Source organism: Collinsella sp. AF08-23 (assembly GCF_003479805.1).
Lineage (GTDB): Bacteria > Actinomycetota > Coriobacteriia > Coriobacteriales > Coriobacteriaceae > Collinsella.
Genome location: NZ_QUHV01000001.1, coordinates 230,686 through 286,917 on the forward strand (window position 1 = coordinate 230,686; position 56,232 = coordinate 286,917).

Consider the following 56,232-nt stretch of genomic DNA (forward strand, 5'->3'; position numbering starts at 1 on the left):
CCCGCAACCGCTGCGAGGATTCCGAGACCTACGCCGGCATCACCGGCGCCTATCTGCTGAACGCCATGCAGCTAGATTCGCGCGTGGTGGGAATCTCGGCGGCAACGCCCTACATCATGGGTTTCACCCCCTGGCGTCGTGCACGCGCCGGCAGGCAATTCGTGGACGTGGGCATTGCCGAGGAGCACGCCGTGACGTATGCGGCGGGCCTTGCTCGCGCGGGCGCTAAGCCGGTCCTGGGTCTGTACGGCGTATTCATGCAGCGCGCCTACGACCAGTTCTGGCACGACGTGTGCCTCAACTGCCTGCCCGTGGTGTTCCTGGACTTCGGCTCCTCGGTGTTCGGCACCTCCGACGCCACCCACCTGAGCTTCTTCGACCTCGCCCTCATGGGGGGCATGCCCAACCTGCGTTGCCTTGCCCCTGCGTGCCGCGAGGAATACGAGGCCATGCTCGATTGGGCGATGGCGCAGGATACACGGCCCGTGGTGATTCGCGTTCCCGGCAACGGGGTCGAGAGTCGGCCTGGGCTCGTTTACGGTGATGATCGACTCTCGTTCGACACGCCGCATTACCAAGTGGTCCGCGAGGGCGAGGATGTGGCCGTGATGGCGCTCGGCAGTTTCTTTGGCCTCGGCGAGCGGGTGTGCGATGCGCTGATGGGCGAGGGGCTTTCTCCAACGCTCGTGAATCCGCGTTTTGCCACGGAGCTTGACGAGGATACGCTGAACGAGATCGCTGCAGCGCATACGGTGGTCGTGACGCTTGAGGATGGCGTGCTCGAGGGGGGCTGGGGCGAGAAGGTCGCGCGGTATCTGGGTGGCACGGACTCCCGCGTGCTGTGCTATGGCGTGTCCAAGGGTTTCCCCGACCGTTACGATGTCGATGAGCTGCTTGCCGAGAACGGCGTGACAGTTGAGGGCGTCGTTGCCGATGTACGGTGCCTGCTGTCCGAGGATGCGGGGCGTAGCGCCAGATAGACCGGATGTCGCGCGCGCAAGCGTAACGACCCGGCAAAAAAGAAACCATCATGGTGTTTGTTACAACTTAGGGTATTTGGGGCATAACACCTTACAAGTGTTTTTGGACGCCTGTAATCTAACCTTGTAATTTGGTAGGTTAACGTATCGCCTCTAATGGAAGGGGATTTTCCATGAGTAGTACGACCCGCGAGTTCATGCTCAACCGTCGCCAGGTGCTCGGCGCTGCCGCCGCCGGCGTCGCCACGCTCGGGCTTGCCGCCTGCGGCGAGGCGCCCGCGTCCACGCCCGCCGGCTCTGCCTCCACCGATGATGTTGCCGAGGACCAGGAGCCCGTGGCGCTCGACGCCGATGCATATGACAAGCTGATCGCCGCCGGTTCCGTTGCCGATGACGCCACCGTCGCCGCGAGCGAGTGGGCGAGCAAAATCAAGGAGGCCGGTACCATGCGCCTGGGCGTCGTCCAGACCTCCATGCTCTTCAGCCTCCTCAACGAGAAGGACGGCAAGCTCCGCGGCTTCGACGCCGGCCTGTCCCAGCTGCTCGTCCGCTACATCCTGGGCGACGAGTCCAAGTTCGAGACCACTCAGGTCACGTCCGACACGCGCGAGTCCGTCCTGCAGAACGATCAGGTCGACGCCGTCTTCGCCACCTACTCCATCACCGAGGACCGCAAGAAGCTCATCTCCTTCGCCGGCCCGTACTACAGCACGCAGCAGTCCATCCTCGTCCTCGCCGACAACGACGACATCGCGAGCGTGGACGACCTCGCGGGCAAGAACGTCGCCGCCCAGTCCGGGTCCACCGGCCCGAGCATCATGGAGGAGGTCTGCCCCGACGCCAAGCTGCAGGAGTTCAAGACCGACGAGGAGGCCCGCAGCGCTCTCGCCCAGGGTCGCGTTGACGCCTACGTGATCGACCGCAACATGCTGTTCTCCGACATGATGAAGCAGCCTGGCAAGTACAAGATGGCCGGCGACCCGTTCGGCCCCGAGGACCTCTACGGCATCGGCCTGCCGCTCGACTCCGACGGCGTCGAGTTCGTGAATGCCTTCCTCTCCCAGATCGAGGAGGATGGCACGTGGGAGGAGCTGTGGAAGCTCTGCATCGGCGACCGTGCCGAGATCGACGAGGTTCCGCAGCCTCCGGCGATCGGCGCGTAAGTTCGCCATGCGCTCGGCGGCGGTCCTGCGAGGACGGGCCCTCCGCCGCGTGATGTCTGGGATATGCGGGGCGCCCGCGTCCGCTTGGGACAGATCTTGTGCCGGGCGGGCGGGGCGCCCTTCGCATACCATGTATGGAATCGGGCGGCCGTCCCGCTGCGTGCAGTCGGGACGGGCCGCTGTGGATGAGAAGTCGGGGAAGGGGAGCTCATGGGGCTGTCTGAGCTGCTTGCCACCTATGGGCGGAACTATTGGGAGGCGCTGCTGTCCACGTGGGGCATGACGGCGCTGTGCTTCGCGCTGGTGATGCTGGTCGCCATCGCCGTCACGGTGATGCGCGTGTCGCCCTTTAAGCCGCTGCGCGTTTTGGGCGACGGCTACGTCCAGGTGTTCCGCAACATCCCGGGCGTGTCGCTGCTCATCATCATCGTGTACGCGCTGCCGAGCCTGAACCTGGTGCTGCCCTACCGTACCTGCGTGATCCTCACGGTGATCCTCGTCGCCTCCGCCTTCGGCTCCGAGAACTTCATGAGCGGCATCAACACCATCGGCGTTGGTCAGATCGAGGCCGCCCGCTCGCTGGGCCTCTCCTTTGGGAAGATGCTCCGCCGGATCGTGATCCCCCAGGCGCTGCGCACCACCGTCCTGCCCATGACCAACCTGCTCATCGCCGTGCTGCTCACCACCTCCCTCGGTTCGCAGGTCCCGCTCGACCCGCCGGAGCTCACGGGCGTGGTGTCCTACATCAACACCCGCTCCACCGGCGGCATCCTGGCCTTCGGCATCGCCGCGGCGGGCTACGCCCTCACCGCGGTCGCCATAGCCTTCGTGGGTAACCGCATCGACAAGAAGGTGAGGATCGTCCGATGAGCGCGCAGGCAACTTCGGGCGCCGTCAGCATCCGCGACGCCCTGTACGAGACCCCCGGCCCCAAGACGCGGGTCAAGATCCGCATCGGAACGGCGGTCAGCGCCGTGGCCGTGGCGATGCTGCTCGCGTTCGTGGTGCACCAGTTCTGGGCGACCGGCCAGCTCGATCCCAGGTACTGGATGTTCTTCACGCAGATGAGCACCTGGTCGTACCTGTTTGCCGGCCTGCGGGGGACCCTCGCGGTGGCGCTGACCGCCGGCGCTATCGCGCTCGTGCTGGGGCTCGCGCTCATGCTGGGGCGCACGAGCGGCATCCGACCGCTCGCCGCGCTCTGCCGCGTGGTCACCGACTTCTTCCGCGGCGTGCCGAGCCTGCTTTTGATCTACTTCTTCTTCCTGGTGGTCCCGCAGTACGGCATCAAGATGTCGTCGTTTTGGATGATCACGCTGCCCGTGGCACTCGCCGCCTCGGGCGTCCTCGCCGAGGTCTTTCGCGCGGGCGTCAACGCTGTGCCGCGCGGGCAGACCGAGGCGGCGCTCGCGCTCGGCATGAGGCCCTTCCGCGTCAAGCTCAAGATCGTGCTGCCCCAGGCGATCCGCTACGTGATCCCCTCGCTCATCTCGCAGCTGGTGGTCGTGGTCAAGGACACCACCGTGGCGTACGTGGTGAGCTATCCGGACATGCTGCAGAACGCCCGCGTACTCATCACCAACTACGACGCCCTGGTGAGCACCTACCTGGTCGTGGCGGTCATCTACATCCTGCTCAACTACGCCATCAACCAGCTTTCCGTGTACGTGGCGCGCCGCAGTGGCACCCGCGTGGTGAGCCGCTACAGCACCAACCCCGCGTAAGGCCACGCCCCTCGCGGCTCCGGCGGGCACGTGGGCGCCCCGCCCTCCCGCGGGGGTGGCCCGCATTGCCCCGTAGGATGGTTTTCCGGCGCTCCCCGCGCCGCTCAAAGATTGGACGAGACATGTCAGAACAGACCCCGATCATCGAGCTCCGCCATGTGGACAAGCACTTCGGAGAACTCCATGTGCTCAAGGACGTGAGCCTTTCCGTTGGAAAGGGCGAGGTCGTTGTGGTGATCGGCCCCTCGGGCTCCGGCAAATCGACGCTCTGCCGTGCCATCAACCGCCTCGAGACGATCGATTCCGGCGAGATTATCATCGAGGGCCAGCCCCTTCCCGAGGAGGGGCGGGAACTCGCCGCCATGCGCGCCGAGCTCGGCATGGTGTTCCAGAGCTTCAACCTGTTCGCGCACATGAGCATCTTGCAGAATGTGACGATCGGCCCCACCGAGGTGCTGGGCCTGCCCAAGGCCGAGGCGGAGGAGCGCGCGATGGAGCTGCTCGAGCGCGTGGGCGTCGCGTCCCAGGCACACAAGGTCCCCGCCCAGCTCTCCGGCGGCCAGCAGCAGCGCGTCGCCATCGCTCGCTCGCTCGCCATGCGCCCCAAGGCGATGCTCTTCGACGAGCCCACCTCCGCCTTGGACCCCGAGATGATCAACGAGGTCCTCGACGTCATGGTCGATTTGGCGCGCCGGGGCATGACCATGATCGTGGTGACGCACGAGATGAACTTCGCCCGCCGCGTCGCCGACCGCGTGGTCTTCATGGCGGACGGGGCCATTGTCGAGGAGGGCGCCCCCGACGAGTTTTTCGACCACCCGACCACGCAACGCGCCCGTGACTTTCTCGACTCCATCAAGGGACACTAAGCATGGCCTCAGCAGACGACCGACCGATAATCCTGATCGCCCCGCGCCTGGAGCAGCCCAAGCCCTGCCTTCAGATGCCCGAGCGCCTGGCGCCCGAGGAGACCGGGGCCACCGTGTTCCTCGAGGCGATCCTCGCCGCGGGCGGACTGCCGCTCATCATGACACTCACCGAGGACGAGGACGTCATCGCCCGCTATATAGAGATGGCGGACGGCATCGCCATCCCGGGCGGGCACGACGTCGACCCGGCGCTGTGGGGCGTCGAGGAGCCGTATGACGAGCGCCTGCTCTGCCATGAGCGCGATGCCTTCGAGCTGAAGCTCATCAAGGCTGCGCTCGCCGCGCACAAGCCCCTCTTCGCTACGTGCCGCGGCATGCAGATCCTGAACGTCGCCCTGGGCGGCACCCTGTGCATGGACGTTCCGAGCCTGCCCGTCCCCAAGGGCAAGGTGCACTGGCGCCATCTGCCCATCCTGCACGACCCCGCGCACCCCATCGCGGTCGAGGACGGCTCCCTGCTGTCGTGTGTGCTCGACTGGCAGGGCGAGGTGCAGGTCAACTCGAGCCACCACTGCTGCGTCGACAAGCTCGGCAAGGGCGTGCGGCTCACGGGAGTCGCCACCGACGGCGTGCCGGAGGCGATCGAGGTCGAGGGCCAGCCCTTCTGCCTGGGCGTGCAGTGGCACCCCGAGTACACCTGGCGCATGCTCGAGACCGATTTCAAGCTGTGGCGCGCGTTCGTTGACGCCGCGCGCGGCTGACGCGCTTCGACGACATCGGCTCATGTTCGGAGAAGACGGTACTGGAATACGCACCCGTTTGCCAAACGGAAACAATTGCATGGCATGATACAGCGGAGCACTCCACTCAAGTAAAGAGGTACGCCATGCAGATGATACGCCCCTGGGCTTCGGAATACGACGAGTATCGTCGCGATGAATCGCGCAGCACCGGCGAGGCGGAGTCGATCTCCTTCCCCACGTGCGAAGACGAGCTTCGTTCGATTCTTTCCGAACTCGATCCCGCGACGCCCATCACCGTACAGGGCGCCCGCACGGGCCTGGCGGGCGGTGCGGTACCGCATGGGGGACATGTGGTGAGCCTCGTCCGCATGAATGCGTACAAGGGGCTGCGTCAGGCGGCCGATGGTGCGTTCTTCTTGCGAGTCGGGCCAGGCGTGGTCCTATCGGAACTGCGTCGTCACCTGCATGCGAAGAGCCTGCCCGCCCATGGCTGGGATGACGCTTCTCGCGCGGCGCTTGAGGCGCTCTACGCCGGCCCCGAGCAGTTCTTTCCCACGGATCCCACGGAGACGTCCGCCTGTCTGGGCGGCATGGCCGCATGCAATGCCTCCGGTGCGCGCAGTTACCGATACGGCCCCATGCGTCCGCACGTGAGCGGACTGCGCGTGGTGCTCCCGAACGGGGAGACGCTGGCACTGCGCCGAGGCGACGTGTGCGCGCAGGGCCGCGCGCTGGAGCTCGCTACGGAGCAGGGGACCACGATGCGCGTGGACCTCCCCACCTACGTCATGCCGCGCGCAAAGAACGCATCGGGCTATTTCATCGCGGACGACATGGACGCCGTGGACTTGTTCATCGGATCCGACGGAACCCTCGGGATCATCACGGAGCTCGAGCTCGCGCTCATGCCGGCGCCGCGGGTGACCTGGGGTGTTAATTGCTTCTTCGAGGACGAGGGGCATGCTCTCGATTTCGTCGTGCGAGCTCGCCCCGCGCTCGATTGCGCGAGCGCGTTTGAGTATTTCGACGGGGCGGCTCTCGACATCCTGCGCACGACGCGCGAGGATGGAGCAGCCTTCGCGTCGTTGCCAGAGGTTCCGGATGCGTACCGTGCGTGCGTGTTCGTGGAGCTGGAATGCGATGGCGAAACGCAGGCGATGGAGGCACTGCGCGAGCTTGGTTCCCTGCTCGAAGAAGTGGGCGGGAGCGAGCGGGACACGTGGGTCGCGCGTACGGATGTGGACCGCGAGCGTCAACGCCTGTTCCGTCATGCTGTGCCCGAGTGCGTGAACATACTCATCGATCGCAGGCGACGCGTGACCCCCTCTATCACCAAACTTGGCTCAGACATGTCTGTGCCAGACGAGCGCCTGCACGATGTCGTAGACCTGTACCGGCGCACATTGGCCGAGGCCGGGCTGGAATCCGCCGCGTGGGGGCACATTGGGAACAACCACCTGCACGTGAACATCTTGCCGCGGGACGAGGCCGACTTCGCCGCGGGCAAGGACCTGTTCCGCGCGTGGGCGTGTGAGGTCACCGCCATGGGCGGCGCGGTGTCCGCCGAGCACGGCGTGGGTAAGATCAAGCGCGATTTCCTGCTCACCATGTACGGCGAGGCGCATGTGGACGAGATGGCGCGCCTCAAGGCGGCGTTCGACCCCACGGGGCGCTTAAACCGCGGGAACCTGTTCGACGAGGCACGCCTCGACGCGGCCGTGGGGGAGCCGGACGGTATCGAGGAGGCTGCACGATGAACATCGTCGTTTGCGTCAAGGCGGTGCTCGGCAGCACCGAGGTCAAGATGGACCCCAAAACCCATACCATCATCCGCGATGGTGGCGAGGCGGTCATCAACCCATTCGACGCCGTTGCGCTTGAGGTGGCTCTGCGCATCAAGGACGAGCGCCGGTCGGCGGGCGAGGCCTGCACGGTGACCGTCCTATCTATGGGGATTCCCGTAACGGAAAAGCTGCTGCGCGACTGCATCGCGCGTGGAGCGGATGCGGGTCTGCTGCTTTCGGATCGCGCGTTCGCCGGGGCGGACACCCTTGCCACCACTTACGCCCTCTCGTGCGGGATTGCGCGCCTTGGCGTGCCCGATCTGGTGTTGTGCGGGAAGATGGCGGTCGACGGCGACACGGCGCAGATCGGCCCCGAGCTCGCTGGCGCCCTGGGGATCCCGTGCGCGGTGGGCGTTACGGGGTTGCCGGCCGTCACCGACGGGACCGTGACGGTGCGGCGTGAGTCCGATGCGGGCGTGGCAACGGTGGATGTCCCCCTGCCCGCGGTGCTCACCGTCGCCAAGGACGTTGCGGAGCTCCGCATGGCGAGCATCGCCGGCATCCTCGCGGCGGAGGACGCGGAGATCTCCGTGCTCTCGGCGGAGGCGGCCGGCGCGGACGCCGCGCGCATCGGCCTTGCGGGGTCCCCGACGCAGGTCGTGCGCTCGTTCGTGCCCGAGGGCGATGCGCGGGGAGTCGAGATCACGGGGGACGCCGCCGCTCAGGCGGAGCAGGTCGTCGAGGTCATGAGGGGGATGGCGCTGTGAGCGGGTTGCTGATCGACGTTGAGAAATGTATCGGGTGCGCGCGTTGCGTGCGCGCGTGCGGCAATGCCGGTATCGAGGTCGAGGGGCCGTGGGGCGCACGCAAGGCCCGGGCGACGGACGGCTGCATCCTCTGCGGTGCCTGCGTGGATGCGTGTCCGGTGGACGCGCTCTCGATCGAGCGCGGGGGCACCTCCGGACCCCAAGACCTCGATGAATACCGCGACTACTGGGTCTTCGCGCAGGTCGACGAGGCGGGAAGGCCGCTGGATGTGGCCCTCGAGCTTGTCGGGAAGGCCCGCTCGCTCGCCGATGGGCGAGGATGCCGCGTGGTCGCCCTGCTCGCCGAGGGTGCGCCCGGGACGGGGGCGGCCGATCTCGAATCTGCGCTCCCGCCTCGCGAGAGCGTCGACGGTCCGTCCGGTAACGCGGCGCTCCTCATCTCCGTGGGCGCGGATGAGGTCATCCGCTGCCGTGACGCGCGCTTCTCCACCTTCGACGCCGAGGTCCACGCCGAGTGGATCTGCTCGCTGGTGCGCGAGCGCAGGCCCGAGGCGCTGCTCTACGGAGCGACGGTCTTCGGCCGCGAGCTCGCCCCCGCCGTCGCCGTCCGCCTTCAGACGGGCCTCACCGCGGATTGCACGATGCTGGAGGTCGATCCGGAAACGGGCCTTCTCCAGCAGACGCGCCCGGCGTTCGGCGGAAACCTCATGGCGACGATCGTGTGCCCCGCGCATCGTCCTCAGATGGCCACGGTGCGCCCTGGGGTCTTCGCCGCTCCCGAGCCCGATGGGGCCCGCGTCGGGACGGTCTCCGACGTCCCGCTCGACGACCGTCTCGCCCCGCGTGTGCGCCTACTCGGCGTCGAGCGCTCCTCGGCGGCCGACTCGATAACGGATGCAGACGTCCTCGTGGTCGTGGGTCGCGGCATCGGCTCGAAGAAGAACCTCGGTATCGCCCGCGATCTGGCCGATGCGCTGGGCGGCAAGCTCGGCTGCACGCGCCCGATCGTGGAGGCGGGCTGGTGCGATCCGTGGCGTCAAGTGGGGCAGACGGGCGTGTCGGTCGCGCCACGCTTGTTGATCAGCCTGGGGGTCTCGGGGGCCATCCAGCATCTGGCGGGCATGTCTGGCGCGCAGGCGGTCATCGCCGTCAACGAGGACCCCGATGCTCCCATCTTCGCATCGGCGCAGTACAAGGTCGTGGGTGATTGCGTGAAGGTCGCCGAAGAGCTGCTGGCCAGGTTGTAGGAGGGGATTTGACCTGGAGTTACCTTCAGGTTGTACGCTGCTCGCGTACGGCTGGCAGGCACAGATGGAGATCAACATGGAGACAACGGTGATTGGGCAAGACGGGCTCGACGCATTCATTGCTCATCGAGCCAAGGGCGTGACCATAGGGGGCGGAGCGGTTATCGCCGCCGGGGCCGTGGTGACGCGCGATGTGCCGGCTCGCACGGTGGTGGCCGGCGTCCCCGCGCGGGTCGTCAAGAATCTCTAGACAACGGGGAGTTCGAGGTCGGGCGGCTAGTTGGACTCTGGGCATTGGGGGACGCTGCCGCCATGCCCGGCGAGAAGCTCGTCGTAATGGGCGATCTTGTAATCCAGGCGATCAAGCCCCGCCTGGATGCGCTCCAGCCGCTCGCGCGCCGCATCGCGCTGCTCGATGAGGATCTGCTTGCGCGCCTCGAGGGTTGCATCGCCTTGCTCGAAGAGCTGCATGTACTCGATGAGCGCCTCGATGGAGACGTTCGCGCCACGCATACACTTGATGAACGATACGCGCATGCAATCGTCCTCGTCGTAATCGCGGATGCCGCTGGCATTGCGACGCACGCGCGGGAGCAGCCCGATCCGCTCGTAATAGCGGAGGGTGTCGGCGCTGATCCCATATTCCTCTGCGACTTCGGCGATGCGCATGGCGGCTCCTTTCGACGTGCGCGCGGCGGGCGCGCATCTTTGCGGCGGGCGCGTGCTCACTGGGCGCACGGGCGCGCACGCGTGCGGCCCGCGATCTGTTCTCCATCGTACGACTTGGAGCTCACTCAAGGGCAAGCAAATTGATGTTTGGTCTTGCGCCGGCATTCGAGCCAGGGCTTGCGCCGCTGACGGAAAGATGCGCTTGAGGCCATCCGTTTGGGGTAGGACAGAAGTGTCGCAAAGCGCGCTGAGACCACGTCGAAAGGAGCGGTCATGTCTACTGAAATGCTGTTCTTTGTGCTGCTGCTGGTGGTGTGCGCCCTCATTGGCTATCTCGCCATCCCGCGCGTGATGAGGAAGTGGTCCGTGGCGACCAAACCCACGGACGAGCGTTTGGATTACGCGTCGCATCTAGGCGAGGAGGTCGACCAGGGCACGTTGGGGGAGGTGACCTCCGAGCGCGAACGCGCACCCCATCGCGACCAAGGAAGCACGCCGATTCGCCAGTTATAGATTGCTTCTTGAGGTTTTTCGTATCGATATTAGGTTTCGCCGAGTAGACGCGTGTTTGCAGCAGTAAAAGCGCAGGTTGCAACTGCTTGCATGCCTCCTCTACTCGGCGATGTGCGATGCGAGTACGAAAAAGCTCAACTTGTTTGCGGAATATGCCAAAAAATGGCTTAGGACGACCCGTTTTGCCTTAAGGTTCGATACCTGCCTTGCGGCCGCCTCCGTGGCGAATGTGGCGATGTGGTGATTTGGGTTCGGGTCACCAAGGGGAGATTTGCCTTGGAGCCGACTCAAAGTCCTAGTATCGCCATATGGCGCGGCCGATTGTCAGGGTTCGAGCTCAAGGGGCTCATGGAATCCGCATCACGGCTGCGCTCGGTCACTTCATCGCGCATAATGCCGGGGCTGCCAGAGAAATGGGAGGCGACATGCAGTACACCAAGCTGGGCACGACGGATATCGAAGTCTCTCGCATCTGCTTGGGGTGCATGGGCTTCGGCGATCCCGGCAACGGTCAGCACGCTTGGACCCTGGGATACGAGGAGTCCGCGATGATTATCGCACGTGCACTGGGAGAGGGCATCACCTTCTTCGACACGGCCATGGGGTATCAAAACGGGACGAGCGAGGAGTACGTCGGCCGGGCGCTCGCCAAGTACGCGAGACGCGATGGTGTGGTCGTCGCCACGAAGTTCGTCCTGGGCGGACTGCACGCCCCTGCGGGGGAGCGGCCGGGCGATCGCGGGCCGGAATCGGTCGATTCCAAGATCGAGCGATTGCTCGATGCGAGTCTCGCCCGCTTGGGCATGGACTACGTCGATTTGTATATCTACCACATGTGGGATTGGAATACCCCCATCGAGGAGCTGCTGCCCGCGCTCGATCGCCAGGTTCGGGCGGGCAAGATACGCGCATTGGGCATCTCGAATTGCTATGCGTGGCAACTTGCCGAGGCGAACGCGATCGCCCGCGCCAACGGCTGGACCCCATTTTCGGGCTATCAGGGACATTACAACGCGATTGCCCGCGAGGACGAGCGCGAGATGGTGCCCCTTGCGGCGACCCACGGGATCGCGCTGACGCCGTACTCCGCGCTCGCTGGTGGAAGGCTCGCCAAGGCCCCCGGTCAGACCAGTAAACGCCTCGAACTCGATGCATATGCGCACGGCAAGTATGACGCCACGGCGGACGTCGATGCGCCCGTCATCGAGGCTATCGCGCGCATCGCGGGGGCACGGGGCGCGGCTATGACGGAGGTCGCCCTGGCCTGGCTGCTCACCAAGGTGGCCGCCCCCGTGGTGGGGGCGACAAAACCGCATCATATCGATGGCGCCGTTGCCGCGTGCGACCTCGTGCTCACGCCCCAGGAGATCACGGCGATAGAGGATCCCTACGTGCCCCATGCGGTGGTGGGCGTCGTCGCCGAGAACCGTCCTCCGGTGTCTATTTGAGATTGCGTCCAAAACTGCGGCGAAGCTTCGCGCTGCGATGCCTGCGCAGACTTTCGCCGCGTATGTGGTGCACTTACGGTATGCTTGCACGGATATAAAAATGGCTCGATAGATGGTGCGGAGACGCACGGCAGCGAGGCGCGTGCCTCGTCGCCAGGAGAATCGGGGTGCGAGTCCCCGGCTATTCCAGTAACCGTGATTCCCACGCATGCGGATGACGCGTCGCAGATCGGACGGCGCGCGCATGCGGCGATGAGGATGAGTCGGATCGCCTCTCTATCTGCGAACGTCCAAAGGGATGGGCGGGGCCCTGGATGAAAGGGGTGTCTGGATGGCCAGAACCCGTATGGCGGCCTCGCGCCGTCACATCGTTGTCCGCCGCGCGTTGGTGGCGGCACTCACACTTGCAATGACAGTGGGGCAGGTGCCCACTGCCGCCTTTGCCGAGGCACTCGGCGCGGATGCGGCTGCGGTGGAATCCCTCGCGGACGGAGCGCAATTGGCGGCAACCAATGCGAATCTTGGCGCAGCGAGCGAGCAGGGTGCCGAGGGCGGACTCGCGGCAACCGTGGGGCAAGCGGGTGATGAGGCTCAGGATGCCGAGGGCGCCGTTGAATCTGATGGCGAAGCCGAGGCGAACGCCGCCGATGCCGCAGGGAATTCGTCCCCCAGCGATAGTGCCGGCACCGTAGATGCCGACGGCGACGAATCTGCCGTCAAGGCAGATGGCGCCGATGCCGCTGCGACGGGAGCGGATGAGGCCACAGGCACTGGCAAAGAGGAAGCCGATGTCACCAACGATGACGCTCAGGTTATCGAGGTTTCCATTGCGGTCATAGGGCCCGACGCGAATGACGTCGACGTGCAATGGACGGGCAATGCCAAGATGGCGCTCAAGGCCGAAGCCGCGACGGTCACGACGGCCGATACGGCCGAGGCGGACGAGTCGGCTGCCGAAGCGACGGCGTTGGGGGCTGCGGCCACCGACGTAACGGCAGCAGGCCCCACGGCGGCAGACGCGACCGAAGCACTGTTCAATGAGAGCGGTTTGGACGCTGACTATGGAATGGGCAGCTATGGGTTCTATCTGAACACCATCGCCTCGCCGTATACGGGCGAAAAGCTCGGCTGGGACCAAGAGACGGGCAAGTATTGGCAGCTTTTCGTCAACGGTACGGCTTCCGATGTCGGAGCGAGCAGTGTGATGCTCAAGACCGGTGACGTAATCACCTGGGCATACTCCGCGTACGGCTCGGCCATCCCCGAGGTTTCGCCGGTGACGCCGCAGCCCGATGCCGAGCGTCCCGATTGGGACAGCGCATGGCCGGGGTACGCCAGCGGATCGAACACCACGGCACCCACGCCCACGGACGAGGTCAAAGAGTCGTGGGTCACCCAGATTAAAGATTCCGCCGATTGGGCCACGAACGTTTCCGATCCCATTTACGTTGGCGATTACGTTTATATCGCTGCCGGTTCAAAACTGCTGCAGCTCAACGCGGAAACCGGCGAGACCGAGCGCGAGGGCACCTTGGTGGCGCCCATCAACTCCATTGCCCGCATGGTCTATGTGGATGGCCGCATTATCGTGCCTCTTTCGGGAGGTCGCCTTCAGGCCTTGACCGCCGACCGCCTGGCTACGCTGTGGATGACGCCCGCCCTTTCCGCGACCGAGCAAGGCGACCAGCAATCCTTGAGCACGTTGACACTCGGCGATGGGTGCGTGTACTTCGGCACCGCGGTGGCGGATTGGTCCGTCACGTACGGAGGTAGCCTCGTATGCGTTGACATCCAAACGGGCAAGGTCCTCTGGTTTCAGGAGAACTCTGAGAAGGGCTACTACTGGTCGGGCGCGGCACTTGCCGGGTCATACGTGGTAGTTGGCGATGATGCGGGTGCCGTTATCGCACGCGATGCCAAGACGGGAGCGGAGGTCTCGCGCGTCGACGTGGGTGCCTCGGTGAGGTCGACCGTGGTGACCAGCGATGGCGGCAAGACGCTGTTCGTGGTGAGCATGGATGGCGTCCTGCATCGCCTTTCTTTAAGTGACGCCGGTATCTTGAGCGAGACGGGCAAGGTGAAGTTCGCAAAGACCTCCACCTCCACCCCGACCATATCTGGTGGCAAGCTCTTCGTGGGCGGTCAGTCTGAGACGTACATCCAGGTGAGCAAGTGGGTGAAGGCCTATTACGGCGTGCTTGCGGTGATCGATGTGGAGTCGCTGTCGGTGAGCGAAGTGTCGACGATCGACGGCCATGCCTTTGTTGGAGATACGAACGGGCAGGCGACGAGCGCAGAGGTCAAAAGTGCTCCCGTCGTGTCCGTTCAAAACGGCGAGACCTACGTGTACTTTACGGCGAATTGCAATCCCGGAGGCGTGTATTGCTACCGTCTGGGTGACACGGACGCGAGCCTCATCTACACCCCTGACGCCGATCATCAGAATTACTGCATGGCGTCCATTACGGTTGGCCCTGATGGCACGCTGTATTACGTGAACGATTCGGGCGCGCTGTTCGCCATCGGTTCGGCTGCGACCGAGGGCGGCGACCAGGGCGGCGATGGCAACACCGGCGGTGGATCCGACACTGGCGATACCGACAGCGGCAGCACCGACAACGGCGGCTCCGACGGCAGTGATGACGACCCCACGACCGAGACGCCCCAAAAGGACAACGAGCCCAATGCAGGCGCGCGTCCGGTAGGCGCGCCACTCACCACGGCGAAGAAGGCCATCAAGAACGCCAGCGGCAACACCAAGAAGTCGGCGAACGATGGTGATGAGGAGGACGAGACGTCGGAAGAAGCCTCTGAGGAGGCCTCGGAGAGCGGATCGAAAGCGGCTTCCCGCACGGCTGCCACGTATGCGGCAACGCATGCGGACGGTACGGCCGATGCACCTCTGAACGTGGTCCTGCCAGTCGCGGGCATGGCTGCCGGCGTGATCGGTCTTGTCGGAATAGGCTTTTGGCTGTTCCGTCGTCGCGTGTAAGTGCAGGGAGGATCGAAGATGCAAGACGAGAACCGGGACGATAGCAAAAACGAGAGCCAGGAAGGCAAGCTGGGAGCCACCGAACCCCATCCGGAGCGTCGGACTCTGAACCGCACGCAGCTCACGTTCGTGTCCATCGCCGTGTTACTGTGCCTAGCGCTTATCGGCGGCTCCGCGTGGTCGCTGGTGTCGGGCGGGGGGCTTCCCGTTGGCGCCGAGGCACAAGGCGAGGGATCGAGTGTTCAGACGAGCGACTCGTCCACCGCGAGCAAGGAGCCGGAACTCGATGAGGCGGATGCCTCCGAGGATGCGTCCGATGCAGTCGATGAGCCCGTCGCTGGTGACGATGCCTCTGGCGGAGCATCGTCCGGACTCAAGAGCGATGCGAGCAACAAGGACAAGACGGGATCGAACGCGGGCGGAGACGGCTCGGGTTCTTCGAGCGCCGGGTCGGGTGCATCGGGCTCATCGGACGCTCAAGACTCTACAAGCTCCGAGCCCCGTACCGTCACCGTGACCATTTCCGCGGATGGAACCGTTGGGGGCGGAAGCGTGGTCGGTCCCGTAACGCTGACGTTTGACGAGGGGGCGACGGTGTATGACGCGCTCGCGAACACCGGCTGGTCGCCTTTGGCCGAATGGGGCGCCTTTGGAGCGTACGTCACCTCGATCAATGGCGTGGCGGCTGCTTCCGATACAGGTTGGACGTACACGGTGAACGGCTCGCAGCCCAATTTCGCGTGTAGCGCCTACACACTCTCCGACGGGGATGTCATCCAGTGGACATTCGTTAAGGTCAAATAGGCCAGAGATATATAATGGGCTCGACCTCGGCTGTATGCCGGTAAAGAGACGGAGGCGGTTTGATGGGTGCAGAACGGACGCTGAAAAAGGTCCTAATGATTGTCCTTGCAATCTTCGTTGCGGCTGCAGTCCTCGTTTTCGTACTTACGCACCTCTTCCGAGGCGAGCCTCGAACACTTGAGCTCGGCTCATTTGAAACCGCCGCGACTCTTCAAATCGATAATTACCCGGTATTGGGCCCAGACGGTACGCGGCAAACCGATGACCCAGATCACATCGACCGCGCGCGGGCCATCTTGGAGCATGCGACGTTTGTGGAGTGGCTTGATTACGATCAGTATCAGAAGGACCAGATCGGCATGTGTGGTGGCTACTTCACCGGTCTAACTCTGTATGACGCTACGGGAAAAGAGCTGGTCAGTGTGACATACAACCCAGGCTATTCCGACTACGCCCCCAATGGTTCGTCGGTCGCGCTGTTTGACGGGCGGCTCGCGTATGTGATGCAGGGCGATCAAGAAGAACTGATTCGATTTGCCGATGAATGCGTTGAAGAGGCGCGTGCGGAAAACGGTCAGTCCACGAATCTTTGGCGATTCGTGGACTGACTCTAAGAGGGCTGTTTGCCTATTGGTTACTCCGCGTCGCTCGCGTTCTGCTCTGCCACGGCCTGCATCGCCACGGCGCCGATGAAGTTCACCGGTTGGCAGAAGTTGGGCTGGAAGAACAGGTCCACGTTGGCGAGCTGGTCGATGGTGAAGCGCGCCTGGATGGCGATGGAGATCGCGTTGGCGGCCTCGGCTACGTCGTGGCGGCACAGGAACTGCGCGCCGAGTACGCGACGGGTCTCGGGGTCCCAGGTAAGGGTCGCCGTGACGGGCGTGGTGGTGAGCATGAAGTCCGGGCGGTAGTCCTGGACGAGTGTGGTGGAACGGGCGTTCACGCCGCGGGCCTCGGCGCCCGCCTGGGTCAGGCCGCTCGCAGCGAGGGACAGGTTGTAGAGCTGCACGGCGCTGGTCGCCTGGGTCCCCAGGTACTTCTGGACGGGCTCCTCGATGTTGGCGCCCACGAGCAGGGCTTGGCGCACCGCGTTGGTGGCAAGCGGGATGTAGTCGTAGGTGCCGGTGGGGTTGTAGAGCACGGTGCAGGAGTCGCCGGCTGCCAGGACGTCGGCGCGGGCCTCGTCATGGCCGGCGAGGAAGGCGCGCATGTACTCGTCGGTCTTGATGGCGCCGTTGGGCAGGGTCTCGAGCTGTCCCGCGAACAGGTCGGTGCGCGGCAGGAAGCCCGCACCCATGATGGCGTAATCGACCTCGTACTCGCCGGCGGTGGTCACCACGGCGACGCCATTGCCGTCTTCATTCAGGCGGAACTCAGTGACCATCTGGCCGAGGGCGAGCTCGACGCCGTGCTTGGCATACTCGGCCTCGACTTGCTCCGTGATGGGAGCGTCGAAGTTTTTGGCCAGCGCGCGGTCGAGGCCGTCGATGAGGATGGCGTGCACACCCGCCTCGCTGAACTGCTCGACGAGCTCCGCGCCAATGTAGCCCGCGCCGATGACGGCGACGGAGGACGCCTTCATGGCGTGGTCCTTGATCGCCTTGCCGTGATCCCAGTTCTTGCAGAGCATGACGCGGCCGTCTTCGAGGCCCTCTGCCAGGCCGGGGATGGGCGGCATGACGGGCTTGGAACCGGTGGTCACGACGAGCTTGTCAAAGGAATAGGTGGTCTCCTCGCCGCTCTCGAGGTCGCGCGCGACGAGCGACTTGCCGGCAACGTCCACGGAGAGCACGTCGGTGCGCATGTGCATGTTCGCGCCCAGTTCGGCCAGCGCGGCAGGGGAGGAGTAGAACATGCGGTTGGGGTCGCTCACGTGACCACCCACCCACAGGGCGATGCCACAGGAGAGGAACGACAGCGTGTCGTTGCGCTCGAAGACGTGTACGGTCCAGCTGGGGTGCGCGGTGAGGATGGCCTGGGCGGCGAAGGTGCCGGCATGCGTGCATCCAACGACGGCTACGGTCTTGGGGGCGGAGGTGGCGCTCATGGGGTCTCCTTGCGATGGGCATCGGCGCGCCGTGGCGCTCGACGCGATGTGGCAGGTGCTTCCACCTGCAGCGTAGTTCGTTGAGAAATGATATAGAAATAGAAGCAAATAGCAAGCGCTGTTCGGTAAATGGACGGGCGGTGCCGCTCGCGCGCATCGGCTCCATCGTGGGGTCCAGATGCCTCAGCGGGGCCGGAGGGGCGTGACGCCATTGCGGTGCCTGGTCTTTCGCATCGCATCGCACGGGCACATGTGCGACCATGGAGCGGACGCGTATACACGCCGCCTGTTGGGCGGTGAGAGGCGGGAGGCCACGACATGAATCCATTCGAGCGCAAGTCCGTAGAGCCGTCGCCGGCAGAGGACCTGCTGGCGTTCATCCACGAGAGCCCGACGATGTTCCACACCGCGGCGTCCATTCGGGCCCGCCTGGACGAGGCGGGCTTCACGTACCTGCCCGAGGGCGATGCGTGGGACGTGCGACCGGGTGGCGCGTACTACTCCCAGCGAAACGGGTCGAGCGTCGTCGCGTGGCGCGTGGGAGAGGGCGTCTCCGCCCGCTGCGACGGCGCCGTCGTCGATGGGCTGCAGGGGGGCGGCATCGGGGAGAAAGGGGCCGAGGCCGACGCGGCGGGTCCGCATGGCGCGGTGCCCGAGGGCGGCGCGCCGTACCACTTCCAGCTCACGGCATCGCATTCGGACTCCCCGTGCTTCAAGGTGAAATCGGACGCCGAGGTCGAGGGGCCTGCGGACTACCTGCGCCTCGACACCGAGGCGTATGGCGGGATGATGGATTACACCTGGTTCGACCGTCCCCTGTCCCTCGCCGGACGCGTGCTCGTGCGCGACGGGGCCCGCATCGAGAGCCGCCTGGTCGCGCTCAACCGCGGCGTCGCGCTCATCCCGAGCCTCGCCATCCATATGAACGGCGAGGTCAACAAAGGGTTTGCGCCCAATCGTGCAAGCGACCTGTTCCCGCTCGTCTCCGCCGGAGACCTGGGCCGCGGTTCGCTTGACACGCTGATCGCGGATGCCCTCGAGATCGACCCGGGGCAGATTGTCGCGCGCGACCTGTTCCTCGTGAACGCCGATAAGGGCCGCGTGTGGGGAGCCACCGACGAGTTCATCTCCTCTCCGCGCCTCGACGACCTGATGTGCGCCTACACCTCGCTGCAGGCGTTCATCGCCCGGGGCAACGCGAACGCCGTGACGGTGTATGCGTGCTTCGATAACGAGGAGGTCGGTTCGGGCACCAAGCAGGGCGCCGCGTCGACGCTGCTCGCCGACGCGCTCTCGCGCATCAACGCCTCCCTAGGGTATGCGCCCGAGGACCTGTGCCGAGCGCTTTCGGCCTCGATGCTCGTGAGCTGCGACAACGCTCACGCGCTGCATCCGGCCCATCCGGAGCTGGCCGACACGCTCGCCCGTCCGCAGATGAACGCGGGCCTGGTGGTCAAGGAGGCCGCCAACCAGCATTACTGCACGGATGCGTTCAGCCGCGCCGTCCTTACCGCGATCCTCGACGATGCGGAGATTCCGCACCAGTGCTTTTCGAACCGCAGCGACAAGGCCGGCGGCTCGACCCTCGGCAACATCTCCAACATGCAGGTGAGCGTCCATGCGGTCGATGTGGGCTGCGCCCAGCTCGCTATGCATTCCTGCGTGGAGACCGCCGGCGCCCGCGACGTCGAGCTCGCGATCGAGGCACTGGCGGCGTTTTACGGAGCGGATATCCGCATCGACGGGGCGGAGGGCGTCGAGCTGGCGTAGCCCGCCATCGCGACGCTGCTGCTCCCTCCGAGACGCCGTCGCCCCCTTCTGCGACGCGGCTGCCATCGCGATGTGGCTGCCCGCCCTGCCTCGCGGTTAGCGGATGAAGTTCGTCGGCTTTGGGCTTTCCTGCTCGGGAAGCTCGATACCAGCGGCGCGCCCGGCCTCGAGAGATCGCAGGATCCAGGCCATGTTGCGGGCGAGCTGCCGCATAGTCCATAGCCCCTCGAGATCCTGCTCGACCTCCTCGGCGGTGTTGCCGTGCACCATGTTCCAGTAGCGTGAGCTCACAATGGGCATCTGCGAGATGGTGAAGAACTTCTGGATGTCGTCGAGCGATGCGGTGGTTCCGCCGCGCCGTGCGGAGACGACCGCCGCGGCGGGCTTGAAGCGCAGGACATCCGGGGCGCCGGCGTGCCCGTTGGAGTAGAAGAGCCGATCCATGAAGCTCAGGAGCGATCCGCTCGCGTGTGCGTAGTGCACCGGTGCGCCAAAGACGAAGGCGTCGGCATCGACGGCGAGCGCGCGGAATTCGTTGACGGCGTCGTCGAAGATGCAGGCGCCCGTCTGGCGGCACCGTCCGCATGCCATGCATCCTGCGGCGGGCTTGGCCCCAATCCAGAATATCTCGGCGTCGATGTTCTGCCGCCCGAGCTCTGCCGCGACCTCCTCGAGTGCGCGATCGGTGCACCCGTGCTTGTGCGGACTGCCGTTGACGAGCATGACCTTCATAGGGACTCCCTCCGTTGTGTGTCCAGTAGTGCTGTTGTGCCGTTATACCCAGCGCCTCGGGCACGCGACGCGTCTGAACCAGCTGCCATCTGGTATAGTTCCGCAGATGCATGCAATGACGGGGTCGCCTTGCGGCCTCGGTCGAGAAAGGACCGTTCATGATCAAGGAGCTCGTGAAGGACGAGGCCGTCTTGTCCACCCCGTGTGAGCCCGCCACTGCCGCCGACGCAGAGGTCGCCCAGGATCTGGTGGACACTCTGCTGTCCATCGAGGACGCCGCCTGCCTCGCCGCCAACCAGATCGGCGTGACCAAGGCGATCATCGCGCTCGCCGACGACGAGGGCAACGCGCATGTGATGTTCAACCCCAAGGTCCTGTTCGGCATGGGCGCCTACAAGGCAGAGGAGAGCTGCCTGACCCGCGAGGGCTCCGTGAAGGTGACCCGTTTCGCCAAGATCAAGGTCTCCTACGACGAGCTCGTCGACGGCGAGCTCAGGGCCCGCAAGCGCGATTTCGTGGAGTGGGGCGCCGAGCTCATCCAGCACATGTGCGATCACTGCCAGGGCAAGCTGGTTTAACGCTTTTTTCGGACGATTGTGAGAGCCGGTCCCTCGCGCGGACCTTGAACTGCCTCCCTTTTCTTGGACATGAGAAAAGGGAGGCCTCTTGTATGTCTCGAAAGCCTTTGCACGACGCCGCCGGATGGCCGCGAGGATGCGGCCCGCCCGGCGTGGTCGGGTTTCGGGCGTGTGCGTCGCGCACCGTGGTCGGGCTTCGGGCGCCCATTCCGCCCCGCGAACCACGGTTCCGAGCTCTTGATCCGATTCAGGCCCCAGGTCTCTGGTCCTACGCCTTGCGGCGCACGCGAACGGCCGTGCCACACGCCGTGGTCATGATCATCTCGGCGAACGTCTCGTAGCCTACGTTGGCGCCGATGATCGCGTTCGCGCCCAGATTCTCTGCACGCTGCGACATCTCGTGCAGGACCTCTTCGCGCGCCTGGGCCATTTCGTCCTCGTAGCCCGCCGAGCGCCCGCCAAAGACGTTGCGAAGCCCCGCGCCGATGTCGCGGAACATGTTGATGCCGCTCACGGCCTCCCCGGTGACGATGCCCAGATACTCAACGACCTCGTAGCCATCGAGACTGTTGGTGGTGGTAATGGTGAGCACTGCGTCTCCTTTCCGGACGGCATCGCCGCCCTCTGCTCGCATGGTCGCCATGTCCGCGCGCTCGCATCGACCGGAGGAACCACGTGGACCGTGGTCGTTCGACCATATCGGTGTTGCAGCGCTTATACCCACTCGTGTGGATATTGAAGAGTGGTCAAAATACCCTAATAGTGCGCAAAATCGAGACCAATGGACAAGAGTGCATAATCGATGGCTGGCTGTTTTCGCAGGTAAAGCGTCTGGGCTATCCAATGCCGCAGTCTCTTGAGCCGTCGATTCTCCCGTCGTGCCGGTTTTACCTGTGCAAATCCTCGGGTTTTGTCACCAGTGTTGGGAATTGCCGGCGCAACATTAGGGTATTTTGACCACAGTTGAGAATCCAGATCAAGAAAGGCTCAAATCGTATGCAATTTGACGCGAATCTTATGCAAGCACTCGCGTGGGCGGCGATGGGATGCGGCTTTACATGGCTCATGACCACCGCTGGCTCCGCGATGGTGTTCTTTTTTCGCAAGGACCGCGCGGTTACGCACCGCATCTTCCTCGGGTTCGCGGCCGGCGTGATGATCGCTGCGAGTGTCTGGTCCCTGCTCAACCCCGCCATCGAGCAGGCCGAGGAGCTTGGGCAGGTCGGCTGGGTCCCCGCTGCGGGTGGCTTTTTGCTCGGTGTGGCCTTCCTCATGGCGCTCGACACGTTTCTGCCACATCTGCATGCGGAAGGAGAGCAGCCCGAGGGAATCCAAACGAGCTGGAAGCGTACCACGCTGCTCGTTTCGGCGGTGACGCTCCACAACATCCCCGAAGGCATGAGTGTGGGCCTGCTGTTCGCGATGGCGGGGCAGGCGAGCGGTGCCGAGGCGACCGCATATCTGGGCATGGCCATGGCGCTTGCCATCGGCATGGGTCTACAGAACTTTCCCGAGGGGGCGGCCATTTCGCTGCCGCTGCGTCGTGAGGGCATGACTCGCGGAAAGGCATTCGTGCTGGGAAGTCTCTCGGGCATCGTGGAGCCCATCTTTGGCATCCTGGTGGTGCTGGTGAGCGGCCAGATCGCCCCGTTTATGCCCTGGATGCTCGCGTTTGCCGCGGGTGCCATGATCTACGTTGTGGTCGAGGAACTCATTCCCGAGGCACACCTCGGTGAGCATTCCAATATCGGGACCTTGGGCGTCATTGCCGGGTTCGTCATCATGATGGTGTTGGACGTCGCCCTCGGATAAGGCGTGCCCTGTATGCGCCGTCGATGCAATGCGTGACGCGGTTGGGGCCCCTGGGAGTCTCCAGAGCCCCACCGCGTCACCAAGTTGAAGTGCTCGATACGGGCGCCGGGGACGCTTTGCGCTTCAATGCCTATTTTTCGTGGCGGGCGTCGTGCAGTTCACGTGCGGCGGCAGCACGCGCCTCGCGGGCATCGCGCAGTGCATGGTGGGCGTCGACGGTGGCATTTCGAGCTTCGCGTAGGGTGTCGGCCAGCTGGGGGTTCTTTTCGGCGACACGCTTGACCAACGGTCCATCAAGTTCCTCTTGCGTGGGCTCTGCCAAATAATCTATGGCATATTGCGCTGCGACTGCAGACCCCTTGGCCAAAACGGCCTCATCGACCTTGTAGTAGCAGGAGTGCTGCGCGAACGTGGCGCCGATTTGTGCATTGCGGCAGCCCACAAAGGCCAGTACGCCGGGAACGCGCCGGAGGTACTCGGAGAAATCCTCACCCGACATGGTACCGCGGTAGTGTCCCTCGCCCTCGGGGCCGAGTGTCTTGAGCACGGCCCGCCTGCAGCGCTCGCTTGCCTCCACCTCGTTTTCGACCTTGTAGTTCGCGATCGTGTAGTCGGAGAGCTCGGCCTCGGCGCCATGCGCTTGGGCGATATGCACGGCAATGCGCTCGATCAGCGCGGGCATGAGCTCGTGGGTGGCATCGGAGTACGTGCGCACGGTTCCCTCCAGGTGCGCCTCTCCGGCGATGACGTTGCGCGCCGTGCCCGCATGCAATTTGCCCACGGTCACCACGGCAGGTTCGTAGGGGGAGAGCTCGCGGCTCACGATGGTCTGCAGGGCATTGACGATTTCAGCGGCGACCATGACGGCGTCGCTGCCGCGCTGAGGCATGGCTCCGTGGCAGGACGTGCCGTGCACATCCACCCGGAACCAGTCGGTGTTGGCCATGCGTGGCCCCGGCTCGCAGCTGATGGTCCCGGCGTCAACCTCGCTCCAGATATGCATGGCAAACGCCCCATCCACGCCCTCGCACACGCCCGCCTCGCACATCATGCGCGCACCGGATCCATTCTCCTCGGAGGGCTGGAACACCACACGGATTTCTCCATGGATGTCATCGGTCATGTGGCGCAGAATCTGTAGCGTGCCGAGCATCATGGCGATATGGCAGTCGTGACCGCAGGCGTGCATACATCCCTCGTTGACGCTGGCGAACTCTTCGTTCGTGCGCTCGGTGACCGGCAGCGCGTCGATATCGGCGCGCATGAGCAGGCGGCGGCGCGGTGTTCCGTCCGCGCGATAGGCGTCTGGCGCCGTGCCGCGCACCGTGGCGACCAGGCCGGTTTTGAGCGGGCGCTCGTAGGGGATGTTCATGGCGTCGAGCTGGCCGGCAATGTCAGAGGTCGTGCGGACTTCCTGCAGGCTCAGTTCAGGATGTTTGTGGAAATGACGGCGCTGCCGGATGATGTAGGGCTCGAATTCGGCGGCGATTGCGAGGATTGCCGAGGTGACCTCTTCGCCCGAGCGCTCATTCGAACTCGCCATGATTTGCTGTGCCTTGGTCTGTGCCATGGTCCACCCCATTTGTCCGTAAAAACAAGCACCTCTAGCTTACCGCGAGAGTGCGGGGTGTGGGATGTGCAATTGAATGTCGATGCAGCGCTACTGGGCGTCGTCGGTTTTCTCGAATTTCTTAGCGATCTTCTTCGCCGAGCGCTTGATGTTGGACATCAGGCCGCCAGCTGGATGCGCGGCGTTGAAGGCGTCTTGCTTGTCGCGCTTGGCGCGCTCCTCGATGATGATCTCGCCGTAATCCTCGACCAACCGGTCGTAAAAGGCCACGGCACCGTCGATATCCTCCCGATTGGGGCGGCCCTTGTTCATGCCGCCCACCAATTTGAACGGCCCGTAGGTGTCAAAGCCAGGGCATCCGTACATGCATAGCAGGTTGGCGAATTTCATGCGGCAGACGCCGTCGAGGTCACGGCCGTTGAATTTGGCCTGTCCGCCGTAGGTCATGAGTCCTACGACCTTGTCGCCGTCACGTAGGCAGTGGTCGGCAACGCGCAGGAGGTCTTTGTCAAAGTTGCCGTAATAGATGCCAGATGCCATGATGATGATATGGTAGGGGGAGAGGTCGGGATACTCGTTCTTCCCGAGTGCTCCGACATCGATCGTGTCGATTTCCGGGTGTGCCGCGACAATTGCATCCACGAGTTTCTTGGTATTGCCGTGGTGCTTCGAGCGGTAGACGATGACGGTCCTGAGATCCATGGGACGACCTTTCGTACGCGATTCGCAAATGTCAATCATAGCGAAATCGCTTTACCTGAGGAGGTGGCGTCAGCGGGGCGCCACTCGATGATGGGGCGAAGCTTCACATGGTGTCCGCGTTGTAATACCTCTGGTTCTTTCTCATACCAATATAAAAAGTTCTGCACAACTCGGTCAAGCGGATATCAGGGTATACATAGGGCCGAAAAACAGGGTGGATGTCGGATGCGGCATTCTTGTTCGAACAGGAGCGATGTTGTACACGGATAAATATGCAGGTGAAAAGCTGTATAAGGGATGAACGGTCGAAAAACTCCGGTAAACGGTATGAGAGACAGAAAAGATTAAAAACTCGGGAACAGAACATTCACAACTGCTATAGTGAATATCAACTTGTTACGTGGTTACTACCAGTGCTGTGCGAACGGCGCAGCCGAAGAGCGAGAAAGAGGGATTGATGGTCGGTTTCATTTTGACTGGTCACGGACACTTCGCAGACGGTATCAAGAGTGCGCTCGATATGGTCGCCGGCGATCAGGAGAACTTCGAGATCGTCCCGTTCGAGGGCTCTCAGGCCGCCACGTATGGTGATGACCTCCGCGCCGCCATCACCAAGATGCGTGGCGAGTGCGAGGAGGGCGTCATCGTCTTCGTCGACCTTCTCGGCGGCACCCCCTTCAACCAGTCCATGATGATCGCCAACGATGTCGACAAGCTCGAGATCATCACCGGCTCCAACCTGCCCATGATCATCGAGCTGCTTTTCGCCCGTAATGGCGCGACCGACGTGACCGCCCTTGCCGAGCAGGCGGTCGCTGTGGGTCAGCAGGCCGTCACCCGCCAGTCCCTCGCCTCCGTCATGGGCGCTGCCGATGACGATACCGAAGAGGACGGCATTTAATGGCTGACTTCGGGCAAAACGTCCTCGCCTCTTCCGTTGCCCTGCTGCTTATTATGGCGGTCATGGGCCTCGTCTACTTCCTGTGGTCCAAGGCCAACATGAAGAAGAAGGTCAAGTACTTCGAGCACATACACACCGACCTCGCGGCAGGTCAGCGTGTGATGTTCGGCGGTGGCATCTTCGGTGAGGTCAAGAGCGTGCAAGGCGACGTCGTCGAGGTTAAGGTTCGCTCAGGCGCGACCCTCGATGTCTCCCGCTACGCCATCCAGGAAATCGTCAAGTAGTCATTCTCTACACGGCATCAAGGGGAACGGCACCGCCAAGCGGAACGCGCGAACCCAGTGCAATAGGCCAATCAGCGAATACGAAAGGAACGGATCGCAATGGCAGAGCCTAACATTCTTCTTACCCGTATCGACAACCGTCTGATTCACGGTCAGGTTGCCACCCAGTGGAACTCCACCTTGGGCTCCAACCTCATCCTCGTCGCCAATGACGAGGTGTCCACCAACACCATGCGCCAGAATCTCATGAAGATGGCTGCTCCCACCGGTGTCCAGACTCGCTTCTTCTCCATCCAGAAGACGATCGACGTCATCCACAAGGCCTCCCCGGCCCAGAAGATCTTCATCGTGCTCGACTCTCCTCAGGACGCGCTCAAGCTCGTCGAGGGTGGCGTGCCGATCAAGAAGCTGAACATCGGCAACATGCACATGGCCGAGGGCAAGCGCCAGGTGGCTACGACCGTCGCCGTCGACGACGACGACGTGGCCTGCTTCCGCAAGCTCCAGGAGCACGGCGTCGAGCTTTCCATCCAGCGCGTGCCCAGCACGCCCGTTGAGGATACCAACAAGCTGTTTGCGTAATGTGGGGGATTGCGAGCAGTTTGTTTGTATACGGGGCGAACAATCGCCTCGGTCGTAACACTTATTACGAGAAAGTAACTTTGAAAGGAGGAGCATAAGATGGAAGCGAATTTCCTTCAGATCGCCCTGGTCTTCCTGGTGACCTTCGTTGCCGCTATCGACCAGTTCGACTTCACCGAGTCCCTGTACCAGCCCATCGTCACCGGCCCGATCATCGGCGCCATCCTCGGCGATGTGCAGACCGGCCTCGTCGTCGGTGGTACCTATCAGCTCATGACGATCGGTAACATGCCGATCGGTGGTGCTCAGCCGCCGAACGCTGTTATTGGTGGCATCATGGCGGCCGTCTTTGCCTGCACGCTCGAGATGGATCCCAACGTCGCCGTTGCGACCGCGATTCCGTTCGCTCTGCTGGGCCAGTACGGCGTCACCCTGTTCTTCACCCTGCGCGCCCCGCTCATGGAGTCCTTCCGTGCCGCAGCCGTGAAGGCCGACACCAAGGCTATCACCAAGCTGACCGTGATCTCCGAGGTCATCCTCGGCCTCATCTTCGCCTTCATCGTGACCCTGTTCTTCATCGGTGGTCTCACCGCTGGTCAGGCTGTTGTCGACATGGTGCCCAAGTGGCTCAACAACGGTCTCTCCGCTGCCGGTGGCATGATGAAGTTCGTCGGCTTCGCGATCCTGCTGAAGATTATGATGTCCCGCGACATGTGGGCCTTCTTCCTGCTCGGCTTTGGTCTCACGACCATCGTGCATGGCATCCCCTCGCTTGCCAAGCCTGAGCTCCTGATCATGGCCATGATTGGCTTCGGTCTTGCCTTCTGGGACTTCCAGCAGCAGACCGAGCTCAAGGGCGCTGCTTTTGACGGAGGTGATATGAGCGATGGCATCTAATGAGTTCACTGTCCCCGCACAGTATGAGGACCTGACTCCTGCACCGAACGTCGATAAGAAGACGCTCAATCGCATGGTTTGGCGTTCCTACTGGCTCCAGTCTTCGTTCAACTACGAGACCATGCAGTCCGGCGGCTGGCTCTTCGCCATGGTTCCGGGCCTCGAGAAGGTTCACACCAACAAGAACGACCTCGCTGCGTCGATGTACCACAACCTGGACTTCATCAACACGCACCCGTTCCTGGTCACCTTCGTTATGGGTATCGTGCTCTCCCTCGAGCAGAACAAGGTCGATACCCAGACCATCCGCTCCGTGCGTATTTCCGCTGCCTCCCCGCTGGGCGGCATCGGCGACGCTCTGTTCTGGCTGACGCTCGTGCCGATCACGGCCGGCATCACCTCGAACATGGCTATTGAGGGCAACCTCATTGCCCCGCTCATCTTCCTGATCGTCTTCCACGCGGCTCTGTTCGCTTGCCGCTTCGGTCTGATGAACTGGGCCTACAAGATGGGCACCTCCGCCATCGACTCCCTGACCTCCAACATGCAGGCCTTCACCCGCGCTGCCGCCATCATGGGCTGCTTCGTGGTTGGCGCCCTGACGGTCAACATGGGTGGCACCCAGATCAACCTCAACATCCCGAACGGCACCACCCGTGGCCTTGCCGCTCACACCGTTGTGGTTTCCAACGAGGAGGCCGAGAACTTCGCCGACCTCGCTATCGACACCGAGACCGCTGAGGCCGGTACGCTCGGCATGACCGACGAGGACGGCACCGCCCTCAAGGCCGCCGACGCCGACGGCAACGTTGTCGATTGCGGTATCGTCGACCTCGGCAACGGCATGAGCTCCGTCACCTATGGTGAGGTCACCGTCTCCGACGTGTCCTTCTCCGTGGCTTCGACGCTCGACACCGTCATGCCCAAGCTCGTGCCGCTCGCGCTCGTGCTTCTGCTCTACTTCCTGTTCGCCAAGAAGAACTTCACCCCCATCAAGGGCATCATTCTCATGCTGATCATCGGCATCCTTGGCGCCCTGCCTCTCAACGAGTGGCTCGGCATCACCTGGTGGACTGGTCTCTGGTAATTCCAGTTGCCTCTTGAGGGCAAATCTCCCCCAGATGCGCCTTCTCGCCCGGCGTGGGTCTTCGCGCCCACGCCGGGTTTTTCTTCTTTCGTACGTATGATCATGACTCTAGCCGGATGCAGTTGGCCTTGGTTGGGTCATTTGGATAGCCCTGTCGGAGGTTTCAATCATGGCGGTCGCTGCGCGCAAACAGCCTTTATACGATCAGCTTGTCGACATCCTCACCGATAAGATCGAGCATGAGTACAGTGCGGGCGACATGATTTCCTCCGAACGTGAGCTCTCCGAGCGCTACGGACTTTCCCGTACGACGGTTCGCCTCGCCCTGCAAGAGCTTGAGCGTATGGGCCTCGTCGTGCGTCAGCACGGTCGTGGTACGTTTGTCGCGGACCGTTCCGCACAGACCACCAACCTCATGCAGTCCTACAGCTTTACCGATCAAATGCGCTCGATGGGGCGCGAGCCGCGTACGACCATTCTTGAGTTCTGCGACTTTGAAGCGGATAAGAACCTCTCCGAGCACATGGGCGTGCGCCTAGGCGAGAAGCTGTATAAGATCAAGCGACTTCGCTCCGCCGATGGCATGCCGATGATGGTCGAGCGTTCGTATCTGCCGGTGCGCAAGTTCCTCACTCTCAAGCGCCCTCTCCTCGAGTCGATGCCCCTCTACGACATCATCGAGAAGGAGTATCGCGAAAAGATCAGTGTTGCGGAGGAGGAATTCTTCGCAAGCATCGCTCGCCCTGCTGACGCCCACCTGTTGGGCATTTCCGAAGGCGCGCCCGTCTTGGATTTGGTGCGCACTACGTACAACGCGTCTAACGAGGTCGTTGAGTACACGCTTTCCGTTGCTCGTGCAGACCAATTCAAGTACAAGGTTTTGCACCGCAGGGGAGAGTAGGGTCCGCCGAGTGCCAAAGTGGCACGAGCCCGTCAACTGGAGTGCATGGCCGCCACCGCTTTGTGAAGGGGCCTCATGTGTTCCCGTTGCCGGACCAATATCGCATGTGTTGGACGCACGGATCGAGTGGTCTTCAAACTCGGTGCCAATATGTGTCAAACGCATGCAATTCTGGCTTAACTGGTTACAACCACATAACCAGCTTATAATGAAAACAACTAGTAAAGGCGTTAGCCAGAAAGAGAGGTATCATCCATGTTCGAGAAGACTTCGGAGGAACTCCACGAGATCGGCGGCTATAACACCACCGTCGAGATCAAGCAGCAGCCTGAGCTTTGGCTCGATACGCTGAACATCTATCGTGAGAACCTCGAGGCCATCGAGTCCTTCCTGGCCGACGCGCGCGCCATGGGCGAGGGCCGTCTGTCCGTCGTATTCACCGGCGCCGGCACCTCCGACTACGTCGGCGACACCTGCGCCCCCTACCTCCGTCACGCGGGCGACACCAAGCTGTACGACTTCAAGCCTATCGCAACCACCGACATCGTCTCGGCTCCCCGCGACTTCCTGAACCCGGATGAGCCCACTGTCCTCGTTTCTTTCGCCCGTTCCGGCAACAGCCCTGAGTCCCTGGCCGCCGTCCAGGTTGCCAAGACGTTCGTCAAGAACGTCAAGTTCATCAACCTCACCTGCGCTCCCGAGGGTAAGCTCGCCGTCGAGTCCGCCGATGATCCGAACGCGCTGACCATCCTCATCCCGCGCGCCAATGACAAGGGCTTCGCCATGACCGGCTCCTACAGCTGCATGACTCTGCTCTCCACCCTCATCTTCGACACCGCATCCCTCGAGCAGAAGACCGCTTGGGTTGAGCAGGCCGCCAAGATGGGCGAGGACGTCGTTGCTCGCGAGGCCGAGATCGCCGAGTTCCTGTCTGGCGATTTCAACCGCGTGACCTACCTGGGTTCCGGTTCCTTCGTGGGCCTCGCCCAGGAGGCTCAGCTCAAGATCCTCGAGCTCGCCCACGGTCTCGTTGCCACTTCCTGGGACTCCTGCATGGGCTATCGCCATGGGCCGAAGTCCTTCGTGGACGACAAGACTCTCGTGTTCGTGTACATGAACAACGACGAGTACACCCGTCAGTACGACCTCGACATCCTGAATGAGATCAACGGCGATCAGATCGCCGCCAAGACGATCGCCATCCAGCAGGACGGCTCCACCAAGTTCGACGGCAAGGCCTTCACCTTCTCCGGTTTCGATGCGCTGCCCGAGGGTTACCTCGCTCTTCCGTTCGTCATGGTTGCGCAGGTCATCTCCCTGCTCAACTCCGTGCGCGTGGGCAATACCCCGGACACCCCGTCTCCTTCCGGCACGGTCAACCGTGTTGTCAAGGGCGTGACCATCCACCCCTTCGAGGCCTAATTACCTCGCAGACCCGATGTGTAAAGGGGGACGGGTGCGTTTTGCACATCGGGAAGGGCGTTTCGCCCACATTTGGCTTTTAGCGCGGATGTGTAAAATGCACCCGTCCCCCTTTACATATCCGCATTTGCTCCCATGAGGCGCCCGCCCGGTCTGCAAGGACGGGCGGGCGCTTTTCTTGCTGCTCGTTCGTTGCTTTCTGGGTACAAGCCCAGTGTGTGCATCAATATCGTGTTAGGAGAACACATGAGCACTTATGCAATCAAGGCCGATGCCTTCTATCTGCCCACTCGCGTTGCCCGTGACGGCTACCTCATGGTCGAGGATGGCGTTTTCGGCGAGTATGTGACCGAGGCCCCCGACTGCGAGATCCGCGATTACTCCGGTTGCGAGATCGCTCCTGGCTACGTCGACACCCATATCCACGGCTTCGACAATCATGACATCATGGACTGCGAGTCCGAGAGCGTCGCCATCGTGTCCCGTGGCATCCTGCGCAACGGCGTGACCAGCTACCTGCCCACCACGCTCACCGCGAGCACCGAGCAGCTCGAGCGCGCCTGCGCTTCCGTTGCCGAGTACGTCGAGGCTGGCGACGAGACGCCGCACGCCCGCATCCAGGGCATCTTCCTCGAGGGCCCCTTCTTCACCGAGAAGTACAAGGGCGCCCAGAACCCGGCTTACCTCTCCGCCCCCACCATGGAGAAGTTGAACGCCTGGCAGACCGCTGCGCACGGCCTCGTCAAGAAGATCGCCGTCGCCCCCGAGTACGAGGGCGCGGTCGAGTTCACCGCCGAGGCTGTGAAGTCCGGCGTTGTCGTGGCGCTCGGTCACTCCGCGGCCACCTGCGAGCAGGCTCAGGCTTGCCTGGACGCGGGCGCCAAGGTCTTCGTCCACACCTATAACGGCATGAGCGGCCTGCATCACCGCGAGCCCGGCATGGTGGGCGCCGCCCTTTCCAGCCAGGATAAGTCCTTCTCCGAGCTCATCTGCGACGGCCATCACGTCAACCCCATCTCCGCGGGTATCGTGATGCACGCCAAGGGCCATGAGCATGTCGCGCTCATCACCGACTGCATGTGCGCCGGTGGCATGCCCGATGGCGACTACTTCCTGGGCGAGCTGCCTGTCGTCGTCGCAGGCGGCACGGCCCGCCTCAAGGACGGCGGCTCGCTGGCGGGTTCCATCCTCAACATGAAGGACGCCGTCAAGAACGTCGCCGACTGGGGCGTTGCCACCAAGGCCGAGGCCATCTACATGGCTACTCAGGCTCCCGCCGAGGCCAACGACATCGCCGACGAGTGCGGTTCCATCCGTCCCGGCCGTCATGCCGACTTCGTCGTGCTGAACTCCGATCTCACCCTCGTCGAGACCTACCTCGGCGGCGAGAGCGTCTACGTCGAGAGGTAACCATCGTTCTCTGGCGAGAGCGATATGAATCTTTAGCGCCCCGACCCGGTTGTACCGGATCGGGGCGTTTGAATGCGAAACGTTCTTGAAGGCGAAGCGAATCAGTCGGCGACGATTATTCGGGTTGATTCGAGGACCATGGAGCACTGTTCGTCGCTGACATTTGCATCGGTGATGAGCGCGTCCATCTGATCGAGGTTGTAGAAGCCGAAGAAGTCCATCTGTCCGATCTTGCTTGAGTCGCAGACGAGGTACCGCTCGGCGGCTCGATCACAAGCGAGCGCCTGCAGACGACCCTCCTCGAGGTTGGAGCAGGAGATGGATTGAGCGAGCACGCCGTTGGTGCCGATAAAGCACGTGTCGATACCGAGTGGGGCGAGCGCATCTTCCGCTACGGGACCGACGAAGGACCCCGAGCGCTTGCGATACTGTCCTCCCAGGGCGCAGATCTCCACGTCGCTGCGCGTTTGGAGCATGTTCAGCACGATGATGCTGTTTGTGATGACACGCAGCTGCATGGGCGGCAGTGCGCGGGCGATGAGGGCGCAGGTCGAACCGGGTCCGAGGAAAACGGTGTCATGCTCCTTGATCAGACCGACCGCGCAGTGCGCAATGCGTTCCTTTTCGGGCGAGCGTATCGAGAGCTTTTCAAAGAAGGGAACCTCGCCGGCGGTGGGGGTCCCGCTTGATAGGCGGATACTGCCGTGCTCGCGGCTTACGCCGCCATCTCGCGCGAGTTCATCGAAATCCCTGCGAGCGGTCATTTCGGAAATGCCGAAGATCTTCGCCGCTTGGGCGACGGTGACCATACCGCGCTGCATGCACAGTTTCAGCAATTGTTCGTGACGTTCAGATTTGAGCATGGCTTGCCAATCGGTCATGCGGTGACAACGGAAATGTAAGTGCTGAGCGCCTCGAGGATCTGAGGGTCTGCGTCGGCGTTGACGAAGGCCGCGGTCATCTCCTCCAAGGTGGTGAACAGGCAGAAGTCGCGCCTACCAACTTTTACCGCGTCTACAACGAGGTAGCGCTCCTGGGCGCGTGCAAGGGCATCGGAAAGAACCATAGTCGCGTCGGGGCGAGAGCCGAAGACCTCATTTTCGAAAATTCCGGTGGCGGAGACATAGGCTTTTGGCGCCGAAAGGCCGTAGAGTCCGCGGCCGTTGTACGGCATGGTGAAGACGCGGGTGTCATGGCGCATCATGCCGCCAATGAAGAAGAGGTCGACATGGGGGTTGTCAGCCAATAAGTTCAAGACGGGGAGGCTGTTGGTGACCACGCGGATGTCCTCCTGCGGCAGATACGAGCACATAAGTTCGAGTGTGGAGCCGCCCCCGAGGAAGATGGTATCGCCGGCGGAGACAGTGCGCGCCGCCGCCATCGCCGCCGCGCGTTTCTGTTCGACGTGGAAATGGCGCTTCTCTTCGTGTGAGATCAGGCGTGAGAGTGTCGTACCACGTGCGGAGCGCGGCAGTTGGGCGCCGCCGTGTACGCGCACGAGCAGTCCCTTGTCGGCGAGCTCCGCCAAATCGCGCCGAATGGTCATATTCGAAACACCCAGGGTGTTGGATATCTCATTGACCGTAACGGAATGATGTTGATCGAGCAGGTCGAGAATGGCCTGCTGACGTTCGGATTTCATGGCCGTGAACTTCCTTATCGAGCGTTTGTTCATATTTCAATTAAAGCGAACAACACAAATGAACGCAAATCGTTCACAGAAACACAACTACCTTTCACCGGTCAAAACAGCACGTTCACGGGAAAAAATCCATTGATACCAATTAAAAACGATAAAAAAGAGCGCGTTGTAAAAAACAATCCTTGACCAATAATCAAACATAGACGAACATAAATGAGCAGAACGAACATAATATAACAACATGAAAGGACAGCAGATGCGTATTGGCGTTATCCTCGCGAGCCACGGAGAGTTTGCACGCGCCGCCCTCGGCGCCGTTGAGATGATTGCCGGCAAGCAGGGCGACGTCGTGGCGCTTGGTCTCACCGCCGAGAAGAGCCTGGAGACCTTCGAGGCCGAGATGCGCGAGGCCTACGAGACGCTCAACGCCGAGTGCGACTTGGTCGTCACCCTGTGCGACATCTACGGCGGCACCCCGTTCAACGTGACCACCCGCGCCCTGCTCAACGGGATGGACATGGTCGCGTACACCGGCCTGTCGATGCCCGTGGTCGTCGAGCTCCTGTTGACCCGCGATGGCCTCGAGTCCGCCGATGCCGTCCGCGCACAGATCACCGCCGCGCATGCCGGTGCCCAGCAGGAGATCAAGGCCCCTGTTCCAGTCGCTGAGGACGATGGGGACGACCTCGATCTCTAACTCGCCCGCGATCGCCGCCACCGAGGGCGCGCGCCCGGCCCCCATTGGGTGGCGCCCCACGTGTTACGCCACTTGCTGGAAGCAATGAACATAAGTGCAAACGACAAGGAGAACATCATGGCACTTAAGCTCGTCGACATTGATGACCGCCTGATTCACGGCCAGGTGGCCACGACTTGGATCCCGGACTTCGGCATCGAGTCCGCCATCATCGTCTCCGACAAGGTCGCCAATGACCCCGTTCAGAAGTCCGTGGCCGGCCTCGCCGCCCCCGACATCAAGGTCTCCGTCTTCGGCGTCGACAAGTTCATCGACGTCCTGAAGAAGACGGAGCTCAAGAAGGCCACGATGGTCCTGTTCACCAACCCCATCGACGCCCTCAAGCTGCATGAGAACGGCCTGCCGTTCGATTACCTGAACGTCTCCGGCATGCGCTTCAACGATCAGCGCCATCGCCTGCACAAGAACATGTCCGTCACCGCCGAGGAGAAGGCCGCTTTCGAGGAGCTCATCGGCTTGGGCGTCGAGTGCTGGATGCAGACGACCACGCGCGATTCCAAGGAGCCGGTGTCCGAGCTCCTCAAGAACTACTAAGCCGGTAATCATCTCCGGGCATATGGGTCCGGAGTGTGCCCGCTGGATGCGTGCGGCGGGCGAATAGGGAAGGAGAGGCATATGCTTCAAGCACTTCTGCTCGCCATCTGGGCGGGTCTGTGCACCTGGGACCAGTTCGGTCCCCACCTGGGCTTCCGCAAGCCCCTGCTGGCGTCCGTCGGCGTCGGCATCATCCTCGGCGACATGACGACCGCCATCATGATCGGTGCGACCATGGAGCTCATGTGGCTCGGCGTCAACAACATCGGCGCCTATGTTCCGCCGGATGTCATCTCCGGCACCATCGTCGGTGCTGCCCTGGGCATCATGGGTGGCGGCGACACCGCCTCAGCCATCGCGCTCGCCGTCGCCATCGGTATCCCGACCGCTACCCTCGTTCAGCAGCTGAACATCCTGGTCATGACCACCAACGTCTCCCTCGTCCACGGTGCTGACAAGGCCATCGAGTCCGGTAAGTTCAACGCTGTGAACAAGTTCTTCTGGACCGGCGCCCTCTGCTTCTTCCTGACGCGCGCCGTCCCGGTCTTCATCGCCACGGGCATCGGCTCCTTCGTGATCGAGGACATCATGAACTTCCTGCAGAACCAGGTTCCGTGGGTCCTCTCCGGCTTCTCCACCGCCGGTGGCATGATGCCCGCCGTCGGTCTGGCCATGCTCCTCACCATGATGATGAAGAAGAACATGTGGATCTTCCTGCTGCTCGGCTTTATCATGGCCGCCTTCCTCAACGTCCCGACCGTGGGCATCGCCCTGGCCGCCTGCGCCGCCGCCGGCGTGTGGGACGTCATTACCGAGGGCCAGAAGAACCAGCCCGCCCCTGCCGCCGCCCCTGCCGCCGGCTCCGATGATGACGAGGAGTACGATCTCTAATGGGTAAGATCTCTAAGTCCACCCTGAACAAGGTGCTGCTGCGCACCCAGGGTTGCCAGTTCGCGCACAACTACGAGCGTATGCAGTCTCTGTCTCTGACCTACTGCTTCGCCCCCGTTCTCGAGGAGCTCTACAAGGACGCCCCCAAGGAGGAGCGCGTCAACGCGATGAAGCGCCACCTCGAGTACTTCAACACCCACCCGCTCGCGATCCCCTTCATCCTCGGCATCACCGCCGCCCTGGAGGAGTCCACGGATGAGGACCAGAAGGACACCGTCGTCGGCATCAAGACCTCCCTCATGGGTCCCTTCGCCGGCCTGGGCGACTCCCTGCTGAACCTCACCTGGTTCCCGATCGCCGGCTCCATCGGCGCCTCCATGTGCGTCGACAACGGCTCCATCGTGGGTCCGCTCGTGATGTTCCTGCTCATCAACCTGCTGTACTGGCCGCTGAAGTACTTCGGCCTGCACAAGGGTTACGAGATGGGCATGGAGCTCGTCGAGAAGGCCGGCGTCCAGGTCTTCGACCGACTCGGCAACCTCGCCAACGTCCTGGGCGTCATGGTCACCGGCGGCCTGGTCGCCACGACCGTCAAGCTCAAGCTCGCCGTGCAGTTCGCCTTCGGTGAAGGCGATCCCCTGGTGCTCCAGGACCAGCTCGACAAGGTGCTGCCCTTCCTGCTGCCCGTCGTCCTGACGTTCATCTGCTATCGCCTGCTCAAGAAGGGCCAGGGCAAGAACTCCGCTCAGATCATCATCGGCCTGATCGTGTTCTCCCTCGTGTTCGCCGCCATCGGCTTCTATTTCCCGGCGTTCAAGATCTTCGCCTAATCGCGAGCCCGCCCAAGGCCGATCGTTCGAGGCCCGCGACCCGCATACCGGGCGCGGGCCTTTTCGACCGTCGGGGGCCGATGCCCGCCACGGGGCGGATGCCGAGCGGGTCCGCCGTCGATGGCGTGCCGCCCTCCAAATGAAAGGATCCCAATGAGAACCGTTCTCGTGCTCATGGATACCCTGCGTCGCGACGTCCTGTCGTGCTACAACCCCACGACCGATGTCCAGACGCCCAACCTCGATGCCTTCGCGGGTCAGTCCTGCGTGTTCGACAACCACTGGATCGGCTCGGCGCCGTGCATGCCCGCCCGCCGCGACATCCTCACCGGCCGTTACAACTTCCTCGAGCGCCCCTGGGGTCCCATCGAGCCCTTCGACGTGACGCTGCCCGCATGCCTGCGCGCGAACGGCAACTTCTGCCACATCACCACCGACCACTGCCATTACCTGCGCACCGGTGGCGAGGGTTATCTGCAGGAGTTCAACACCTGGGACTACTACCGCGGCCAGGAGGGCGACCCGTGGGTCAGCCGCATCGACGAGCCGGGCAACATGCCCGAGACCTTCTACGGGCGCGTGCGCGAGCAGTATCAGAAGAACCGTCAGCTGTGGCCGAACGAGGAGGACATGCCGAGTCCCAAGACCTTCCAGTCCGCCTGCGACTGGATCGACGGAAACGCCGGGGCCGATGACTTCTTCCTCATGGTCGAGGCCTTCGATCCGCATGAGCCCTTCGACGTCCCGGACAAGTACATGGAGATGTACGGCGGCACCGGCGGGCTCGACCGCGACTATTTCGAGATCCCCGAGTACAAGCGCGTCTCCGCCACCGACGTGAACCCCGAGGCGGAGGATTACCTGCAGCGCCGCTACAAGGCCCTGGTCACCATGACCGATCACTGGTTCGGCAAGCTCATCGACAAGCTCGCAGAGCGCGGTATGCTCGAGGACACCATGGTCATGGTCACCACCGATCATGGCTACTTCCTGGGCGAGCGCGACTACATGGGCAAGAACTACATGCACCTGTACAACGAGCTCGCGCACCTGCCGTTCATCGTGCACTTCCCGGGCAACGCCCGCGCGGGCGAGCACGCCCATCAGCTCACGCAGGCCATCGACATCATGCCCACCGTGCTCGATGCCCATGGCTGCGAGATTCCGGCGGATGTGTGCGGCGCCTCCCTGGTCCCGCTCATGACCGATCCCGACGCGCCCACGCGCGACTACGCCCTGTACGGTGTGCACGCCATGACCGTCAACGTCACCGACGGGCGCCACACCTACTTCCGCGCCCCGGTGCCCGGCAACCAGCCGTGCTTCGAGTACGCCGCGCTGCCGCACACCATCCGCAAGAAGATGGGCTCGGATTGTCCGGAGGAGATCGAGTGCGGTCGCTATTTCAAGCGCACCAAGTACCCGCTGTTCAAGATTCCCTGCAGGAAGCCGGCTCAGATCGAGGGCGCTGCGCCCCTCGCCGAGGTTTCCGAGACCATGCTGTTCGATCTCGAAAGCGACTACGGCCAGGTGAACAACCTCGCCGGCAAGGGCGATCCGGCGGAGCAGCATATGATCGACCTGCTGCTGCGCGGCCTGGAGGAGCATGAGGCCCCCGCCGAGCAGAAGGTTCGTCTGGGGCTGGCGTAGCCGGCTGGCCAACCTGAAATGAAACGCATGCGCCCGAAACTGCCTTCGTTTTGGGCGCTTTCGTCAAGAGAGGAGACCCTCATGGCACACAAGGGGCAGCGGCCCAATGTGTTGCTCATCATGTGCGATCAGATGAGGGGCGATTGCCTGGGTATAGACGGGCACCCGGATGTGAAGACGCCCTACCTCGATACGCTCGCCGCCGACGGCATGCTGTTTGAGAACGCCTACTCGGCGTGCCCGAGTTGTATTCCCGCCCGCGCCTCCCTCTTCACGGGTAGGACGCCCGCCGGCACGGGCCGCGTGGGATACAAGGACGGTGTCGCGTGGGAATACGATCATATGCTCGCGCAGGAGATGCGCGACGGCGGCTATCAGACGGCCGTGGTCGGCAAGATGCACGTGCATCCGCCGCGCCTCGGCTGCGGCTTCGAGTACATGCGCCTGCACGACGGCTACATCGGGCACTGCCGTAAGGCGAACCTGCCCTACTGGATGCACCAGAACGTCTCCGACGACTACATGCGCTTCCTCAAGGACGAGCTGGGTGAATTCGCCGACGTGAACGGAACCGGCGTGGAGAACAACTCGTGGATCACGCACCCGTGGGCATACGAGGAGCGCCTGCATCCCACCAACTGGGTGGTCGACGAGTCCATCCGCTTCCTCGAGACGCGCGATCGCACGCGCCCGTTCTTTCTCATGACGAGCTTCGTGCGGCCCCATCCGCCCTTCGACGCGCCGCAGACCTACTTCGACCTGTATCGCGATATGGAGTTGCGGGCCCCCGCCGTCGGCGACTGGGACGACGCGGGCGCTACCGAGCGCGACGGCATGATTTTGGACAGCGTGCATGGCTGTCGCGACGCCGAACTGCGTCGCGAGGCCATGGCGGGCTATTACGCCTGCATCACGCATATGGACCACCAGATCGGCCGCCTCATCACCGCGTTGGAGAACGATGAGACCTACCACGACACCGTGGTCGTGTTCTGCTCCGATCATGGCGAGATGCTGTTCGACCACAGCCTGTTCCGCAAGGTTTTACCCTATGAGGGCTCCACGCGCATCCCCTTCATCGTCCATGTGGGCAAAAACGTCGAGCTGGCGCCCGGCGAGCGCGTCTGCGGCGTGAGCGAGAGCGCTGTCGAGCTCATGGACCTCATGCCCACGATTCTCGAGGCGTGCGGGCTGTCCGTGCCCGAGGGCGTCGAGGGCTCATCGCTTCTGGGGGAGCTCACCGGGACCGCACCGCTCGACCGTGCTTGCCTGCACGGCGAGCACAGCGGCAGCCATGAGCAATCCAACCAGTGGATCGTGACCCCGCACGACAAGTACATCTGGTTCACCCAGACGGGCGTGGAGCAGTACTTCGACTTGGATGCCGATCCGCGCGAGTGCGTGAACCTCATCGACCGTCCGGAGTGCGCCGAGCGCATCGCCGAGCTCCGCGCGCTTTTGATCGAGGAGCTCTCCGGCCGCGAAGAGGGGTATGTTAAGGACGGTGAGTTGAGGGTCGGGTGCAAGCCCGCCGTCAATCTCGAACACCCTCGTCGCTAGCAGAAAGGCAAGAACATGGATATGAAGACGGTCGGCATCGTGGTCATGGTGGTTGCGCTCGCGTTTACCATCTACATGGAGGTGCAGAAGCGCGCCACCTTCGCCAAACTCGAGGCCTATCTGCGCGAGGGCGATCTGGAGAATTACCTGAAGGTCCTCGACCGTCCTCTCACCAACGTTTTGTATCCCAAGTACAACGTCCTGTTCATGCGCTTGAACGCGCTGCTCGCCATGGACGACGCCGAAAAGACGGCCGCCGTCATCCGCGAGATGGGGTCGCTCAAGATGAACGATGAGCAGAGGATCGCGCTCGCGGTCAAGGCCTTCACCTTCTACGTGGAGATCGAAGACGAACTCCACGCGCGCGAGGTGCTGGAGTACCTCGAGGCCAATGGGGACGAGTCCATGGCCAAGGCGAACCGCCGCACCTACGACATCTTCCTCAAGGGTTCCCACGCCTACATCAATGAGATGGAGAGCGCCCTGTCCGACGCGAGCGGAGTCGAGGAAGCGCTGTTGTGCCAGATGCTCGCGATACAGTACGACAACAAGGGAGATAAGGACCGCTCCGCTTCGTATCGCGAGCGTGCGGAGCGCTCGCTCGACGCGGCCGTCTCCAAGTAACAGGGAAGGGTTCGAAAAGCCCGTATGCTAGCGATCGTATTTGCCATTGCGTTCTTCGCCTCCACCATCGGCGCCATTTGCGGCATCGGCGGCGGCATCATCATCAAGCCTGCCATGGATGCCGTCGGCGCCGCGGACGTCGCGACCATCAACTTCCTATCCGGATGCACCGTGCTGTCGATGACGTGCTACTCGGTGATCAAATCGAAGGTCTCGGGGGACTCCAAGATCGATCCGAAGATCGACACCCCGCTTGCCGTCGGCGCGGCTGCGGGCGGTTTGGCGGGGCGTCAGATGTTCTCCGCGGTCGCATCGTTCTTCGGCGACGCGAACATCGCCGGCGCCGTGCAGGCGGGAACGCTCATGCTCGTCACGGCGGGGACGCTGCTGTACACCTTGAACAAGGAAAAGATCGCCACCCGCAATGTCACCGGAGTCATTCCCTGCATGGCCATCGGCCTGGTGCTGGGCATCTCCTCCTCCTTCCTGGGTATCGGCGGAGGGCCCATCAACCTCGTGGTCCTGTTTTACTTCTTCACCATGAGCACCAAACGCGCGGCCCAAAGCTCGCTGTACATCATCTTGTTCTCGCAGGCCGCCAGCACGATCGCGGCGATTGCGGGCGGTGTGTCCAACCTCGACGTCGCATTGCTCGCGGGCATGGCCGCCTGCGGCATCCTCGGCGGCATCGCGGGTCGCGCCATGAACAAGCACATCGACGATGCCGCGGTGGACAAATTGTTCTGCGGCCTCATGGTTGCCATCATTTTGATCAGCGGTTTCAACGTGGTGCGATATTGCGGTTGATCTCGGGCCCCACTGACAATCAAATAGCTGAGCAGATTTGTGCGCACATGCTTTTCATGTGCGCATATTTGTACATTACTGTGCATCATTGATATGAAGGACGAGCGTCTGCGCCGATGGATATCGGCGGAAACCAATGCGCCCCCTGCGGCGGCGATGCCGACAGGGGGCGCATGCGTTTAATGATATGCGGCGCTAACAGGTGATTCGATGCCTATAGGCAGTGGTTCTGAGCGACGCGTTTGAACCAGTACGCGCTGGCCTTGGGCGTGCGCTGCTGGGTTTCAAAGTCAACGTAGAAGAAGCCGTAGCGCTTGTTATAGCCGTTGGTCCAGCTGAACTGGTCCTGCAGGCTCCACATAAAGTAGCCGCCAACGTCGACACCGCATTCGATGGCTTTGAGGATCCAGCGCAGGTGGTCTTCGACGTATGCGATGCGCTCGGAATCGTCCACGGTGCCATCGACAAGCTGGTCCTTGCGACCCATGCCGTTTTCGGTGATAAACAGCTGCTTGTAATTAGGGTAGCGCAGTGAAATATCCATCATAAGGTCGAACAGGCCCTTGGGATAGATAATCCAATCCCAGTCCGTGGTGGGAACGCCGGGGCGTACGGCGCGCTCGCCCACGCCCGCCACGCGCCAGCGGCCGGTGCCCTTGTCGCCTGTACCGTTGTGATGAAGGTCGGTCTCACCGTCGAACGCCTTGAGAAAACGGCTTTGGTAATAGTTGATGCCCAGGCAGTCGTTGAGCTGCGCGGCGCGGCGCATAATCGAGAGGTCATCGTCCAAAAACTCGACTGAACCGTTGCTCGCCTGGCAGAGGTGCTCGATAATCTGGAGCGTATCGGGCGCATAGTCGCCGCGGAAGGTGGCGTCGAGCAGCAGGCGGTTTTGCAAAACGTCGTCGTTTTTAGCTGCCTGGATGTCGCCGGGGCAGGCGGGGTCATAGGGATACTTGTATTCCAGTGCGTGGATGACGCCGATCGTTCCGGGATAGCCGCCCTGCTTGTAAGCCAAGACGGCTCGGGCGTGGGCGAGCATCATGTTGTGCTGGGCCTGCAGGCACTCGTGCAGGCAGCCCTTCTTGCCCTGCGGCCAGGTTCCCTCGACGTAGCGGTTGAGCGTGGCCGCCGCGATCTCGTTGAACGTGAACCAGCGGGTCACCTCGGGGTATTCGTCAAAGCAGAAGCGGGCATACGCCTCAAAGGCGTCGATGGCATCGCGGTTGAGGAAGTCGCCATTGGCGTAGATCGCGGCGGGGGAGTCGAAGTGGTGCAGGGTCACGTATGGCTCGACTCCGTGGGCGCGGCAGCTGGCGAAAAGGTTGTGGTAGAAGGCGACGCCCTCGGGGTTGGGCTCACCCACGCCGCCATCGGGAAAGATGCGGCTCCAGGCGATCGACACGCGGATGCCGTTCATCCCAAAGCGCTCGCACAGCTCGAGGTCGCTATCGTAACGGTTATAGAAGTCGCAGGCGGGCTCGGGTGAAAAGCGGCCTTGCTGAGCGAGGTAGTCGTCCCATGCGACTTTGCCCTTGCCATGGGATTGGCAAGCGCCTTCTACCTGGTAGGCGGCGGTGGCGCCACCAAAAACAAAGTTGTCGGGAAAGCGCTGGGAGGTATCGGCGGAAAAGACGGGGCTCATGGCGAATCCAATCTTGTTTGAAGGGCTGAAAGGGGTTGGGGGCGGTTCGGGAGAAGACGGCAGGGCGTGTTGCTCCCGGACCGCGGAAATGGGGGCTCTATTCGAGCGCGCTACTGCATGCGCAGGAATCTAGATTCCCAGTTGCTGGGCTACGAATGCCAGCGATGCCTCGCCGTCGCGGGTGAGGTCGATGTACTGCTTGCCGCGGGTGACGCAGCAGGCGACGCCCATACGCTCGCCGTCGGCCTTGAGGTCGTCGAAATAGGACGCCGCTTGGGGTGCCAAGATAACCAGGTCGAAGTCCGGCATGATGTCCAGATGGCTGCCGTAGGCGTCCGCTGCGGTCTCGAGATCGATGCCGTGCTCGCGGGCGGCCTTGGCCAACGCGTTGGCGAGCAGGCCGGAGGTTCCGCCTCCCTGGCACAGGACAAGGACACGACGGCCGTTGAGCGCTGCATAGGGGTTGCCCGACGCGTCGGTGGTGCTGGACGAGGCGCTGGCGGCTGCGTCATCATCATCAGATGCAGCGGGGGTGGTGCTACCCGCAGATTCTTCATCCATAGACTGGCCGGCGGCGCGCTTCTTCTCCGCTGCCATGCTCGCGGCGGCCTGGGCGACGGCGCCGGTGGCGACGCTTGCCGTATCCGCCTTGCCCTGGAATGCGGCGTTCATGGCAGCCTGCTTCTGGGCGGCGCGCTGCGCGACCTCAGCCTGATCGGCCTCGGCTTCTTCGGCGCACTTCTCGCGGTCGTATACCTTGAAGAAGGGGAAATAAATGAGGAAATCAACAATCAGCAGGGCGGGGATGAGCAGGAACGCAAGGGGCTGAAGTCCCAGACCCATGGCGATGCCCAAGGGCGCGGGGGTGGTCCAGGGAAGGCTGAACATGAAGCCGTTCATACCCAAGACGTCGATGAAGAATTTGGTGATCCAGATATTGGCGATGGGCGCGAAGATGAAGGGGATGAAGAAGATGGGGTTCAAGACCATGGGAGCGCCGAAGAGGAACGGCTCGTTGACGCCAAAGCAAACCGGCACGGCTGAGGCACGGCCCACGGCGCGCATCTCTTTGGACTTTGCGAGGAAGGCGAACATGAAGCAGATCACCAGTGTGGCGCCGGTGCCGCCCATGGCGACGACGAAATCCTGAAGCGGTTTGGTGAGGACGGCGGTTGCGTGCTCACCGGCCTGGTACATGGCCATGTTGAGCTCAAGGTTGGAGATGAGGGCGGCAGAGATTGCGGGCTCGATGATGGAGGGGCCGTGGACGCCTACAAACCAGAAGAGCGACATGGCGCCGTAGATGATGGCGAGGCCAACATAGCCGTCTGCCGCGGAGAAGAGCGGCTGGAACACCTGGATAACGCCTTGGGCGAAGCAGAAGCCAAAGACGTTGCGGAATGCAAAGTCAAAGCCCCAGAAGAAGACCAGGCAGACGCCAAAGGGGATGATGTCCTTGAAGGTCTGGGAGATATTGGGCGGCACCTGTTCGGGCATCTTGATGGTGATGTTGCGCTTGATAAAGAACTTGTAGATGATGCCGGTGGCGAACGCACAGATAAAGGCGGTTAGCAGGCCCTTGGATCCCATGTAGCCGTTGGCGAGGCCGGAGATGGAGACGCCGTTATCCGTGAAGCTGATGGCGTCGCTGGAGAGCAGCAGAAAACCGATGAGCGATGCAATCATGACCGAGATGAAGTTGATCTGGTTGTTCTTGGGCAGGTCGCGATTCTGCGCATCGCAGAAGTGCTTGGCCGTGGTGGCCGCTGCGCAGATGCCGACGATGCCCATGGAGTAGTTGTAGGCCTTCATGAGAACATCGTTGATCTCTGCCGGCCAGTAGAAGCCCCAGACATTGGGGACGGCGCTGACCAAAAGAAAGATGCTGGAGACGATGATGATGGGCATGACGGAGATGAAGCCGTCGCGGATTGCCTTGAGGTACTTGTTGCGCGCGATGGCGTTGAAGAAAGGTTTGCCTTTCTCGATGAGCGCTATGAGCTTTTCCATGGACCCTCCGTTTGCATGGGTTTGCTTTTGCAGCCACTAAACGTGCTAGTAGAGATGGCTGCTAGGGCGAGCTTGCGCTGCTTACGAGTATGTTGTGCCCGGATGATACTCGTTATGAGCACGTGCTCATTTCTACAATGAGCACGTTAACATGAGTTGATGGCAGTGCAAGGGGCGTTGGGGGTAGAGGGATGCGAGCGGTCGATTATCGGCGGCAAGCGGTGGGATAGATGCAGGCAGAGGTGCGCGGAAAAGGCGATAGCCTTCGTTCAATGCGCACGTGCTCTTCAGCTTACGCTCAGTTGATGCTACATTTACCAGAACAGCAGTTTGAACAGCAATTCGAGCATCAATCTGAGAGCATGCGCAGTGCGAGGGGAGCCGTTGGATGGAACGGGATAACAAGATGACGGCGGCAGGTTCCTCAGTCCACAAGCCTGGCAGGGCGGTGTCCATGGCGGACGTCGCCAAGCTTGCCGGCGTCTCCCGACAGACGGTGTCGCGCGTGGTCAACGGGCAGGCGTGCGTGGTCGAGGAGACCCGAAGGCGCGTTATGGATGCCATGGACCAGCTTGGCTTCTACCCCAGCTTTGCCGGCAGGTCGCTGCGCGGCGGCAAGTACGGCTGCATCGGCCTGTGCATGTTCGATATCACCCATACGGGTAACGTAGCTACGCTGGAGGGGCTTATGTCCGCCGCCCGCGAGTACGGTTACGCCGTCACCTTGATCGAGTTTGATGAGAGCGAGTCCGTGCGCCTGCGGGACACCGTGCGTCGCCTGGCGGAGCTCCCCGTGGACGGCATGGTGTTCAACACCAACAGGACTATCGAGGATTTTGACGAGTTCGAGCCGCTCAACGGCCTGCCCACCATCATCATCTCCATGAAGGAGCACCCGCGCTGCACCACTATCGACTCCGATCAATACGGGTGCTCGCAGCTTGTGGTCGACCATCTTCGCTCGCGCGGCCATACGCAGATCAGGCACCTGGCCGGCCCCAAAGACTCGATCACGGCGGATTTCAGGACGCGCGGTTGGCGAGACTCGCTGGAGCGCGCGGGGCTCGAAGTCGTTGAGCCCTTACACGGGGATTGGACTGCGGACAGCGGTTACGAGCTTGGCGAAAAGCTCGTCCAAGACGCTGAGATGACGGCGCTCTACGTTGCCAACGATCAAATGGCCATGGGTGCCATCATGGCGCTGCGCGCCCATGGCAGGCGTGTGCCGGAAGACGTGAGTGTTATAGGCGTGGACGATTCCATGCAGGGCATGGTGCCCCACAATGACCTGACCACGGTGCGCTTCGACATGCGCGAGCGTGGCCGAAAGACGTTCGACTACTTCTTCTCCCAGCTATCGAGAGAATCTAAGGTCGAGGCGGTGCGTCTGCCGGGCGAGCTGGTCGAGCGCAGCACCGTGTCGGACGCTCGCTAGGTATTTGCGGTGCTGTGTGGCGTTGTGCGGCGTTTTGCTACGTTTCGCTACGTCTTACTGCGTTGGCGACGTCCGAGGCGGCTTTTTCGGCTTGGATCAACGCATCGAAATAGTAGGAGAATGACGAGACGGGCTTTTGAACGTTTTTTTGAAGGCTGAGGCGGAAAAAAAGCGTTCAAAAGCCCGTCTCGTGAAATTGAGAGCCGGAGCCGGAGGGCCGCTGAATGGGGAGCGGCAAAAAGGTTGAGAAAAAGCCCTGTTCCAGATGGCTGGAACAGGGCTTGTGCTTGGCGCGGCGGTTGGTGAGGCAGCTGTGGCAACTATGGTGACGGCGTCCGCGGCGGCGGGTACGGCAGCTGCCGCGGCGTGGTGACAGACGGACCTACAGGCAGCGGGTCTGCGCGACGCGCTTGAACCAGTAAGCGCTGGCCTTGGGCGTGCGCTCCTGGGTCTCGTAATCAACGTAGAAGAATCCATAGCGCTTGTTGTAGCCGTTGGTCCAGCTGAACTGGTCCTGCAGGCTCCACATAAAGTAGCCGCCTACGTTGACGCCCGCCTCGATGGCGCGCAGTACCGCAGCGAGATGCTTCTCAACGTAATCGATACGGGGTGCATCGTCCACAAAACCATCGACAAAGGGGTCTTTATAGCCCATGCCGTTCTCGGTGATAAAGATCTCCTTGTAGTTGGGGTACTGCAGGCGAATGCGGACCAAGAGGTCAAAGAGGCCCTCCGGATAGATGATCCAGTCCCAATCCGTGGTGGGAATGCCGGGCTTGTTTACGCGCTCGCCCACGCCCGCCAAGCGGAAGCGGTCCGTTCCCTTTTCGCCCGTGCCGTTGTGGTGAAGATCGTTTTCGCCTTCGTAGGCGCGCAGGAAGCGGCTTTGGTAGTAGTTGACGCCCAGATAATCGTTGAGTGCTGCAGCCTCGCGCATGACGGCAAGATCATCCTCGCGAATCTCGATGCTGCCGCCGGAAACTGCGGCAAGGCGGCTGGCAACCTCGAGCGTATCCGCGGCGTAGTCGCCCCTAAAGGTGGCGTCGAGAAGGAACTGGTTTTGCAGCACGTCCTCGTTTTTAGCAGCGTTGATGTCTGCGGCGGAATTCTCGTCCAAAGGATACTTGTACTCAAGCGACTGGATAACGCCGATCTTGCCAGAGAACCCGCCGCGCTTGAACGCGAGGACGGCACGGGCGTGGGCGAGCATCATGTTGTGCTCGCACTGGAAGCATTTGGCCAGGTTGGCCTTTTCGCCGCCGGGGAAAGTGCCCTCGATGTAGGTGTTGGTGGCGTCCGCCCAGATCTCGTTGAACGTGAACCAGTAGGTGACGTCGTCCGCGAACTCCTTAAAGCAGAACGTGGCGTAGTCAACAAATGCATCGATGGTTTCGCGGTTGAGGAAATCGCCCTTTTCGAACAGGGTGAGGGGCGTGTCGAAGTGGTGGAGCGTGACGTAGGGCTCGACGCCGTGCGCTCGGCAGCACTTGAAGAGGTCATGGTAGTACTGGACGCCCTCGGGATTGACCTCGCCGGTTCCGGTGGGGAAGATGCGGCTCCAGGCGATGGAGAGGCGGATGCCGTTCATGCCAAAGCGCTCGCAAAGCTCAAGGTCGCGCGGGTACTGGTTGTAGAAGTCGCTTGCGGGGTCGGGGGAGAAGCGGCCTTGCTCCTTGAGGAAGTCGTCCCAAGCGACCTTTCCTTTGCCGTGCGTTTGGGTTTCGCCCTCGACCTGATAGGCTGCCGTGGCGCCTCCGAATACAAAGTTGGCGGGGAACTGATTGGAGCTCATGATGTGATCCTTTTTCTTGCTTGATGTAGGGAAGTGCCCGGCCGTCGATTGTGGGGACGACGGCCGGGCGATACGCTTGCGCGATGGTTTGATTACAGGTTGAGCTGTTCGGCCACAAAGCGCAGGGAGGCTTCTCCGTCGCGGGTGAGGTCGATGTACTGCTTGCCACGGGTGACGCAGCAGGCAAGGCCCATGCGGTCGCAGTCTGCCTTGAGGTCGTCAAAGTAGGAGGCTGCTTGCGGGGCGAGGATAACCAGGTCGAAGTCCTTCATCATATCGACGTGGTTGCCGTAGGCGTCCGCACCGGTTTCAAGGTCGATACCGTGCTCTTTTGCTGCCTTGGCAAGGGCGTTTGCCAGCAGGCCGGAGGTACCGCCGCCCTGGCAAAGCACCAGCACGCGGCGACCGTTGAGCTTTGCAAGGTCGTTGGAATCTGCGGCTGCGGCCTGAGTCTTGGAGTCATCGTCCGCAACAGAAGAAGCGTTGATCTTGCCCTGGAAGGCTGCGGTCATGGCGTCGCCCTTGGCGGCTGCCTTTGCAGCGAGTTCTTCCTCGAGCATGGCGGCCTCTTCCTCGCACTTCTCGCGATCATAGACCTTGAAGAAGGGATAGTAGACCAAGAAGTCGATGGCGAGCACAGCGGCGAGGAACACGAACGCGAGGGGCTGGAAGCCAAGGCCCATGATGATGCCGACGGGGCCGGGGACCGTCCAGGGAAGCGTGTAGAGGAATCCGTCCATGCCGATGAGGTCGACAAAGATCTTAAGAGCCCAGATGTTGCAGATGGGGGCGAAGACAAAGGGGACAAAGAAGATGGGGTTCAAGACCATGGGGGCGCCGAACAGGAACGGCTCGTTGACGTTGAAGAGCGTGGGGATCATGGAGGCGCGTCCAATCGCCTTCATCTCTTTGGACTTGGCGAGGAAGGCGAACATGAAGCAGATGACCAGGGTAGCGCCGGTGCCGCCAAGGCAGACGACGAAGTACTGGGAAGAAAGGGAGAGTACGTGGGTTGCCTGCTCGCCTGCTTGGTAAGCAGTGAGGTTGGCGGACATGTTGGCGACAAGGGCAGCGGAGATGGCGGGCTCGACGATGGACGGGCCGTGAACGCCGACGAACCAGAACAGGCTCATGGCGCCGTAGATGATGGCGAGGCCTACGTAGCTATCGGCTGCGGAGAACAGGGGCTGGAAGACCTGGATGACGCCCTGGGCGAAGCAGAAGCCAAACGCGCTGCGGAAGATAAGGTCGAAGAGCCAGAAGATGGAAATGGAGACGGAGAAGGGGATGAGGTCCTTGAACGTCTGGGAGATGTTGGGCGGAACCTGGTCGGGCAGCTTGATGGTGATGTTGCGAGACACGAAGAACTTGTAGACAATGCCTACCACAAATGCCGAGATAAAGGCGGTAAGCAGGCCCTTTGATCCAAGGAAGCCGTTGGCGAAGCCGGAGTAAGAGGTGGAATCAACCTCTACGTTGATGGCGTCGCTGGAAAGGAGCAGGAAGCCGATGACGGAGGCGATCATGACCGAGAGGAAGTTGATCTGGTTGTTCTTGGGCATGTCGCGGTTCTGCGCGTCGCAGAAGTGCTTGGCCGTGGTGGCGGCGGCGCCGAGTGCCAGGATGCCCATGGAGTAGTTATAGGCCTTCATGAGGATGGCGTCGATCTCTGCAGGCCAGTAGAAGCCCCAGACGTTGGGTACGGCATCTACCAGGATGAAGATGCTGGAGAAAATGATGATGGGGATAACCGAGATGAAGCCATCACGAATCGCCTTGAGGTACTTGTTGCGGGCAATGGCGTTAAAAAACGGCTTGCCCTTCTCAATGGTCGCAATGAGTTGTTCCATTTCCCTCTCCTTTCAGGAGGACGCTAAACCAGTGCTCTGTTCTGTGCCAGGGTTACAGGAGCTGTTGCGTTGCGGCTTGGCAATTGATCGCTGTTTACGATAAGAGGAAAAAAGCCCGGTAATGATTCCTCTTATGCGTGCCCACCGACAATCAACATGTTTTGCCGCGGTGGCTGCAAGGAGCCTGTAATCCAAAATGGCGACGTCAACATTACAATGATGACGTTAACATTTTGAATTGGAATGCTGGTTTCTTTTTAGGCTGAGCGGTTCTTTTTATACGGTGAGCGGATTATCCAGTATGTTCAAAAGGTGTGCATGTTAAGGGGAAGGTGGAAGTAATGGCTGATGGAAAGCCCGCATCGATAAAGGACGTCGCACGTCTTGCGGGTGTGTCTGAACAGACCGTTTCACGCACCGTGCATGATTCTCCTGCGGTGCGCCCCGCTACAAAGGAGAAGGTAAGGCGGGCGATTGCCGAGCTGGGGTATCGTCCAAGCAATGCAGGGCGAGCGCTGCGGCGTGGTCGCTACATGGCCCTGGGTATCGCCATGGGCAATATCTCCGAGACGGGCAATCGCGATCGCCTTGAGATGTTTGTTGACGCCGCTGCGGCGCAGGGTTACACCATAGCGCTGCTAAAGATGGATCGCGAGGAGCCCTTGAGCCTGGGGCAGGCGGCGGACCGCATGTCGAGCCTGTCGATCGACGGCATGATATACGTGCTCAACCGCACGCCGGAGGACTTTGACACGTTTGTGCCCCGGGCGGGCCTTCCCGAAGTGATCATTTCTATGCATGATCACCCTGCGTGCCCTACCGTTGATTCCGACCAGGAGGCGAGCGCCCGCGCGGTGGTGGATTACCTGGTTGAGCACGGTCACACAAAGATTTGGCACATCAGCGGCCCTTCGAGATCGCTCGCAGGCGTCGCGCGCGAGAGTGGCTGGCGGTCTGCCATGCTTGATCACGGGATTGAGCCGCCGCAGGTTATCGCGGGTGATTGGAGCCCAGAAAGCGGATATGCGGCGGGAACGTTGTTGGCCGATAAGGTGCGCAGCGGTGCCTGCACTGCTGTGTTTGCATCCGATGATGCGATGGCTTATGGCTGCATGTGCGCGCTGTCCGATGCGGGCCTTTCGGTTCCGGGGGACGTGAGCATGATTGGCGCGGATGATATCTCGTCCGCCTTTGTCCCCAACTGCCAATTGACGTCGCTTCACTTTGACAACTCGGCAATCGCTGAGTGGGCAATTGGCAAGCTGGTGATTCCGGAGCGCATGGCGGACGGATGCAACCACAAGCTGTTCCCGGGGCACCTGGTTGAGCGGGGGTCGGTCCGCGACCTTAGGTAGCGCGGGCCTTTTGCCTCTATCTAGATAGCAAGACGGAGCCGGGCGCGAGCGCGCTTTTTGGCTCCGTCTTTTTATGCGGCAGGTGAACGTAGAAAGGGTACGGCAAGAGGGGGAATGCCGCACCCGGGGGAACAAGCTGTCGCGGATGGTTCTTGTAGGGCCTCTTTAGGCGGCTCTTTAGGCGAGCTTTGCCTCCAGCTGGCCGATGCGCTCGTACGCGTCGATGGTGAACTTGGTCTGCTTCTCAAGTAGCATGGTGGTCATCAGCGTGTCCTGCGCGTGTACCATGATGAAGGTCACGTCCATTTCGCCGCCGCCTGCCTCCTGGGAAAGAAGCTTGGTCTGGACGTCATGGGCGTCGATCAGCGCCTGCTTTGCGGACTCGTGAAGGGCGCGCGCACCTTCGATGTCGCCCTTGCCTGCCTTTTCGCAAGCGGCGATAAGGTCGGTCTGGGCATCTCCGGCATATGCGACGATCTCAAAACCAATCATCGAGATTTCTTCTTTAGTTGCCATGGTTCCTCCATAGGGAATGAGCACGTGCCCAAATGATCTGACACGCACACAGTGGACTGGAATATCCGGGCTAGCGGCACAATAACATTTCAACAAAAGCAAACAGATATTCTCGTAATAAAACACCGTAAACGGTAGAAAAAGATCGACAAACGGTAAAACAGTAGGAAAACAATGGTGTTCAATTTATATTGAATGCATCTTTAGAAAAGTTCTTGCATGTTGAAAGATGTTTGATTATGTTGGAAACTGTGAAAGGAGGACGTGGTGATCAAAGCTGAACGACAGGATAGGCTCATGCGCCTTATCGAGAGCCAGGGCACCGTTTCCGTCAAGGAGATCGTGGACGCCCTTGGTGTGTCGGACATGACTGTTCGCCGCGATTTGGAGGAACTGGCGGGCGCCGGCGAGGTGATTCGCGTCCACGGGGGAGCCCGTAGCGCGTCTTCGCAGCGCCGTTCGATGATCCGCCACGAGTACAGCCATATCGAGAAACGCGCCCGCCATGCGAGTGAGAAGATCGATATAGCGCGTACGGCAGCGGGCTTGGTCGAGGAGGATTCGACTATCTTCCTGGGCACGGGAACCACCATCGAGCAGATGGTTCCGCTGTTGCCCTCGTGTCACCTGCGCATCATCACCAACTCGCAGTCCATCTTCACCCTGCTGGAACCCAACGAGGCCTATGAGCTCTGCTTCATCGGCGGAACGTACCGCAGGCGCACCACCGCGTTTGTGGGTCCCGTGGCGGAGGACGCCATCTCGACTCTGGGCATAGACGTCGCCTTTATAGGCGCCAACGGCATCTGCTTTGACGCGGTCTCCACCTCCAATATGGACGAGGGGCGCTTCCAACAGCTCGCGTTCGACCAGGCAGATACCAGGTATCTTGTGGCGGATTCAAGCAAGATCGGCCAGCGGGACTTCTACACGTTCTACAGGCTTTCAAACATCGACGCGCTCATCTGCGAAGGTTCGATTGCGGACGAGAAGCGCCGGCAGGTCGAGGAATTCACCAAGATGATCTGCTAGCTTCTTTGTGGACGGCGTCGGTGTCTGGGCAAGGTAACCAAGCGCGCATATCGGGTGCGCGCACGTAAAGGAGGACAGCATGAGAGTTGTCATCGGTTCTGACGCGGCAGGCATGCCGCTCAAGGAGCTCATCAAGGAGACGCTGCTCGAGGACGGCCACGAGGTGGTCGACCTTTCCGTCGAGCCCGCCGCGGACTTTGTCGATTCCGCCACCGCCGTCGCCGCCGACCTGATGGAGAACGAGGGCTCGCAGGGCCTCTGCTTCGACGCGTACGGCGTGGGCAGCTACATGGCCGCGACCCGCGTCAAGGGCATGGTCGCCGCCAACATCTCCGACGAGCGCAGCGCCTACATGACCCGCGAGCACAACAACTCCCGCATCGTCTGCCTGGGCTCCGCCGTGGTGGGCTCCGAGGTCGCCAAGAAGATCGCCCGCGAGTTCCTCAAGGCCGATTACGCCGCCGGTCGTCACCAGGTGCGCGTCGACATGCTCAACAAGATGGCCTAGGGGGAACGAATCATGACCAAGAAGATCATCGCACTCGGCTGCGACCACATCGTCACCGACGAGAAGACGTACCTGCACGACCGCCTGGAGGAGGCCGGCTACGAGGTCCTCGACTGCGGCACCTACAGCCACACCCGCACCCACTACCCGATCTACGGCAAGGCCGTGGGCGAGGCCGTGGCCTCCGGCAGGGCCGACCTCGGCGTGGTCCTCTGCGGCACCGGCATCGGCATCACCAACTCCGTCAACAAGGTGCCCGGCGCGCGCTGCGCCCTGGTCCGCGACATGACGAGCGCCCTCTACGCCCGCCGCGAGCTCAACGCCAACGTGGTCGGCTTCGGCGGCAAGATCACCGGCGAGTTCCTCATGGCCGACATCATGCTCGCGTTCCTCGAGGCCGAGTACGAGCCGACCCCCGAGCGCGACGCCCTCGTGGCCAAGATCGATGCCGTGAACAAGGCCGACGCCGAGGCCCAGGCCGACCCGCACTTCTTCGACGAGTTCATCGAGAAGTGGGACCGCGGCGAGTACCACGACTAGCCTGCGCGCGATATAGCCGCGACCATATCGCGTCCGTGATGTGGGTGCGTCCATCTCGATCCGGACCCTTGGGGCCGAGCCCCGTCTTTCGCGAAGCGAGCGATTGCGCCCGCGTCCCGTCAGGGGGCGCGGGCTTTGCTTTGGTTTGCTTTGCCCCGCTGCTCGCCCGCATTCGGCGTCGAAGGCGAAGGCGGGCGGGGTCGTCGGCGCGGTACAATCGAGCTGCATACAATTGCACGTATTTCTTTGTTTTCGCACGCTGTATCGTGCGGAGAGGAGAGGGCCATGGCCGACTTCGTATTGGACAACGGCACCCTGCGCGTGGGCTTCACCACCGCCGGCGGCTCCTTCACCTCCCTGTTCTCGCAGGGGCGTGAGTATCTGTGGCAGGGCGATCCCGCGGTGTGGAGCGGGCAGGCTCCCGTGTGCTTCCCCATCTGCGGCGGTCTGCGCGATGACGCTGCCCAGACCCGCTCGGGCAAGCAGGTCAAGCTGGGCCGTCACGGTTTTGCCCGCAAGCAGGAGTGGGAGCTCGCCGAGCAGGGCGAGGGCCAGATCGCGTTCAAGCTCTCGAGCGCCGAGCACCCCGAGCTGCTCGAGCAGTTCCCGTTCCCGTTCGCGTTGGTCGCCCGCTATGCGCTCGACGGCGCAAAGCTGCAGGTGAGCTACGAGGTCACCAACGAGGGCGACGAGGACATGCCGTTCTTTATCGGCGGCCACCCCGGGTTCGCCTGCCCGCTCGATGAGGGCGAGGGCTACTCCGACTACGAGCTGCGTTTCGATGCCGACGAGGCCGCGACCCTGTGCACCGCCGTCCCGTCCACCGGCCTCATCGACGTGGAGAACAGGAGCGCCAACCCGATGATCGGCCGCACACTGCCGCTCACCCACGAGCTCTTTGACTTCGCTGAGACGATCTTCGACGTCCTCAACAGCCGTACGGTCGACCTTGTGAAGAAGGGGGAGGAGAAGGGCCTTCGTGTGTCTTTTCCGGACTTCCCCTACCTCATCATCTGGAGCAAGCCCGAGGGCGATTTCGTCGCCATCGAGCCGTGGGGCGGCCTGTCCACCTGCTCCGACGAGGACGATGTGTTCGAGGACAAGCGCGGCTGCCTGACCGCCAAGCCGGGCGAAACCGTCAAGCGCGCCTTCTCGATCGAGATCCTCTAGCGATCGGCTTCATCCGACGGGCGGCGAGGCGCGACTGGGCCTCGCGGCGTGCCGGAGGCACTGTGTAGAACCGGGGCCTGTGGGTTGGCCCCGAGAAAAGGAGTGAACATGATTCTGACCGTAACCATGAACCCCGCAATCGACACCGCGTATCAGCTCGACAAGCTGGTCATCGACGACGTCAACCGCGTCTCCCCCAAGAAGACCGCGGGCGGCAAGGGCCTGAACGTGAGCCGCGTCCTGTGCCAGCTCGGCGATGACGTCGTGGCGACCGGCCTGCTCGGTGGCCACATGGGCGCCTACATGGGCTCCCTCATGGATGCCGACGGCATCAAGCACGACTTCACGCCCATCGCCGGCGAGACCCGCATCTGCCTGAACATCCTGCATGAGGGCAATCAGACCGAGCTGCTCGAGAGCGGCCCCGAGATCTCGCCTGAGGAGCTCGCTGCCTTCTCCGCCAAGTTCGCCGAGCTCGTCGCCAAGGCCGACTGCGTGACCATCTCCGGCTCCCTGCCCAAGGGCGTCCCCGCGGACTTCTACGCCGGCATGGTCGCCCAGGCCGCCGAGCACGGCGTCCCGGTGCTGCTCGACACCTCCGGCGCCTCTCTCGACGCCGCCCTCGAGGCCGAGGTCAAGCCCACGCTCGTCAAGCCCAACCTCACCGAGATCAACGCGCTGCTCGG

General features: G+C 62.3%; 53 protein-coding genes and 1 pseudogene (2 of these 54 cut by a window edge). 41 read left to right on the forward strand and 13 right to left on the reverse strand.

Translation table 11 applies throughout. From position 1 onward, the window contains the following. The 10 genes and pseudogenes from DWV48_RS00885 to DWV48_RS00930 form a co-directional block, all read left to right on the forward strand. On the forward strand, positions 1-980 hold the 3' portion of the coding sequence (locus DWV48_RS00885; RefSeq protein ID WP_118652491.1) for a 1-deoxy-D-xylulose-5-phosphate synthase. Its footprint begins 823 nt before the window's first position; 980 of the gene's 1,803 nt are visible here — the last part of the coding sequence; the start codon falls outside the window, past its left edge; the stop codon is at positions 978-980. A gap of 173 nt (positions 981-1,153) precedes the next feature. Next, the gene (locus DWV48_RS00890) at positions 1,154-2,143 is read left to right on the forward strand and encodes a glutamate ABC transporter substrate-binding protein (RefSeq protein ID WP_118652493.1); all 990 of its coding nucleotides are present in this window, start codon (positions 1,154-1,156) and stop codon (positions 2,141-2,143) included. Positions 2,144-2,353: 210 nt separating this feature from the next. Beyond that, positions 2,354-3,013: an amino acid ABC transporter permease gene (locus tag DWV48_RS00895; protein ID WP_118652495.1), complete on the forward strand. Its 660-nt coding sequence runs from the start codon at positions 2,354-2,356 to the stop codon at positions 3,011-3,013. Continuing rightward, positions 3,010-3,867, forward strand: a complete 858-nt coding sequence (locus DWV48_RS00900; RefSeq protein WP_118652497.1) for an amino acid ABC transporter permease — start codon at positions 3,010-3,012, stop codon at positions 3,865-3,867. Before DWV48_RS00895 ends, DWV48_RS00900 begins: the two co-directional genes overlap by 4 nt. A gap of 122 nt (positions 3,868-3,989) precedes the next feature. After that, entirely contained in the window at positions 3,990-4,736 is a 747-nt protein-coding gene (locus DWV48_RS00905) for an amino acid ABC transporter ATP-binding protein (protein ID WP_118652499.1), read from the forward strand. 2 nt (positions 4,737-4,738) lie between these two features. Further along, positions 4,739-5,497 carry a gamma-glutamyl-gamma-aminobutyrate hydrolase family protein gene (locus DWV48_RS00910; RefSeq protein ID WP_118652501.1) on the forward strand — a complete coding sequence of 253 codons (759 nt, stop codon included), beginning with the start codon at positions 4,739-4,741 and terminating at the stop codon, positions 5,495-5,497. A gap of 125 nt (positions 5,498-5,622) precedes the next feature. Further along, a complete protein-coding gene (locus DWV48_RS00915) occupies positions 5,623-7,236 on the forward strand; it encodes an FAD-binding oxidoreductase (RefSeq protein WP_118652503.1) in 1,614 nt (537 codons plus the stop codon). Continuing rightward, complete coding sequence (locus tag DWV48_RS00920) at positions 7,233-8,030, forward strand: electron transfer flavoprotein subunit beta/FixA family protein (RefSeq protein WP_118652505.1); 798 nt, start codon at positions 7,233-7,235, stop codon at positions 8,028-8,030. Before DWV48_RS00915 ends, DWV48_RS00920 begins: the two co-directional genes overlap by 4 nt. Then, the gene (locus DWV48_RS00925; protein ID WP_118652507.1) at positions 8,027-9,277 is read left to right on the forward strand and encodes an FAD-binding protein; all 1,251 of its coding nucleotides are present in this window, start codon (positions 8,027-8,029) and stop codon (positions 9,275-9,277) included. Before DWV48_RS00920 ends, DWV48_RS00925 begins: the two co-directional genes overlap by 4 nt. Positions 9,278-9,410: 133 nt before the next feature. After that, positions 9,411-9,527, forward strand: a pseudogene (locus DWV48_RS00930) (2,3,4,5-tetrahydropyridine-2,6-dicarboxylate N-acetyltransferase); the annotation flags it as partial. Positions 9,528-9,553: 26 nt separating this feature from the next. Here DWV48_RS00930 and DWV48_RS00935 read toward each other — a convergent pair. Next, positions 9,554-9,946: a MerR family transcriptional regulator gene (locus DWV48_RS00935; RefSeq protein ID WP_118652509.1), complete on the reverse strand. Its 393-nt coding sequence runs from the start codon at positions 9,944-9,946 to the stop codon at positions 9,554-9,556. A 273-nt stretch (positions 9,947-10,219) separates the two neighbouring features. Here DWV48_RS00935 and DWV48_RS00940 point away from each other — a divergent pair, with 273 nt between their 5' ends. The 5 genes from DWV48_RS00940 to DWV48_RS00960 all read left to right on the forward strand — a co-directional run bounded on the left by DWV48_RS00940 (position 10,220) and on the right by DWV48_RS00960 (position 16,311). Beyond that, positions 10,220-10,459 (forward strand): hypothetical protein, encoded by a 240-nt coding sequence (locus DWV48_RS00940; protein WP_118652511.1) that lies wholly within the window; start codon positions 10,220-10,222, stop codon positions 10,457-10,459. A 425-nt stretch (positions 10,460-10,884) separates the two neighbouring features. Beyond that, positions 10,885-11,907 carry an aldo/keto reductase gene (locus tag DWV48_RS00945; protein ID WP_118652513.1) on the forward strand — a complete coding sequence of 341 codons (1,023 nt, stop codon included), beginning with the start codon at positions 10,885-10,887 and terminating at the stop codon, positions 11,905-11,907. 331 nt (positions 11,908-12,238) lie between these two features. After that, positions 12,239-14,899 (forward strand): PQQ-binding-like beta-propeller repeat protein, encoded by a 2,661-nt coding sequence (locus DWV48_RS00950; RefSeq protein ID WP_158574786.1) that lies wholly within the window; start codon positions 12,239-12,241, stop codon positions 14,897-14,899. A gap of 18 nt (positions 14,900-14,917) precedes the next feature. Beyond that, on the forward strand, positions 14,918-15,703 hold the full coding sequence (locus DWV48_RS00955) for a DUF4430 domain-containing protein (RefSeq protein WP_118652517.1): 786 nt from the start codon (positions 14,918-14,920) through the stop codon (positions 15,701-15,703). Between the two features lie 62 nt (positions 15,704-15,765). Beyond that, complete coding sequence (locus tag DWV48_RS00960; protein WP_118652519.1) at positions 15,766-16,311, forward strand: hypothetical protein; 546 nt, start codon at positions 15,766-15,768, stop codon at positions 16,309-16,311. 26 nt (positions 16,312-16,337) lie between these two features. Here DWV48_RS00960 and DWV48_RS00965 read toward each other — a convergent pair whose 3' ends face one another. Continuing rightward, positions 16,338-17,750 carry an FAD-dependent oxidoreductase gene (locus tag DWV48_RS00965; RefSeq protein WP_118652520.1) on the reverse strand — a complete coding sequence of 471 codons (1,413 nt, stop codon included), beginning with the start codon at positions 17,748-17,750 and terminating at the stop codon, positions 16,338-16,340. A 318-nt stretch (positions 17,751-18,068) separates the two neighbouring features. On the opposite strand from DWV48_RS00965, the gene DWV48_RS00970 reads away from it, so the two are divergent. Further along, complete coding sequence (locus DWV48_RS00970) at positions 18,069-19,520, forward strand: M18 family aminopeptidase (RefSeq protein WP_118652522.1); 1,452 nt, start codon at positions 18,069-18,071, stop codon at positions 19,518-19,520. Between the two features lie 96 nt (positions 19,521-19,616). Here the strand turns inward: DWV48_RS00970 and DWV48_RS00975 are convergent, their stop codons facing one another. Beyond that, a complete protein-coding gene (locus tag DWV48_RS00975; RefSeq protein WP_118652524.1) occupies positions 19,617-20,252 on the reverse strand; it encodes a flavodoxin family protein in 636 nt (211 codons plus the stop codon). 158 nt (positions 20,253-20,410) lie between these two features. On the opposite strand from DWV48_RS00975, the gene DWV48_RS00980 reads away from it, so the two are divergent. Continuing rightward, positions 20,411-20,830: a peptide deformylase gene (locus tag DWV48_RS00980; RefSeq protein ID WP_118652526.1), complete on the forward strand. Its 420-nt coding sequence runs from the start codon at positions 20,411-20,413 to the stop codon at positions 20,828-20,830. A gap of 268 nt (positions 20,831-21,098) precedes the next feature. Here DWV48_RS00980 and DWV48_RS00985 read toward each other — a convergent pair whose 3' ends face one another. Next, positions 21,099-21,422, reverse strand: a complete 324-nt coding sequence (locus tag DWV48_RS00985) for a YbjQ family protein (protein ID WP_118652528.1) — start codon at positions 21,420-21,422, stop codon at positions 21,099-21,101. A 404-nt stretch (positions 21,423-21,826) separates the two neighbouring features. On the opposite strand from DWV48_RS00985, the gene DWV48_RS00990 reads away from it, so the two are divergent. Further along, complete coding sequence (locus DWV48_RS00990; protein WP_199588809.1) at positions 21,827-22,642, forward strand: ZIP family metal transporter; 816 nt, start codon at positions 21,827-21,829, stop codon at positions 22,640-22,642. A gap of 130 nt (positions 22,643-22,772) precedes the next feature. On the opposite strand, the gene DWV48_RS00995 is transcribed toward DWV48_RS00990, so the two are convergent. Both DWV48_RS00995 and DWV48_RS01000 read right to left on the reverse strand, forming a co-directional pair. Continuing rightward, positions 22,773-24,212 (reverse strand): M20 family metallopeptidase, encoded by a 1,440-nt coding sequence (locus tag DWV48_RS00995; protein ID WP_118652530.1) that lies wholly within the window; start codon positions 24,210-24,212, stop codon positions 22,773-22,775. A gap of 90 nt (positions 24,213-24,302) precedes the next feature. Further along, complete coding sequence (locus DWV48_RS01000; protein ID WP_118652532.1) at positions 24,303-24,914, reverse strand: flavodoxin domain-containing protein; 612 nt, start codon at positions 24,912-24,914, stop codon at positions 24,303-24,305. Between the two features lie 457 nt (positions 24,915-25,371). On the opposite strand from DWV48_RS01000, the gene DWV48_RS01005 reads away from it, so the two are divergent. The 8 genes from DWV48_RS01005 (at position 25,372) to nagA (ending at position 32,398) form a co-directional block, all read left to right on the forward strand. Next, positions 25,372-25,815 carry a PTS sugar transporter subunit IIA gene (locus tag DWV48_RS01005; protein WP_118652534.1) on the forward strand — a complete coding sequence of 148 codons (444 nt, stop codon included), beginning with the start codon at positions 25,372-25,374 and terminating at the stop codon, positions 25,813-25,815. Continuing rightward, positions 25,815-26,099 (forward strand): preprotein translocase subunit YajC, encoded by a 285-nt coding sequence (yajC, locus tag DWV48_RS01010; protein ID WP_118652536.1) that lies wholly within the window; start codon positions 25,815-25,817, stop codon positions 26,097-26,099. The genes DWV48_RS01005 and yajC overlap by 1 nt, the downstream gene beginning before the upstream one ends. Before the next feature lie 99 nt (positions 26,100-26,198). After that, the gene (agaB, locus tag DWV48_RS01015; RefSeq protein ID WP_118652538.1) at positions 26,199-26,681 is read left to right on the forward strand and encodes a PTS galactosamine transporter subunit IIB; all 483 of its coding nucleotides are present in this window, start codon (positions 26,199-26,201) and stop codon (positions 26,679-26,681) included. A gap of 99 nt (positions 26,682-26,780) precedes the next feature. Continuing rightward, the gene (locus DWV48_RS01020) at positions 26,781-27,578 is read left to right on the forward strand and encodes a PTS sugar transporter subunit IIC (RefSeq protein ID WP_118652540.1); all 798 of its coding nucleotides are present in this window, start codon (positions 26,781-26,783) and stop codon (positions 27,576-27,578) included. Next, entirely contained in the window at positions 27,568-28,665 is a 1,098-nt protein-coding gene (locus tag DWV48_RS01025) for a PTS system mannose/fructose/sorbose family transporter subunit IID (RefSeq protein WP_118652542.1), read from the forward strand. The genes DWV48_RS01020 and DWV48_RS01025 overlap by 11 nt, the downstream gene beginning before the upstream one ends. Positions 28,666-28,834: 169 nt before the next feature. Then, the gene (locus DWV48_RS01030) at positions 28,835-29,566 is read left to right on the forward strand and encodes a GntR family transcriptional regulator (protein ID WP_118652544.1); all 732 of its coding nucleotides are present in this window, start codon (positions 28,835-28,837) and stop codon (positions 29,564-29,566) included. Between the two features lie 255 nt (positions 29,567-29,821). Next, complete coding sequence (locus DWV48_RS01035; protein ID WP_118652546.1) at positions 29,822-30,988, forward strand: SIS domain-containing protein; 1,167 nt, start codon at positions 29,822-29,824, stop codon at positions 30,986-30,988. A gap of 246 nt (positions 30,989-31,234) precedes the next feature. Continuing rightward, positions 31,235-32,398, forward strand: a complete 1,164-nt coding sequence (gene nagA / locus DWV48_RS01040) for an N-acetylglucosamine-6-phosphate deacetylase (protein WP_118652548.1) — start codon at positions 31,235-31,237, stop codon at positions 32,396-32,398. Between the two features lie 101 nt (positions 32,399-32,499). Here nagA and DWV48_RS01045 read toward each other — a convergent pair whose 3' ends face one another. Continuing rightward, entirely contained in the window at positions 32,500-33,261 is a 762-nt protein-coding gene (locus DWV48_RS01045) for a DeoR/GlpR family DNA-binding transcription regulator (RefSeq protein WP_118652677.1), read from the reverse strand. Positions 33,262-33,275: 14 nt separating this feature from the next. Next, complete coding sequence (locus DWV48_RS01050) at positions 33,276-34,040, reverse strand: DeoR/GlpR family DNA-binding transcription regulator (protein ID WP_233546008.1); 765 nt, start codon at positions 34,038-34,040, stop codon at positions 33,276-33,278. A gap of 241 nt (positions 34,041-34,281) precedes the next feature. On the opposite strand from DWV48_RS01050, the gene DWV48_RS01055 reads away from it, so the two are divergent. From DWV48_RS01055 to DWV48_RS01090, 8 genes are all read left to right on the forward strand, one after another. After that, on the forward strand, positions 34,282-34,737 hold the full coding sequence (locus DWV48_RS01055) for a PTS sugar transporter subunit IIA (protein WP_233546010.1): 456 nt from the start codon (positions 34,282-34,284) through the stop codon (positions 34,735-34,737). Positions 34,738-34,854: 117 nt separating this feature from the next. Beyond that, positions 34,855-35,331 (forward strand): PTS sugar transporter subunit IIB, encoded by a 477-nt coding sequence (locus DWV48_RS01060; protein WP_118271993.1) that lies wholly within the window; start codon positions 34,855-34,857, stop codon positions 35,329-35,331. An 81-nt stretch (positions 35,332-35,412) separates the two neighbouring features. After that, positions 35,413-36,222: a PTS sugar transporter subunit IIC gene (locus DWV48_RS01065; protein WP_118652554.1), complete on the forward strand. Its 810-nt coding sequence runs from the start codon at positions 35,413-35,415 to the stop codon at positions 36,220-36,222. After that, positions 36,222-37,052 (forward strand): PTS system mannose/fructose/sorbose family transporter subunit IID, encoded by an 831-nt coding sequence (locus DWV48_RS01070; RefSeq protein WP_118652556.1) that lies wholly within the window; start codon positions 36,222-36,224, stop codon positions 37,050-37,052. Before DWV48_RS01065 ends, DWV48_RS01070 begins: the two co-directional genes overlap by 1 nt. 153 nt (positions 37,053-37,205) lie before the next feature. Further along, positions 37,206-38,702, forward strand: a complete 1,497-nt coding sequence (locus DWV48_RS01075; RefSeq protein WP_118652558.1) for a sulfatase-like hydrolase/transferase — start codon at positions 37,206-37,208, stop codon at positions 38,700-38,702. Positions 38,703-38,783: 81 nt separating this feature from the next. Beyond that, complete coding sequence (locus DWV48_RS01080) at positions 38,784-40,262, forward strand: arylsulfatase (protein ID WP_118652560.1); 1,479 nt, start codon at positions 38,784-38,786, stop codon at positions 40,260-40,262. A 15-nt stretch (positions 40,263-40,277) separates the two neighbouring features. Next, positions 40,278-40,886, forward strand: a complete 609-nt coding sequence (locus tag DWV48_RS01085) for a hypothetical protein (protein WP_118652561.1) — start codon at positions 40,278-40,280, stop codon at positions 40,884-40,886. A 24-nt stretch (positions 40,887-40,910) separates the two neighbouring features. Next, complete coding sequence (locus tag DWV48_RS01090; protein WP_118652563.1) at positions 40,911-41,693, forward strand: sulfite exporter TauE/SafE family protein; 783 nt, start codon at positions 40,911-40,913, stop codon at positions 41,691-41,693. A gap of 214 nt (positions 41,694-41,907) precedes the next feature. Here DWV48_RS01090 and lacG (DWV48_RS01095) read toward each other — a convergent pair whose 3' ends face one another. Together lacG (DWV48_RS01095) and DWV48_RS01100 are read right to left on the reverse strand one after the other, a co-directional pair. Next, positions 41,908-43,338 (reverse strand): 6-phospho-beta-galactosidase, encoded by a 1,431-nt coding sequence (lacG, locus tag DWV48_RS01095; protein ID WP_118652565.1) that lies wholly within the window; start codon positions 43,336-43,338, stop codon positions 41,908-41,910. A 129-nt stretch (positions 43,339-43,467) separates the two neighbouring features. Beyond that, positions 43,468-45,348: a lactose/cellobiose PTS transporter subunit IIB gene (locus tag DWV48_RS01100; RefSeq protein WP_118652567.1), complete on the reverse strand. Its 1,881-nt coding sequence runs from the start codon at positions 45,346-45,348 to the stop codon at positions 43,468-43,470. 388 nt (positions 45,349-45,736) lie between these two features. Between DWV48_RS01100 and DWV48_RS01105 the strand changes: the two genes are divergently transcribed. Beyond that, positions 45,737-46,783 (forward strand): LacI family DNA-binding transcriptional regulator, encoded by a 1,047-nt coding sequence (locus DWV48_RS01105; RefSeq protein ID WP_118652569.1) that lies wholly within the window; start codon positions 45,737-45,739, stop codon positions 46,781-46,783. Between the two features lie 382 nt (positions 46,784-47,165). Here the strand turns inward: DWV48_RS01105 and lacG (DWV48_RS01110) are convergent, their stop codons facing one another. Both lacG (DWV48_RS01110) and DWV48_RS01115 read right to left on the reverse strand, forming a co-directional pair. After that, positions 47,166-48,575: a 6-phospho-beta-galactosidase gene (gene lacG, locus DWV48_RS01110; RefSeq protein WP_118652571.1), complete on the reverse strand. Its 1,410-nt coding sequence runs from the start codon at positions 48,573-48,575 to the stop codon at positions 47,166-47,168. Between the two features lie 92 nt (positions 48,576-48,667). Next, positions 48,668-50,425 (reverse strand): lactose/cellobiose PTS transporter subunit IIB, encoded by a 1,758-nt coding sequence (locus DWV48_RS01115; RefSeq protein ID WP_118652573.1) that lies wholly within the window; start codon positions 50,423-50,425, stop codon positions 48,668-48,670. A gap of 341 nt (positions 50,426-50,766) precedes the next feature. Between DWV48_RS01115 and DWV48_RS01120 the strand changes: the two genes are divergently transcribed. Further along, positions 50,767-51,780, forward strand: a complete 1,014-nt coding sequence (locus DWV48_RS01120; RefSeq protein ID WP_118652575.1) for a LacI family DNA-binding transcriptional regulator — start codon at positions 50,767-50,769, stop codon at positions 51,778-51,780. 177 nt (positions 51,781-51,957) lie between these two features. Here DWV48_RS01120 and DWV48_RS01125 read toward each other — a convergent pair whose 3' ends face one another. Then, positions 51,958-52,296: a PTS lactose/cellobiose transporter subunit IIA gene (locus DWV48_RS01125; protein WP_118652577.1), complete on the reverse strand. Its 339-nt coding sequence runs from the start codon at positions 52,294-52,296 to the stop codon at positions 51,958-51,960. 267 nt (positions 52,297-52,563) lie between these two features. Between DWV48_RS01125 and DWV48_RS01130 the strand changes: the two genes are divergently transcribed. From DWV48_RS01130 to DWV48_RS01150, 5 genes are all read left to right on the forward strand, one after another. After that, entirely contained in the window at positions 52,564-53,328 is a 765-nt protein-coding gene (locus tag DWV48_RS01130) for a DeoR/GlpR family DNA-binding transcription regulator (protein WP_233546011.1), read from the forward strand. A 79-nt stretch (positions 53,329-53,407) separates the two neighbouring features. Next, positions 53,408-53,836, forward strand: coding sequence for a galactose-6-phosphate isomerase subunit LacA (gene lacA, locus DWV48_RS01135; protein WP_118652579.1), 429 nt, complete (start codon positions 53,408-53,410; stop codon positions 53,834-53,836). A 12-nt stretch (positions 53,837-53,848) separates the two neighbouring features. Beyond that, positions 53,849-54,376: a galactose-6-phosphate isomerase subunit LacB gene (lacB, locus tag DWV48_RS01140; protein ID WP_118271987.1), complete on the forward strand. Its 528-nt coding sequence runs from the start codon at positions 53,849-53,851 to the stop codon at positions 54,374-54,376. Positions 54,377-54,661: 285 nt separating this feature from the next. Next, a complete protein-coding gene (locus DWV48_RS01145) occupies positions 54,662-55,546 on the forward strand; it encodes an aldose 1-epimerase family protein (protein ID WP_118652581.1) in 885 nt (294 codons plus the stop codon). A 108-nt stretch (positions 55,547-55,654) separates the two neighbouring features. Then, positions 55,655-56,232, forward strand: partial view of a hexose kinase gene (locus DWV48_RS01150; RefSeq protein WP_118652583.1) — the 5' portion only. 358 nt of this gene lie beyond the right edge of the window; 578 of the gene's 936 nt are visible here — the first part of the coding sequence; the start codon lies at positions 55,655-55,657; its stop codon lies off the right edge, out of view.

What these genes read in the sequence shown, in the direction of transcription:
- DWV48_RS00890 (WP_118652493.1), top strand. Translation starts at nt 1,154, where the DNA reads ATGAGTAGTACGACCCGCGAGTTCATGCTCAACCGTCGCCAGGTGCTC.
- DWV48_RS00895 (WP_118652495.1), top strand. Translation starts at nt 2,354, where the DNA reads ATGGGGCTGTCTGAGCTGCTTGCCACCTATGGGCGGAACTATTGGGAG.
- DWV48_RS00900 (WP_118652497.1), top strand. Translation starts at nt 3,010, where the DNA reads ATGAGCGCGCAGGCAACTTCGGGCGCCGTCAGCATCCGCGACGCCCTG.
- DWV48_RS00905 (WP_118652499.1), top strand. Translation starts at nt 3,990, where the DNA reads ATGTCAGAACAGACCCCGATCATCGAGCTCCGCCATGTGGACAAGCAC.
- DWV48_RS00910 (WP_118652501.1), top strand. Translation starts at nt 4,739, where the DNA reads ATGGCCTCAGCAGACGACCGACCGATAATCCTGATCGCCCCGCGCCTG.
- DWV48_RS00915 (WP_118652503.1), top strand. Translation starts at nt 5,623, where the DNA reads ATGCAGATGATACGCCCCTGGGCTTCGGAATACGACGAGTATCGTCGC.
- DWV48_RS00920 (WP_118652505.1), top strand. Translation starts at nt 7,233, where the DNA reads ATGAACATCGTCGTTTGCGTCAAGGCGGTGCTCGGCAGCACCGAGGTC.
- DWV48_RS00935 (WP_118652509.1), bottom strand. Translation starts at nt 9,946, where the DNA reads ATGCGCATCGCCGAAGTCGCAGAGGAATATGGGATCAGCGCCGACACC.
- DWV48_RS00940 (WP_118652511.1), top strand. Translation starts at nt 10,220, where the DNA reads ATGTCTACTGAAATGCTGTTCTTTGTGCTGCTGCTGGTGGTGTGCGCC.
- DWV48_RS00945 (WP_118652513.1), top strand. Translation starts at nt 10,885, where the DNA reads ATGCAGTACACCAAGCTGGGCACGACGGATATCGAAGTCTCTCGCATC.
- DWV48_RS00950 (WP_158574786.1), top strand. Translation starts at nt 12,239, where the DNA reads ATGGCCAGAACCCGTATGGCGGCCTCGCGCCGTCACATCGTTGTCCGC.
- DWV48_RS00955 (WP_118652517.1), top strand. Translation starts at nt 14,918, where the DNA reads ATGCAAGACGAGAACCGGGACGATAGCAAAAACGAGAGCCAGGAAGGC.
- DWV48_RS00960 (WP_118652519.1), top strand. Translation starts at nt 15,766, where the DNA reads ATGGGTGCAGAACGGACGCTGAAAAAGGTCCTAATGATTGTCCTTGCA.
- DWV48_RS00965 (WP_118652520.1), bottom strand. Translation starts at nt 17,750, where the DNA reads ATGAGCGCCACCTCCGCCCCCAAGACCGTAGCCGTCGTTGGATGCACG.
- DWV48_RS00970 (WP_118652522.1), top strand. Translation starts at nt 18,069, where the DNA reads ATGAATCCATTCGAGCGCAAGTCCGTAGAGCCGTCGCCGGCAGAGGAC.
- DWV48_RS00975 (WP_118652524.1), bottom strand. Translation starts at nt 20,252, where the DNA reads ATGAAGGTCATGCTCGTCAACGGCAGTCCGCACAAGCACGGGTGCACC.
- DWV48_RS00980 (WP_118652526.1), top strand. Translation starts at nt 20,411, where the DNA reads ATGATCAAGGAGCTCGTGAAGGACGAGGCCGTCTTGTCCACCCCGTGT.
- DWV48_RS00990 (WP_199588809.1), top strand. Translation starts at nt 21,827, where the DNA reads ATGCAATTTGACGCGAATCTTATGCAAGCACTCGCGTGGGCGGCGATG.
- DWV48_RS00995 (WP_118652530.1), bottom strand. Translation starts at nt 24,212, where the DNA reads ATGGCACAGACCAAGGCACAGCAAATCATGGCGAGTTCGAATGAGCGC.
- DWV48_RS01000 (WP_118652532.1), bottom strand. Translation starts at nt 24,914, where the DNA reads ATGGATCTCAGGACCGTCATCGTCTACCGCTCGAAGCACCACGGCAAT.
- DWV48_RS01005 (WP_118652534.1), top strand. Translation starts at nt 25,372, where the DNA reads ATGGTCGGTTTCATTTTGACTGGTCACGGACACTTCGCAGACGGTATC.
- yajC (WP_118652536.1), top strand. Translation starts at nt 25,815, where the DNA reads ATGGCTGACTTCGGGCAAAACGTCCTCGCCTCTTCCGTTGCCCTGCTG.
- agaB (WP_118652538.1), top strand. Translation starts at nt 26,199, where the DNA reads ATGGCAGAGCCTAACATTCTTCTTACCCGTATCGACAACCGTCTGATT.
- DWV48_RS01020 (WP_118652540.1), top strand. Translation starts at nt 26,781, where the DNA reads ATGGAAGCGAATTTCCTTCAGATCGCCCTGGTCTTCCTGGTGACCTTC.
- DWV48_RS01025 (WP_118652542.1), top strand. Translation starts at nt 27,568, where the DNA reads ATGGCATCTAATGAGTTCACTGTCCCCGCACAGTATGAGGACCTGACT.
- DWV48_RS01030 (WP_118652544.1), top strand. Translation starts at nt 28,835, where the DNA reads ATGGCGGTCGCTGCGCGCAAACAGCCTTTATACGATCAGCTTGTCGAC.
- DWV48_RS01035 (WP_118652546.1), top strand. Translation starts at nt 29,822, where the DNA reads ATGTTCGAGAAGACTTCGGAGGAACTCCACGAGATCGGCGGCTATAAC.
- nagA (WP_118652548.1), top strand. Translation starts at nt 31,235, where the DNA reads ATGAGCACTTATGCAATCAAGGCCGATGCCTTCTATCTGCCCACTCGC.
- DWV48_RS01045 (WP_118652677.1), bottom strand. Translation starts at nt 33,261, where the DNA reads ATGCTCAAATCTGAACGTCACGAACAATTGCTGAAACTGTGCATGCAG.
- DWV48_RS01050 (WP_233546008.1), bottom strand. Translation starts at nt 34,040, where the DNA reads ATGAAATCCGAACGTCAGCAGGCCATTCTCGACCTGCTCGATCAACAT.
- DWV48_RS01055 (WP_233546010.1), top strand. Translation starts at nt 34,282, where the DNA reads ATGAAAGGACAGCAGATGCGTATTGGCGTTATCCTCGCGAGCCACGGA.
- DWV48_RS01060 (WP_118271993.1), top strand. Translation starts at nt 34,855, where the DNA reads ATGGCACTTAAGCTCGTCGACATTGATGACCGCCTGATTCACGGCCAG.
- DWV48_RS01065 (WP_118652554.1), top strand. Translation starts at nt 35,413, where the DNA reads ATGCTTCAAGCACTTCTGCTCGCCATCTGGGCGGGTCTGTGCACCTGG.
- DWV48_RS01070 (WP_118652556.1), top strand. Translation starts at nt 36,222, where the DNA reads ATGGGTAAGATCTCTAAGTCCACCCTGAACAAGGTGCTGCTGCGCACC.
- DWV48_RS01075 (WP_118652558.1), top strand. Translation starts at nt 37,206, where the DNA reads ATGAGAACCGTTCTCGTGCTCATGGATACCCTGCGTCGCGACGTCCTG.
- DWV48_RS01080 (WP_118652560.1), top strand. Translation starts at nt 38,784, where the DNA reads ATGGCACACAAGGGGCAGCGGCCCAATGTGTTGCTCATCATGTGCGAT.
- DWV48_RS01085 (WP_118652561.1), top strand. Translation starts at nt 40,278, where the DNA reads ATGGATATGAAGACGGTCGGCATCGTGGTCATGGTGGTTGCGCTCGCG.
- DWV48_RS01090 (WP_118652563.1), top strand. Translation starts at nt 40,911, where the DNA reads ATGCTAGCGATCGTATTTGCCATTGCGTTCTTCGCCTCCACCATCGGC.
- lacG (WP_118652565.1), bottom strand. Translation starts at nt 43,338, where the DNA reads ATGAGCCCCGTCTTTTCCGCCGATACCTCCCAGCGCTTTCCCGACAAC.
- DWV48_RS01100 (WP_118652567.1), bottom strand. Translation starts at nt 45,348, where the DNA reads ATGGAAAAGCTCATAGCGCTCATCGAGAAAGGCAAACCTTTCTTCAAC.
- DWV48_RS01105 (WP_118652569.1), top strand. Translation starts at nt 45,737, where the DNA reads ATGGAACGGGATAACAAGATGACGGCGGCAGGTTCCTCAGTCCACAAG.
- lacG (WP_118652571.1), bottom strand. Translation starts at nt 48,575, where the DNA reads ATGAGCTCCAATCAGTTCCCCGCCAACTTTGTATTCGGAGGCGCCACG.
- DWV48_RS01115 (WP_118652573.1), bottom strand. Translation starts at nt 50,425, where the DNA reads ATGGAACAACTCATTGCGACCATTGAGAAGGGCAAGCCGTTTTTTAAC.
- DWV48_RS01120 (WP_118652575.1), top strand. Translation starts at nt 50,767, where the DNA reads ATGGCTGATGGAAAGCCCGCATCGATAAAGGACGTCGCACGTCTTGCG.
- DWV48_RS01125 (WP_118652577.1), bottom strand. Translation starts at nt 52,296, where the DNA reads ATGGCAACTAAAGAAGAAATCTCGATGATTGGTTTTGAGATCGTCGCA.
- lacA (WP_118652579.1), top strand. Translation starts at nt 53,408, where the DNA reads ATGAGAGTTGTCATCGGTTCTGACGCGGCAGGCATGCCGCTCAAGGAG.
- lacB (WP_118271987.1), top strand. Translation starts at nt 53,849, where the DNA reads ATGACCAAGAAGATCATCGCACTCGGCTGCGACCACATCGTCACCGAC.
- DWV48_RS01145 (WP_118652581.1), top strand. Translation starts at nt 54,662, where the DNA reads ATGGCCGACTTCGTATTGGACAACGGCACCCTGCGCGTGGGCTTCACC.